This is a genomic window from Emticicia sp. BO119, from assembly GCF_013912375.1.
GTDB lineage: Bacteria > Bacteroidota > Bacteroidia > Cytophagales > Spirosomataceae > Emticicia.
In genome coordinates this window covers 57,672-111,908 of record NZ_JACETV010000012.1, presented here as the reverse complement: position 1 = coordinate 111,908, position 54,237 = coordinate 57,672, and the positions used below count along the sequence as shown (strand labels likewise).

The window sequence follows — 54,237 nt, the reverse complement described above, 5'->3', positions numbered from 1 at the left end:
ACCAGAGGGCGCTGAAGTAAAGGTCCCTCCCGAAGTTCCTGTTAAGGTTACATTGGCCGGACTCGCTGATTTACAATAAGGTGTTCCCCCATAACTAATTGTAGCACTTGGACTATCTGTAATTGTTACACTGGTGGTAGCAGTCGCTGAAGCACATCCTCCACTGGCAGCTATCGTATAAGTCACTGTATAAGCACCTGCCGAACTACTTCCCGGGGTAATTTGTCCCGAAGAACTGTTCAGACTCAATCCTACAGGAGAAGCCGTAAAGGCTCCTCCCGAAGTTCCTGTCAAGGTTACATTCGCAGGGCTGGCTGTCTTACAATAAGGGGTTCCGGCATAACTAATTGTAGCACTTGGACTATCTGTAATCGTTACACTCGTAGTAGCAGTAGCTGAAGCACAGCCCCCACTGGCAGCTATCGTATAAGTAACTGTATAAGTTCCCGATGTACTGCTATTTGGGGTAATCTGCCCCGATGAACTATTGATTGTCAGACCTGAGGGAGCAGAAGTGAAAGTACCCCCAGAAGTTCCTGTCAAAGTCACATTGGAAGCACTCGCTGTTTTACAGTATGGCGTACCTGCATAGCTGATACCGGCTGAGGGGCTATCCGTAATCGTTACACTGGTGGTGGCAGTAGCTGAAGCACATCCTCCACTGGCAGCTATCGTATAGGTCACTGTATAGGTTCCTGCCGTACTACTTCCCGGGGTAATTTGCCCCGATGAACTGTTCAGACTCAATCCTACAGGAGAAGCTGTAAAAGTACCCCCAGAAGAACCTGTTAAGGTTACATTGGCCGGACTCGCTGATTTACAATAAGGCGTGCCGGCATAACCAATCGTTGCACTCGGGCTATCCGTAATGGTTACACGGGTGGTAGCAGTCGCAGAGGCACATCCCCCACTGGCAGCTATGGTGTAGGTAACCGTATAAGTTCCTGCCGTACTGCTATTGGGAGTAATCTGTCCCGAAGAACTGTTCAGACTCAATCCTACAGGAGAAGCCGTAAAAGTTCCTCCCGAAGTTCCTGTCAAGGTTACATTCGCAGGGCTGGCTGTCTTACAATAAGGGGTTCCGGCATAACTAATTGTAGCACTTGGACTATCTGTAATCGTTACACTGGTGGTAGCCGTAGCTGAAGCACAGCCTCCACTGGCTGCTATCGTATAGGTCACTGTATAGGTTCCTGCCGTACTGCTGCCCGGAGTTATCTGTCCCGTTGAATTATTGATTGTTAAACCTGAGGGAGCAGAAGTGAAAGTACCCCCAGAAGTTCCTGTTAAGGTTACATTCGCAGGACTCGCTGTTTTACAGTAAGGCGTGCCGGCATAGCTGATACTGGCTGAGGGACTATCCGTAATCGTTACACTGGTGGTTGCTGTAGCTGAAGCACAGCCCCCACTGGCAGCTATCGTATAAGTAACTGTATAAGTTCCCGATGTACTGCTATTTGGTGTGATCTGTCCTGATGAACTGTTGATTGTCAGACCAGAGGGAGCAGAAGTGAAAGTACCCCCAGAAGTTCCTGTCAAAGTAACTTTCGCAGGGCTGGCTGTCTTACAATAAGGGGTTCCGGCATAACTAATTGTAGCACTTGGACTATCTGTAATCGTTACACTCGTAGTAGCAGTAGCTGAAGCACAGCCCCCACTGGCAGCTATCGTATAAGTAACTGTATAAGTATTGGCTGTACTGCTGTTTGGGGTAATCTGTCCTGATGAATTATTGATTGTCAGGCCAGAGGGAGCAGAAGTGAAAGTACCCCCAGAAGTTCCTGTCAAAGTAACATTCGCAGGGCTGGCTGTTTTACAATAAGGCGTGCCTGTATAACTAATTGTTGCACTTGGCGCATTAGTAATCGTTACACTGGTAGTAGCAGTCGCAGAAGCACATCCTCCACTGGCAGCTATGATGTAGGTAACCGTATAAGTCCCTGACGTACTACTACTGGGGGTAATCTGTCCCGATGAACTGTTCAGACTCAATCCTACAGGGGAAGCAGTAAAAGTTCCGCCAGAAGAGCCTGTCAAAGTTACATTGGCCGGACTCGCTGATTTACAATAAGGCGTGCCGGCATAACCAATCGTTGCACTTGGACTATCTGTAATCGTTACACTGGTGGTAGCAGTCGCTGAAGCACATCCTCCACTGGCTGCTATGGTGTAGGTAACCGTATAAGTTCCTGCCGTACTACTTCCCGGGGTAATTTGTCCCGAAGAACTGTTCAGACTCAATCCAACAGGAGAAGCTGTAAAGGTCCCTCCTGAAGTTCCTGTTAAGGTTACATTCGCAGGGCTGGCTGATTTACAATAAGGAGTTCCGGCATAACTAATCGTTGCACTCGGGCTATCCGTAATGGTTACACTGATGGTTGCCGTAGCAGAGGCACATCCCCCACTGGCAGCTATCGTATAGGTTACTGTATAAGTCCCTGATGTACTACTTCCCGGTGTTATCTGTCCTGATGAACTGTTCAGATTTAAACCTACAGGGGAAGCAGTAAAAGTTCCTCCCGAAGTTCCTGTTAAGGTTACGTTGGCCGGACTCGCTGATTTACAATAAGGTGTGCCGGCATAACCAATCGTTGCACTTGGACTATCTGTAATCGTTACACTGGTGGTGGCCGTAGCAGAAGCACAGCCTCCACTGGCAGCTATCGTATAGGTAACAGTATAAGTCCCTGATGTACTGCTATTTGGTGTAATCTGTCCCGATGAATTATTGATTGTCAGACCAGAGGGCGCTGAAGTGAAAGTACCCCCAGAAGTTCCTGTCAAAGTCACATTCGAAGGGCTGGCTGATTTACAATAAGGCGTGCCGGCATAACTAATTGTAGCACTTGGACTATCCGTAATCGTTACACTGGTGGTGGCCGTAGCAGAAGCACAGCCTCCACTGGCAGCTATCATATAGGTTACTGTATAAGTCCCTGCTGTACTACTTCCTGGGGTAATCTGTCCCGATGAACTATTAATTGTCAGACCTGAGGGAGCAGAAGTAAAAGTACCCCCAGAAGAGCCTGTCAAAGTCACATTGGAAGCACTCGCCGTTTTACAGTATGGCGTGCCTGTATAACTAATCGTTGCACTTGGGCTATCTGTAATCGTTACACTGGTAGTAGCAGTCGCAGAAGCACAGCCTCCACTGGCAGCTATTGTATAAGCTACTGTATAAGTCCCTGATGTACTACTTCCAGGGGTAATCTGTCCTGATGAACTATTGATTGTCAGACCTGAGGGGGCAGAAGTAAAAGTACCTCCAGAAGTTCCTGTCAAGGTTACATTGGATGCACTCGCTGTTTTACAATAAGGTGTTCCTACATAACTAATCGTTGCGCTTGGACTATCCGTAATCGTTACACTGGTGGTTGCCGTAGCAGAAGCACAGCCTCCACTGGCTGCTATCGTATAAGTCACTGTATAAGTCCCTGATGTACTACTACCCGGTGTTATCTGTCCTGATGAACTATTGATTGTCAGACCGGAAGGCGCAGAAGTAAAGGTTCCCCCAGAAGTTCCTGTGAATGTTACATTGGATGCACTCGCTGTTTTACAATAAGGGGTTCCTGAATAACTAATCGTTGCACTTGGCGCATTAGTAATGGTCACACTCGTAGTTGCAGTAGCAGAAGCACATCCCCCGCTGGCAGCTATCGTATAGGTTACTGTATAAGTCCCTGATGTACTACTTCCCGGGGTTATCTGTCCTGATGAACTATTGATTGTCAGACCTGAGGGGGCAGAAGTAAAAGTACCTCCAGAAGTTCCTGTCAAGGTTACATTGGATGCACTCGCTGTTTTACAATAAGGTGTTCCTACATAACTAATCGTTGCGTTTGGGCTATCCGTAATCGTTACACTGGTAGTAGCAGTAGCAGAAGCACAGCCTCCACTGGCAGCTATTGTATAAGTCACTGTATAAGTCCCTGATGTACTACTACCCGGTGTTATCTGTCCTGATGAACTATTGATTGTCAGACCGGAAGGCGCAGAAGTGAAAGTTCCTCCTGTTGTGCCATCCAATGTTACTTCTGGAGGATCTGCTGTTTTACAAAACGGGCTTCCAGTGTAAGAAAAGGTAGCAGTTGGATTGAGTGTAAAGGTTACATTTACGGTGTCGGTTGACGGACTACAAGGAACGTTAGTAACTGTCCAGACTAATACATAAGTTCCTGCTCCACCAGAAGGTGTAAAGGTGGCGGTTTCTGAAGTGATACTACTGAACTGACTATTACTTGTTGAAGGGCCACTAAAAACAGACCAGCTTCCGGTTGCAACAGCATTTGCCGCTAAAACCGCAGGCGCAGAAGAAAGACATAAAGTCTGGTCAGGTCCGGCCTCTGAAGTTGAATAAGTAATATCAGGATTTGGATTATCTGCCATAAAATCACCGAACAGTTCGTCATCTGCACTTATATTATTAATTTCAATAAATTCTATTCTATCAAAGCTATCCCCACTTATATTAAAGGTATTTTTTAACCCTACTCCCGGAGTAGCAAATGTATGGGTTCCAACGAGTGTAGCACCAAGATAAGTTTCAAGCTTAAATATCTCTCCTGATCCATTTGGCCCGGCTACTGAAAACTGAAAGCGCGTTATCGGAGCACTGAAAACCAGATGTTGATTCTCATTGCTTGAAGAATAACTGAGTGTATGATAGTAGGTAAACGTTGCAGAAGTACCTGGTCCCCCATAAGCTACAGATCCTGGAGAAGCAATCAGACCAGAGTTTGGACACGAACTTATTTGGGTATGTGTAAATTCAAAAGTAACAGTCGTCCCACCTCCGCATAATGTTGTAGAGGTAGAGGAGTTGCCAAAACAGGTAGGCACTGTAAACGGGATAAGGGTTACTCCACTAATTGTACCGGATTGTAGAGTAGTTTGCGCTTCTGAATAATTTTGAATAAAAATAATAGTTAATAATGTACCGAAGAATCTGACTACACCGAATTGTATAAATGTTTTCATAATCATCAATATTTAATGGTATAGAAAATGGCTTTACTTTTATGAGTTAATTTTTTTAAACTACAGCTTACCTATTCAATGAATTGTATTCAATTCGTTGAAGGTTCTTAAATTTTTGCACGTTTAAATAATTCTATTGTGAGATTTTTAATAGGTTATATTAATTTAAATGTTTTGTGGAGATGGCTTATCAAAAAATCAAAGCAGGCAGATTGAGATATACAGAATTAATACAGAATGAAACTTCTTTCATCAGTTTCAGGCTTTTGATATTACTTTATAGTTACTTCACTTTTAAGTAAAAATATATGATTGGTTACCTTTACTTACAAAACCTTTGGTAATATATAATCAATATACGAGAAATCTCACATACATAGCAAATAATCGTTCTTCATCCAAAAAAAACATTCATCCAGAAGTTGACATTATTTGAACATTAAGTGAGCTAATATTATTACAACACCTGCTCGTCGGTAGAGGCAGATTGTTTAGTGATGAGATAGACATGTTTTGTATGCTGGTAGAAATTTTTGGGTTAAGGGGCATGATAGTTCTCAAAAAGCAGAGAAGAGTTTCTGATCAGAAACCCTCTCCAACTTTTTATCTTTCTACCATGAAAGTTCTTTGGTTGCTCTAATAGCACTTTGGCCTGAAAGCCTTTGGAAATGCTTCGTTCTCCTTCTTGATATTTTATATATCTCGTTGTTTCCCATTTTTATCTGTGATGAGGACTGTTCGTAACCCACTATATAACTAAGATTAATAAGAACCGAACGGTTAGGCCTGAAAAAAGGAAATTGTTGCAGGCGTTTGGCAAGTGTACCAAGCGTAACTGATGACAAAACTGTGCTGCCATCTTCCAGATACACTTGCGTATAATTGATGTCTGCCTTCAAAAGCAAAACAGTCGTAGGGTCAATTTTTAGTCGCCCTCCAAACGGAATGAGAAGTTCGTTATTCATGGTAGTTGATTTTTTTGACAAGCTCAAAAGTAGTGCAGCAATCGCCTTTTGTGTTAGCGCATTTTGAACATTCTTTTCCTCATTTTGAACCTAAATGATACAAAACAGTACTTTTCCTGTTAAACTACAATGATACGAAGAGTACGGCGCTAAGGGCTTTTAGTTTTCAGGGTAATTCAAATGATGAACTATTCATTTATTCACAAACAACACTTATCAGTAATTTTAATAAATTTTGCAGAAAATCACCTACTGCCATTGGCAGTTTTTAAGGTAGAACGATAGTTGAGGTTAAAAGCATTTGATTCGACGAATATCAATTCAGCAGCTCTCATTTTTAAAAATAGGAGTAAAAGAAACCGATTAGCTAATATATAGAGTTGATAATTTCTCTTTATTCGTATAAATAACTTTTCTTCCTTTAATTTCATTGTTCAGAATATCCCCGTAGTTAATCATCTATAACTTCTTCACCAGTAAGTACCCAACCTATAAATCTATTTATCTTTATGAACCTGTTTAAACTTTTTATTTTATAGCGAGAATGCACGGTCCGCCATTGCGGCAATTTTTTAATCAGATGAGCCAAAAGAAATAAGTTTAAACAGGTTCTATGTATAAATTAATCCCCTTTCATACTTTTGTTCTCAAGTTTTTCTCTCTCACTCCTCCTCAACATACTCCAAAACATCCCCAGGCTGGCAGTTCAATACCTTACAAATAGCTTCAAGGGTATCAAAGCGGATACCTTTGGCTTTACCAGTCTTTAGAATTGATAAATTGACGGTGGTAATTCCTATTTTTTCTGCCAACTCTTTACTTTGCATCTTGCGTTTGGCAAGCATCACATCTACATTTATAATAATTGGCATATCTCAAATAAATAAATCTTGTTCGTTCTGCAATTGTAAACCCTGTCTGAAAATAGCGGCAAAGAAGTAGGCAAAAATGCCCAGAATAAAGTGCAAGATAACTAAAATTATGGCCATGTCTTCTACCTCTGCAAAAATGCTCGCAAAGAAAATGGTTAAGCCTGGCAAAAAAAGGTTAGCCCAATAAAAGAAACGCAATTGTCTGATACCATATTCTGTAAACAATTTTGGTTGAAAAAACGCTTTGAAAATATTACTCGCCAATAAAAAGAACAACCCATATAATCCTAATACCAGTAGAAAATCAAAGATGATATAAGACATATTGTAATCTCCGTTCAGAAAAGGTTTTTGGGTAAACGGGTACATGACATGAAAATACTTTTTGTTTTCTCTGAAACCGAGAAATACGCCTGTAATCAAAGCAAAAAGCGAATAGGCCGCTGTAAACAGATAAAAAAAGGCCAATACACGGGTGATGTAAAAAAGAATCTTAGAGACAATTTTTACCTTATTCATTTTCCATAATTTTAAAATACAACGCAAAAATAAATCTTAATTATCATAAAACAATAATTAATTTATTTTTTGCAATTATTTTCTACTGATCTTATTGGTATTTTTCTCAATCTTATTTACTAACTTTATTATTCCCGAAAAAAGTTTTAAAAACTTTTGTAATGACTTTCAGGTTTGGTCGTCTATGTTATTGAAATGGATTTAAAAGTATTTACACAATCGGTTCTTCAGCATCAATCCCGGCTTTTCCGGGTAGCAAAGCTCTTCCTCAAAAATACCGAGGAAGCAGAAGATACCGTTCAGGAAATATTTCTAAGACTATGGGATAAACGTCAGCAGCTTGATGCCTATAACAGTGTAGAGGCTTTGGCTGTGCAAATGACCAAAAACCTTTGTCTGGATAAACTCAAGTCTCATGCTTATAACTATACCAGCACAGGGCTGGAGACAGTAGAGGTAAGCACCAGGAATTATACTCCCCATGAGCAGACAGAGTTGGCAGATAGTAATGAATTGCTAAAGAAAATTATCGACGATTTACCCGAAATTCAGAAGACTATTCTTCATCTGAGAGACGTAGAAGAGTATTCGTTTGAAGAAATTGAACAGATTACAGGACAGACCATCAATAATATAAGAGTCATATTGTCGAGAGCGCGCAAGAGTGTGAGAGACAGTTATTTAAAAACGAACAATTATGTATCAGGAAATTGAAAAATTACTGGAGAAATATTATGAAGGTGAAACCACACTCCAGGAAGAAAAGTATATCAAAGAATTTTTTAGCAAAGCTGAGGTGCCAACACATTTGCAGCACCATATAGCAGAGTTTGCTTATTATCGTCTGGCTGCCAAGGAGACACCCTCGAAAAACCTGAATGAGGAACTGCTCAGACGCATTGAAAAGAAAGGCAGAATCATTCAGTTCAGAGCCATAAGCATGAGAATAGCCGCCGGAGTAGCTTTATTGATTGGAGGTTTTGCCATAGGCTATGCCTATAATAACAGAGGTGCTGATATTGTATTTGTTGAAAGCAAGACTGAAAAAGCCATGAAACAAACTTTGCAGTTTGAACAGGTAAGTCTCACATCGGCCAGCGAAAGGATTGATGCTGTAAACAAGAGTTTAAAACTGAAAGCATTAGATCAGGATCTGATACAACTACTGATTAATACGCTGAATTTCGACGACAACATAAACGTTCGTTTAGCCGCCGCTCAGGCATTGGCTCATTTTGAGGAAGAACCTCTCGTAAGAGAAGGACTGATTCAATCGCTGAAAATTCAGACCGACCCGACTATTCAGATAACACTCATCGAACTATTGGTAATGATGAAAGAAAAACGTGCTTCGCAAACAATGGAGCAGATTTCACAGGACAGAGCAACAATGGACGTGGTTCGGATGAAAGCGCAGGAAGGTGCCGCTAAGTTAATCACTTTATAATGCCTGATACATAAGTAATGGATGGGTGGCTGAGCGTAGTTGGAGCCAGTTCCCGAAATACTGAGAACTGACCATAGTAAAGAAACAATGACCAAAACAGTAATCAAACAATCATATATAAACAATTAACACAATACAGATTTCCAGACGAATTAAGGCCTTATTCTGAGGATTATGTATTAAACAAATCAATTTCAGAATTATTTAAAAGTATATTACAATGAAAAAAAATATCTTAATAGCCGCTTGCCTTTTACTTACTGCTGTCTATACGCAAGCACAGGAATTCAAATCTAAATTAGCCAATACTAAAGACAGTAAAATAGCCATTGAGCTCGACGCCGATAATATGAAAATTGAAGGCTATGCCGGAGACGAGGTAATCATCAGAGGTGGAAGTACAGAACCAATACCCGAGCAAGCAAAAGGCTTAAAGCCACTTTACAATACTAATATTGATAATACAGGGCTTGGTTTGGCTGTTAACCTGGAAAGTGGTGTTCTACGCATTGAAAAAGCCTCAAGAAAATCGTCAAAATACACGATTATGGTGCCTAATAAAGCAAGCATTATGTTTACGCAGATCAACTTTCAGGGCTCATCTGTCAGTTTCAGCAAAATAGACGGAGACCTCGAAATAAAAACCAATAATGCTGATATTAAACTGAATGACGTAACAGGGCCAATTGTAGCCAACAGTATCAGTGGCAAACTCACAGCTGTTTTTTCTTCACTTAGTCAGTCTACCCCATCTTCTATCTCTTTGATTAGCGGTGAACTTGACATAACGCTTCCTGCTACATCAAAAGCCACTTTAGTAATGAAATCTATTTCAGGTGAAATCTACACAGACTTAGACCTGAACCTGAAATCAGGCAAAGACGGTATATCAAGAGTAGGTGGCGGACATAATATTACAGGTAATCTGAATGGTGGCGGCGTGAATCTTCAATTGAATACCATCAGCAGCAATATCTACGTTCGCAAAAAATAACAACCTTTGTCCTATATAAAATTATGAAAAAGCTAATAACATTATTACTAACACTTGCTCTTTGCCATTCGCTTTCTTTTGCACAGAAAATTGTTGAAAAACACCTACCTTTTTCAGCAGGGCAATCCGTAGACCTGAATCTCAGATTCGCTAATGATATCAAAGTACAATACTGGGATAAACCCGAGGTATATGTAAAGATTGCAGTTGAAATTAACGGAGGCAGATTGAATGATGCCCTCATGGTTGATTCTAAAAATAACTCCAATCAAATAAGCCTGAAAACTGATTACGACAAAGAGTTGATTAAAAAAGGCAGGCCTGAAGATTGTCCTGATACCAAAGATGGTCGTTCTTCGTGGGGTAGTAATAATGAACGCTATTATGTGTGCAGCACTATCAATTATGAGGTCTATCTACCGAAAAAAGCCGAAGTGAGTTTAGAAACCATCAATGGCAATATCTGGATTAGCAGCATTAATAGTGACCTGACGGCCAAAACTATCAGTGGTTTTGTAGAGGTAAACTGGCCAAAGGGCAAAGGTGGCAACATAGGTATGAAAACCATTACCGGAGAAGTATATTCTGACTTAGACATTAAGTTTAAAAACAAAAGAGAGAGAAACCCCATTGTAGGTTATCTTTTAGAAGGCACAGTATATGGTGGTGGCCCGGAAGTGCGTCTCGAATCAATCAGTAATAATGTTTATGTAAGAAATAAGAATTAATATATGTAATTAAGGTTTAGTTTTAGCAGCTTTGTAGAGTTTCACAACTTGCAGGGCTGCTAAACTTTTATAGGCAGTTTAAATTTCTTTCCCTGCATTCATAGATTTGAGGGTAAACTATTCGTTCCTTTGTAAAAACGTTTATTGCTTTCTATGATACAAAGATTAAAACTTACATTGTTTACTTGTTTTACAATTGCTTCTGTTAGTATTCAAGCCAATGCTCAGGCTGACGCCCAACTAAAGCTGATAGATCAGTTCATTCAAAAAAATATGGCTAATAACCATATTCCTGGCCTATCCATCGCTATTGCCAATAAAAATCAGCTCATTTTTTCTAAAAGCTACGGCAAAGACGGAAACGGCAAAAACATCATCAGTAGCACTCCTTTTGCCATTGCCTCACTAAGCAAAGCATTTACCTCAATGGCAGTTATGCAATTGGTGGAAGCCGGGAAAATTAATCTCGATTCTCCTGTTAAAACTTATATTCCTTCATTCAGCATGGCCGACCCTCTTGCCGATAAGATTACTGTCCGTCAGTTTCTCAATCAGACAAGTGGGCTGTCAGACGTAGTATATCCTGAACTAAGCTTCAAACAACAACCTGCCTCTACTGCAAATACCATCGATAATCTGAAAGACGTAAAGCTGGACACTAAGCCCGGTGAAAAATTTCATTACCACAATCCCAATTACCATATACTGGCTCGGCTGGTAGAAGTGGTAAGTCATGAAAAATTTATAGACTATCTGCAAAAACATATATTCGCCCCATTGCAGATGACACATACTGCCAGCTATCATACCACACTGGAGTTTCAGAAACATTTAGCACAAGGGAATATATTTGTGTTTGGTCAGCCTGTAAAAATCAACGAACCTAACTGGTTTATAGAAGGTTCAGCTGGCATAGTATCTACCACATCAGATTTAGCCAGATGGCTTAGACTTTATCTGAATAAAGGAGCATATCAGGAGCAACGCCTTCTGAGCGAAAAAGGGATAGAAACCATGTTTACTCCGCCTGCCAATAGCTCCTATGGACTGGGCTGGTTTGTAGATGCGCAAAAGAATGTTTCCCATAGCGGGGTACTCTGGACATACCAGGCAGAACAAATGATTCTGACAAAAGAAGGCTATGCAATCGTGATTCTGTTTAATAGCGGTATCAATGCCTTTCAGGATTATCATACCTTTATGCAGGGGGTCAGTAATATTCTTACTAATCAGGAGCCAGAGCTTCCTTTAATGAATGATTCAATTTATGAATTGATAATGGCTACTTTTATCTTGCTTATATTGCTGCTTACTTTTATGCGTTTCCGCAACATGAGAACATGGATAGCAAAACATCGCTTAAAACCATCATGGATAGTCAACAGTAAAATCATTATACGGCTCCTCCCCTTAGTTTTCCTATTATTGACTCCTACCCTTCTTACCCTACTATCTCATAGAGTACTAAGCTGGGAACGGATATTCCTGATGGCACCAAGTGTCATCATCTGGTTAGGAATAGCGGCCCTGTGTAATTTGCTCATTGTCATTGTCAGGGTAGTAAATCTTCGGAAACGTTGGTGAGTGCATTATGAGGCTTCCTCGCAAAAGACATAACAAATAGTCAGTACAAAATCGAGTAAATCCTCAAACCTTAAAATTTTGCTGTTCAAGGTTGTCAATAAATCAATTGACGTATATAGACTATGGTTAGATATAAAAAATGAATATATTCTTAAAAAGTCAGTATCTTTCCACAGTTATTGCCTATGACCCCTGACCCTAAAATAATTGACAACTTTTTAATGAGTAATACTTATCAATTTGCACTAATTTGCACACAGAGTATATTATTAACCACTATTCAATTCAAACCTTAAAATGAAAAACTATCTATTGTTTCTCCTTTCTTTGGGGCTTTACACTTGTTCGCCAAAGCAAATGCCAACTAATGCAGGGCAGGCATGGCAAAATATAATACAGCAGATTCCTGGCAAAATTGAATGTGAGTCCTATAATCTTGGGGGAGAAGGCGTAGCCTACCACGATACTGATAGTATTAATAATGGTAGTGGAAAGCTGAATCCGGCTAATGGAAGTTTCCTGAATGAATTCAGAATGAATGAAGGAGTTGATATATCTTATACCAAGGCTAACGATATTGACAATACGAAATACAATAAAGTGATGCCTGAAATGAATAAATTCTATGTTGGCTGGACAGAACCCAGCGAATGGATAAAATATTACGTCAATGTAAAAGAATCAGGTATATATAGCGTAGGATTAATGTACACAGCAAACGGTGATGGGCTTATTTCGTTAGATATAGATGGGAAACCCATTGCTGAAAACCTGAAAGTTGTCTCAACCTTTGACCCAAACGAGCCCGTTGACTGGCGACAATGGCATCATTGGAACAAGGAAGCGTCATTGGCAGAAGTCAGACTTACCAAGGGAATACATATCCTGACGCTGCATACAGTAGCGCATGGCAATATGAACTACGACTATTTAGAATTTAAAAAGAAGTGACCCATAAATTGAATTTTTGACCTTAAACTAAATTGTATAATGAATCAGTATGTGATTATAGCCAGAGACGGTTCTGATGAAGAAGCCATTCATCGACGCATGGAAGCCCGCCCTCTTCACCTTACAGGCGCAAAAAATCTTAAAGAACATAATCAGTTTGTGATAGGAGGTGCCATTCTTGACGAGTCCGGTAAAATGATAGGGTCAGTAATGATTGTTCAGTTTGAAACCGACGAAGAAATGCAAGCATGGTACGACAACGAACCCTACATTAAACAGAACGTGTGGCAATCTATTGAGGTTAAACCTTTCCGTGTAGCCAATATATAACTATTCCAATATTTGGCACGATATTTTTAATAAATTCTTAAATCGATAAATTACCCTTTCTAATCTATAAACAATACATTTGCGTCTACATAATGGCGTAAAAGATCAACTAACTATAACACTTGAATACTGAGCGATTATTGTAAATTTTTTTTTAATCACTTTTTAATATCTTTACCACCCTAATTTTTTTGTGTCTTTATAATTAAATAAACAAACTAAACAAACCTACAAAAAATGAGATAACAATCTCTACTTCTCTTCATGCTGGGGATTATCTTTACTGCGTGGCAGGCTGCTGCCCAAGAAAGGACAGTTTCTGGTAAGGTAACAGCTTCAGAAGATGGTTCACCACTACCCGGTGTAAGCGTAACAGTAAAAGGAACAAAACAAGGAACACAATCAGATGCCTCCGGCATTTACAAAGTTAATGTTTCCGGTAATGCAACTTTGATTTTCAGTTTCATTGGTACAGTAACACAGGAAGTTGCTGTTGGCACCCGCACAATTGTTGATGTTCAGTTAGTATCTGATAACAAACAACTAAGTGAAGTAGTTGTGGTTGGATACGGTACACAGAAAAGAACCGAGTTTACAGGGGCGGCCTCAACCGTAAAAGCTACGCAGATAGCTGAACGCCCTGTACAAAGCTTTTCACAAGGTCTGACAGGTCAGGCTGCCGGTGTAAATATTACACAACCAAACGGTCTCTTAAACAATCCTCCTGTTATCCGTGTGCGTGGTCTTAGCTCACTTTCATTGAGCTCGTTTCCGTTAGTCGTAATTGACGGTATTCCTATCACAACAGGCGATGTATCAGGTAACGCCAGTACAAATAACCCATTAGGAGATATTAACCCTGCCGACATCGAGTCTATAGACGTACTCAAAGATGCAGCTTCTGCAGCTATTTATGGTTCTCGTGCAGCTGCAGGTGTATTATTAATCACTACCAAACGTGGTAAATCAGGTAGTGCAAAAGTATCTATTGACAGCTGGGCCGGTGTAAGCAACGCGGTTCGCTTGCCAGATGTGTTAAACGCACAACAATACATGGATCATAAAAACATGGCAATTGGTAATGCTTTGTCTATCAACCCAAATGCGATTGCTACTTCGCAACGTAACGATAAAAACCAATCTTTTTTGCCAAATTATGATTCAAATGGAAATCTGATAGATACAGATTGGTATAAAGAAGTATATCGTACTGGTTTTTCTCAGAATCATAACCTTACTATTCAGGGAGGTACAGAAAAAACCAGCTATTATTTCTCTACAGGTTTTTCAGACCAGGACGGTTTCCTGAAAGCAAATAGCTTCCAACGTCGCTCTGGCCGCTTGAATTTGGATCATCAGGCTACAAAATGGTTGAAATTGTCTGCTAATATCAACTTTACCAATAGCATGAACAAATCGCCTAACAGTGGCTCTTATACAGGCGGTGCGTTTGCTACTTCAGGTTTAGGTCGTATTGCTGTAGCGCAAGTGCCTAACCTGCCTCCTTATAACGAAGATGGTTCATATAATATCGAAAACAATACCGTAGGTCGTAAAAACAACTTATTACCTGCACAGTTCCCGAATGCGGCCGTTTTAAGAGATTTAGATAAAAGTACTTCTGAAACCAACCGTATCATTTCTAACCTGGGTGCTGAAGTTAAACTTTACGAAGGGCTGACTTTCAAAACTACTTACTCATGGGACTTAAGAAACACTGAAAACATTCGTTTCTGGAACCCATACAATGGTGATGGCTGGTCGGCACAAGGTGATGCCTACAACCAGACGTCACGTGCAGATAACTGGAACTGGATTAATACTTTACAGTATCTTAAAACAATCGGCGAAAAACATAACCTTTCATTTGTATTAGGTTCAGACGTACAAAAAAGAAGAACTACCTCATGGGGTGCCCAACGCCAGACATTGGCCGACTTCTTCTTTACTGATTTCCAGGGTAACTTCGGTACTAACCTCGCAGCCGGAAACGGTATTTCTCAGGTTGCTTATGAAGCCTATTTAGGAAGCATCAGCTATAATTTTGCTGGTAAATATTTCTTAAGTGGTAACTACCGTCGTGATGGTAACTCTGCACTTTCTGCTGAAAACCGTTGGGGTGATTTCGGTGGGGTATCTGCCGGTTGGACTATCTCAGAAGAAGAGTTCTTCAAAAACATGGCCCTTGGTAATAAAATCTCATCGTTGCGTTTAAAAGCAAGCTGGGGTAAAGTTGGTAATGGTAATCTGAACAATGCTTACGGCTCATTCTCAACTTTCAGTTCTGGCCTTTATGGCTCGTCACCTACCTTATCGTTCAACCAGGCAGGTAATAAAGACTTGAAATGGGAAACAAGTGAACAAACAAACATCGGTATGGACATCAGCTTCCTGAACGACCGTATCACTCTTGAAGCTAACTGGTATAATAAAAATATCAACAATTTGGTTTTGGATGTTCCGCAGGCACCATCAAAAGGTATCCCGGGCAACTCCATCCTCGCCAATGTTGGTTCAATGTATAACAGAGGCTGGGAGTTTGCCCTTACTGCCGTGCCAGTTAACAAAGGTGGATTCGTTTGGTCAACTAACCTGAACTTCTCTACCAACAAAAACATGGTTACAGCCCTTGTTGATGATAATACTCCGATCTTAACCAATACTTCTGGTTTAGAGGCTACAAGTATCACAAAAGTAGGCTACTCTGCTGCTCAGGTTTATGGTGTAATCACACATGGTGTTAACCCAGCTAACGGCCGTCGTATATTCGTAACGCGTGATGGCAAAGAAGTACAATATCTGCACCTGGGTGGTCCTAATGCCTGGACTTTCCTTGACGGAACACAAACTGTATCTCCATCGTCGCAACAACAAATATTGGGTGGAACCCTTCCAACCTGGTATGGTGGCTTCAATAACACCTTTAAATATAAAGGATTTGATTTAGCATTGAACTTTACATTCTCGGGCGGTAACTATATTTATAATGGTAGCAAAGCCGGTTTGAGAGACCAACGTGTATGGAACAACTCTGTTGATGTGCTACGCTCATGGAAACAGGCAGGTGACGTTACCGACGTTCCAAGAGCAGTTTATGGTGACAACGTATCGAACGGTTCGTCATTCCTTATCTCTGAGAACCTCGAAAAAGGAGATTTCTTACGTTTACAAACAGCTACTCTGGGCTATCGTATCCCAAGCACGTTTGGCAAAACAGGTATCTCATCTTTAAGAGTATATGTTCAGGTAAATAACGCCTTCCTGATTACCAAATACACCGGTGTTGACCCTGAAATCTCAACCAACGGAGACTCTAACCTTGCTTCTGGTATTGAACGTAATACTATTCCACAGGGAAGACAATTCACGGCTGGTCTTAACTTAAGTTTTTAATTCTAAATGACATTGATCTAATGAAAATATTAAATAAAAAAATAGGAATCTTATCACTGGCATTAACCATGAGCCTTTCTTCTTGTAAAGAAGATTTTCTTGAGGCTATCCCCGAGTTAAGCTTGTCAGATGCTACGGTGTTTAGTACTCCGGCTCGTGTTGAGTCGCAGGTAATCGGATTATACGGGTCAGCCAAAAGTGGTGCATTATTCGGTGGTCGTTATCTGATTTACAATGATATACGTGCCGAAGAATTTGTAAACCGTACAACTAACTCTGTAACAGGTTATTCTACTTATCAGGGCAATCAGGATCCGTCAGATACATATATCGCCAACTTCTGGACACAAGGTTACCTCACTATCAACAGAGCTAACCTGTTTTTAGAAGGATTAGCCGCCAACCCTAATGCTGTTAGTACAACATTGGCTGCTAACTATGCCGGAGAAGCAAAATTCCTGAGAGCACTTACCTATTTCTCCCTGGTGCAATTCTTTGCCAAACCTTATGCTTTAGACAATGGTGCTTCTCCGGGTTTACCGTTAAGACTCAAAGGCGAAACCTCTTCTGCAAACAATAATTTGGCAAGAAGTACCGTAGCTCAGGTATATGAGCAAGTATTGAAAGACCTGAACGAAGCAGAAAGCCAATTACCTGATACTTACGGCACTCCACTTCTGCGTACAACAAGAGCCCACAAAAACACGGCTATTGCCTTAAAAACCCGTGTATTGTTAGCAAAGAAAGATTAGGCAGGTGTAATTACAGAAGCTAACAAAATCGTTTCAGCTTCTGCACCCTTCAAATCAGCTAACCGTGTAGCACACGAATTACAAGCTGACGTAGTGTCTGTTTTCAGAACTCCATATACTTCAGTTGAGTCGATTCTTTCATTCCCGATGGCAGAAACCAACGCTCCGGGCACACAAAACCAGTTAGGGTATTATTTCAATGCAGGTAATGTTGAGTATTTTATCAATACAGGTGCTACCGGAATTTACTCAAACCCACAATTCAGAGCTTCTGATGATCGTAAAGCGAAACTGACAGTTCCTACTACCAATGTAGCTGCATTCCCATCAAGCACTAAATTCAGTGGTGTATCTCCCTACATTGATTTCGTACCAAATATCCGCTATGCTGAAGTTCTATTAAACCTGGCAGAAGCTGAGGCAGAAGCAGGCAGCCAGACACGTGCATTAGCTATATTACAAGCTGTTCACGAGCGTTCAGACAAAGGCTATGATTTCAGCACACTTGATAAAGCCGGTTTAATAAACGCTATTTTGACTGAAAGACGTATCGAATTATTTGCTGAAGGTTTCAGAACAAATGACATCTTAAGAAGAGGCCAACCTATCAATTCTTTTGGTGCAGGTGCTATAATTCAGCCAACAGAAACAAGATATATTTTCGGAATACCATTATCAGAGATTCAAACTAACCCTGGTATTGGTAACTAATTTAATCTTGTTCTTTCTTATATCTGAAATGGGTTGCCTGAGCAAGTCTCAGCAACCCATTTTATTTAAGGCCCGTCTTATTATGAAAAACTCTATGAAACAATTCAGAAAATTATTTCTCCTTATTTGTCTGGCCTGGGGTTCGGCCAATGCTCAGATAGCCGTATCTGGTGATGCATTAGGAGGAACACCTCTGGCGGGTCAGTCATATATGAATGTTAAGGGTACCCCCTACCTGCTCGAAAACTGGGAAAAGGGAAGTGTTACCTTAGCATCTGGTAAAAAATTTGAAAATCTTGATCTGAAATTTGATCAGGTAATCAATCAGGTAATATTTCAGGATATGGACGGAAGTATGAAAGCTTTCAGCCAGCCAATAATAGCCTTCACGATCGGGAAAGATGCCAACGGGCATCAGTTCCACAGGGGGCTTGATGGCATTTTCTATGAAAAACTCCTGAATGGCAGGATAACACTATGGAAAAAAAACCATAAAACCCTGATCGATGAGAAACCCTATGGCTCAGCCACAGTGCAAAGAAATGTGTTAAACAACTTTACCTATTATGTAGGCGAGCTGACTCAACTCACGAAAATTAAAACCGATAAAAAATCAGTTCTGGAATTATTAGCCGACAAATCCTCTGACATAGAAGCTTTCATTAAAAAAGAAAAACTTAACCCCAGAACCGAAAACGATTTAGTAAGAGTTATTATGTATTACAATGGGTTATAAGCTTATGAAACCATTATTCAAAGCCTGTTTTGAGTTATCAAAACAGGCTTTGTTATTTATGATACACGCTACCTGTTATTTACAGTTTATAAAGAAAGAATTAATTCAAAAAAACAGCTTACTTTTTTAAAGTTTTAGTAATTTGCCTTCCCATTTTCTGTGATACAAAGTTTTGTCTGAAAGGCCTCTCACCCCTCGGAAAACCTGCCTCAAAGAAGTGACTAATATAAACACCTGAACCTACTTTTATAAGTTAATGAAAAAACTGTTTTTCCTGCTGGCCTTGTTTCTGTTCGTTTTTAAAAGTTCAGCCCAGATAACCCCAGACAACTGGTGTACAACTATACCTCCGACCCAAAATGAAAAAGGTATTTTCTTACAGAAATTTCAATCCGCTGAGATTGGGAAAGCCCGAAAAGGAGCAGAAATCATAACAAATGTGGCACTTAAAATCCATCTTGTAAGCAAATCAGATGGAAACAAAGAATTATCTGATAGTGATATAAACGAGTTGATGGATACACTCAATCTACACTTTATAGATGCCAAAATTCAATTTTATCTTTGTGGCGGAATAAATTATATCAACGATGACGCCTCATACAAATTCAATACCCAAACAGAAAATGCTTTTTGTAAAACACAAGAAGTAACCAATGCTGTTAATCTATATCTTGTAAAAGAATTTGCCGACCCTAACCTTGGAGGATATGCCTACTTTCCGAACTCTAATAAAGCAACCAACCGGATTTTCTGCGCCTATAAAAATCGTCATGATTTAATAACCAAAATTCTTCCCCACGAAATGGGCCATTATTTTGGACTTTTACATACATTTCAGGATGCCGGAGGTGGAAACTATAGCGAACTGGTTACAAGGGAAGAAAAGGCTAATTGTGCATATAGAGGCGACCTTATATGTGATACTCCGGCTGACCCCTATGGGAGCATTTCATTTAGTATCAATAATTGTGAATTTATAAGCGATATAACAGATGCCAACGGAGATTATTATAAACCACAGATAGGCAATCTGATGTCTTATTTCAGAGGTTGTGGTAATTTTTTTACGCCCGGCCAAATAAGTATGATAAAAACAGGCTTGCTGATACGAACTATTCAAAGTACTAATGCAACAGAGGCTTATAGTATTGATTGTGAAGGCGTGCATTCAACCACCATTATTGCCGGTGACTTGTACCTTAACGGAGTTCGAAAAAGTCAGGGTGAACCAATTGAAATTTGTCTTGAAACACCTTTTACAGTTAAATTCAGTTCCAACGGCCAGTTTAAACCCGATAACGAGTTTAAAGCTTATCTGATAGCAGTTGATAATACGTTTTCGACAGAGGTCGGAAAAGGAACCGGAAATGAGATAATATGTAAAATACCTAAAAATACGCCTTTGGGGCTGAGGAGTTATCGCCTGCAGGTATCCTCTTCAAGTCCGGCCATTAGTGGCACTCTTTCCAATTACTATATATATCCAAATTCTTTACCCATTCTCGAACTAAGCGGCAGTTTCGATATTTTTGAAAATGAAGGGGTAGAAGTGCCAATGAAATTAAGTGGGGGTACGGCAAGCATAAAGTTTAGTGATAATTTTTGGACAGCACAATTGTGGTCTTCTATTGATCCTTATTTTTACTTTTATGCAGAAAAGAATAAAATAGTTACTGCCGAAAGAGTCTGGAATCAATGTGGAGAGGGAATCGGGAAAGGACAGATTCAGTTAAATGTAGTGCCAAAACCTTCGGCTACAAGCTTTACGATAGAAAATATTTCAGGTGCTTATCTTTGTCAGGGCAAGCCGTTCAAGCTAAATATAAAAGCCAATGGTCTTTTCAATTCAGCCAATAAATTCACCATACAATTATCAGACAAAACGGGTGGAAACTTCAGAGAAATTGCCCAATCGCTTAACCCGAAAAACCTGATTGAATTTGTTGTACCAGAGGATCTGACAGAGGGGAACGGCTATAAAATCAAGGTAATATCCTCTAATCCTGCAAACACCTCTATTTCCGAAAGCCTCTCAGTTCAATCTAAAGTGGCCGCCGTTCTGAGTGGAGATACAACTATCAATAATGGTAAAAATGCCTATCTGAATATTCAGATAAATGGCAAAACACCCATCACGGTAATTACGTCAGAAGGAGACTCAATTATTGGCTTCACAAAAACCATTATATGGAAAGTTTCACCAGCTGAAAACAAAACCTTTTCATTGAAATCTGCCAGCAACAGCACCTGCGGGAACGGACAGGTATCTGGTCAGGCAAAGGTAAATGTTGATTACACACTTACAATTTCAGACATTGCCTCTGCCTTTGTTTGTGTCGGGGGCTCAATAAAAGTTCCGTATGAAACTTCAGGAAGTGTCTCTTTAAAAGACGGGTTACTGATTCAGTTGTCTGATAGCCAAGGAAAAAACTTCAGAGTCATCCCCGGAAATGGGTCGATAAGTCCCCTGAGTGCTATTATTCCTGAAGATACTCCCGAAGGAAGTAATTACCGTCTGAGAGTAGTCAGTAAAAATGGTGCATACATAAGCAATGAATCGAATGAGTTTGAAATCAGGAGAAAACCCTCTGCTTTCCTCGAAGGGGTCTTATCCGGGAACATAGGCACTACCCAATATCTTAATGTAAAACTCACAGGAGGTGGGCCCTGGACTATTCCCGTTAATACAGGTCAGTCTGTTTTTCAGTTTTATGCTACATCTACTCCTGCGCAGATTCCTGTTACAATAAATAACAATACAACTTATACGCTCAACCCCGTAAGCAATGCTTGTGGCGAAGGTTTGAGTTACGGACAAGCGATAAGTCAGATAAGAAACTCGGCAGTTACCTACTGTATCCCTCAGATAACGGCTACAACAGAACAGTATGGAAGAATTTCACGCGTGCGCCTTACTGATACAGATGGCAATATGCTGCTGAATAACTTTGAGGTAGCAACCGGAAAAGATAACTATACAGATAATACGGCAATGGTGGCCTATTTAAAACCAGGCGGCACTTATAATTACGACATCGCCTCAAGTGATTTAGGGAGTGAAACCTATTTAAGCGCAAAAGTTGGTTATTATCTGATCATGTGGATAGACTATGACCAGAACGGAAAGTTTGATAAAAATGAGGCCATAGTTGAAAGTGCCCTCCAGTATTCAAAAGCACAATTCAGGATTCCTGATAATGCCAAGAAAGGAGTTACCCGTTTGCGCATCAGAAGCTATAATGAAACCTCTTCTCTTTTATTGGATAACCCCTGCACTACAACGTTTAGTGGAGAAACAGAAGACTATACAATTTTTATTACCGACGAAATACCCGCTTATACATCGCATATAAAATTTGCTGAAATTGAAGAAGGAGCCCTTTGCAAAGCCAAAGAATATGAACTTCCGTTCACTTATACGGGTACTTACTCTCCGGCAAATGTATTCAGAGTTGCGCTTTATAATAGTTTCGGTCAGTTTTTAACATATCTCGGCGAAAGCAAGACTAATCTTATAAAAATCAGATTTCCTATTGATGTTCCGATAGGTTCTAATTATAAATTAAAGATTATTTCTTCAGAGCCTTATTTTGAAGGCACTTTTACAAAAGCATTTAGAATTAATGATATTCCAACGGCTAAGCTCAGTGGTAATCAGACAGTTTATTTCGGGCAGGAAATCCCATTGAATCTTGTTTTAGATGGAGGCAGCGACTGGGGATACTCAATAGGCCCTAGAGCGGGCGGAACAGGCAATGTGATACATAACAAAATAATTATTGATTATCCGGGTCATAGAACTTATATGATACCAGGCCCTGGTATATACAATTTTACAATGAATTACGTAGTCAATTCTGGCTGTGGCGAAGGAAAATTTGAAGGCAGTGCAAGGGTAGAAGTACTCGAACCAAAAAATACTCCTATGATTACCCGGGTAAATACTGCCTTTCAGTATTTTGCATTCAATCAGGCTATTTTCCGATGTAAAGACTACGATGACCCTGCACATATTTATTTTGAAACTACAGGCAAATTTGATAAAGAAAATTTTTTTACCTGCCATTTGATTGGGCCTGATGATAAATTTGTTGCGATTGTGGGCTACTCTAAAACAAAAAAATTACAGATTGAAATCCCAGAAAATATTAACGGATACGGATACAAATTAAGGATAGTTTCATCTGCACCCTATTCAGAGAGTCCGCTTTCTTCAGCTTTTATCATATTACCGAAGCTGACATCAAAAATATCCGGATACAGCGAAATTCTTCCGGGCGGGCAGGGACTTATTCAATTAGATTTAACAGGTTCAGAGCCCTGGGACCTCAGCTTATCTGATGGAACATCCATCTCAACAAATCTTCCTTCCCAGATACTAAAAGTATCTCCTCCTGCTACGCAGACTTATTCGATAAAGCGCTTACAATCAAAGTATTGCGAAGGCTCAACAAGTGGAACAGCGACTGTAAAAGTATTAAAACCAAGAGCCTCAGAACTGAAAGTCCAGCAACCGAATGAAATATGTATTGGTGGCAATATCTTTTTACCCTTCGAGGCGAATGGTTCTTTCAGAGAAAAAAATAATTTCAAAGTTACCTTAACTGATAACAGCGGCAATAAATTTAAAGATATTGAAACAACCCTCTATAATGACTCGGTTCTGAATTTCACAATACCGATCAATGTACCTGAGGGCGAAGGCTATAGAATTAAAGTGGTGTCTACAAGCCCTTACCTTGAAAGTGAAACTACCAAAGCCTTCAGGTTAAAGCCGGTGAGTACAGCTACCATTAGTAGTGAGGTAAAGTCTGTTTATGAAAACGCTAATGTACGCCTCAGAATTGATTTTACGGGCGAAGGTCCTTATAGCATAGAGCTATCAGATGGTAGATTATACGCCAATATCAGGCAAAACCCGTTTTTTATTGATTCCAAAGCTATTTTAGGCATCAACAAATATACTATTAAGCATATAGGCAACTCTTGTGGACAAGGGATGGCAAAGGGTATCGTCGACTTGAATGTCATGCCTTTGCCGGTTATTACTACCCAGCCTCTGCTTGTAAACACGGTTTGTACTGGCAATAAAGTATTTATCCCTTTCAGAATTACTAATGGCGAATTTCAGCCTGATAATATTTTTACGGTCGATTTATATAATATAAATAATTCTTATAGAACCCTGCAAACAATTATGCAAGGTGATAGCTTATATGCTATTATTCCTGATAACATCCCCGGAGGTTCATATAGTGTACAGGTAAATGGCACTAATCCGACAATAAAAGGATCTTTGTCTCAGGCAAGATTTACCATCAAAACATACCCTGTTGCTACTATTGCCGGAAAAAGCTCTATAATGGAAGGAGATGCAACTAATTTCCAGTTGGTTTTTTCAGGAGATGGTCCCTGGACTGTTGCGCTTTCAAATGGAATGCTGTTTAACGACATATCCAGTAGTATTTTCTCGGTGGGATATGCCCCTCAGAAATCAGAAACCCTTACCATCTCCTCTATAAAAAATGTATGTGGTGAGGGTATTTCTACAGGAAAAGCTTCTATTATAGTGCATAAATTAGAAGAAATAGAGAACCTCGTGAAGATATACCCTGTTCCATATCAGAAAGAAACCATGCTTCATATAGATGAAGCACTGATAAAAAATGCAGTTGCATACACTATCACAGATATTTTAGGAAGAACAATAACCTCCAGAAATGAAGTTTCATCTACTCAGATACCCATTGATTTAACATTCTCTGCTCCTGGTATATACTATGTCAGAATCACAACCAGTAAGAAAGAATTTTTTCGTAAAATAATAAAATAATAAAAGCCAGCAGGTAGAAATCCTACCTGCTGACCCACTTAATAGTCGGTACTACCCCATCCGGAACTGTTTCATAGCCAATTCTGTTCTTTAATATCCTATTCCTTAAATCTCATCTTGCAGGTCAGATTTCGCCAAAATTGTCAAAGGCAATATAACAGCCAAGGCAAAAAAGTAAATCTTTATAAAATGATTCTGTATAAAATGGCGTTAAAGGAAAGGTACAAATCAAATATTTAACTTAAACGCATGCTTTAAAATTAATATTTAACCTGCAAAACCCGCTTTTAGCGGCCAATAAGGTCAGAATACTCATGCTTAAACATGCACCTTATGAAGCTATGTTCAATTTCTTTCAGCTAATTTCTTTCCTGATTACCTTTAGTGTTGCACTATCCTCAGCAAACACCATTACTTCAAAAAATGCTAATTACGAAAACATCTCCCGCAAGAATGCAGTTACTACTAATAGTGTTACACAAACACTTTATAATGAATGTCAACTGAGTGGAGTAGTTGATTATGCAGCGTTTGAAAAATCAATGGCGGGTTATGAAAAATACCATCCGGCAAAATCAATCATTACCATTATAGATTTCAATCAGCCATCTATACGGGAAAGATTTTTTGTAATAGATATAGCACAGAAAAAGCTATTATTCTCATCATTGGTAGCACATGGGCGGAACTCAGGCGACAACATGGCTAATCATTTTTCTAACGAAATGGAATCACATAAAAGCAGTCTGGGATTCTATACAGTCGGTCAAATCATTCAAAGTCCGAAGCACGGCATGGCTTTGCTATTAGGAGGTTTGCAGAAAGGCATTAATGACAACGCCCGTCGCCGCGAAATCATTATTCATGGCGCAGACTATGTAAGCACCGGTTTTGTGAAACAACATGGTAGATTAGGCCGGAGCTTTGGCTGCCCCGCTTTACCAAACGAATTGATACCGCAGGTTGTTCCTGTCATTGCCAATGGCAGTTTATTATATATTCATAGAGAAAATCCACACATAGCTTATGCTAAAAGGTAAGAAGTTTGCCATTGCATTATGTATTGTATTAACTGTTGTTGGTTGTCTGACCGGTTGTAAAAAAAACAAAAAAAAACGCAGAAGTATTCTGCCTGACTCCAGTATTTATTCATCACAGAATTTTACCGATATTCTGTTAGACAGCGTAGTTGTCAACAATTTTTTCAAAAGTTTTGCTGCAGAAGATACGGTTCGGGAGGAAGTCAAAGAATTTTATGCTCGCCGCTCCTATCAGTCGGCATGGTTTAGTAAAAACGGACTAAACAATGCCGCCCAGAACTTTCATAGCCAATTAAAGAGCTATACTTATGATTTTGCTGACAGCAGTTTTCAGAATGTTGAATTAGATAATCTGATTACCCGTGCTGAAAGTGACGAGAAAAAATTTTTAGGTAATAAGGTTGAGGTTCAACGCCTGGATTTATTGCTCACAACTACTTTCTTTAATTATGCTTTAAAAGCTTACGGAGGCATTACTAAAAATCCGCTTGACCTCGAGTGGTTTATTCCACGCAAAAAGAAAAACTATCAACTTCTTCTTGATTCATTAGTATCCATGAGCGGGGGAGAAAAAGTAAGAGAACCGGTGAACCTGTACTACATCCGCCTGAAGGACAAACTGAGAGCCTATCGGAATATCGAGCGGAAGGGAGGATGGCCTAAAATCATCTCTACTAAAAAACAATTAGTAACAGGAGACAGAGACTCAAGTATCTTAGTAGCCAAACAAACTCTGTTTATCACCGGTGATTTCCGATTGCAGGATACCAGTATGACCTTTACAGATTCTTTGAAAAATGCAGTGGTGCGTTTTCAACATCGTATGGGTTTAAAAGAATCTGGTATTATAGATAAGGCCACTTTAAACGAAATGAATCAGCCAATTAAGTATCGTATCAGGCAGATAATGCTAAATATGGAACGTTTAAGATGGGTACCCGAAGAATTAGAGAAAGACCACTTATTAATTAATATTCCAGAATATATGCTTCACGTTTTTGAAAACGGTAAGCAAGCATGGACAATGAATGTAGTAGTAGGTAAAACGGCTTCTCAGACAACTATCTTTAAAGGCAACCTTTCACAGATTGTTCTCAACCCATACTGGAATATTCCTCAAAGTATTATTCGCAATGAAATACTGCCACAGCTAAAACATGGAACAGGTTATCTAACACGGAATAATATGGAGGTATTGTCGGGTGGCAAGGTTATTAATCCATCAACTATCGATTGGAGTGTCTATACTAATCATGTACCCTATTTAATCCGACAAAGGCCTGGCAACAGAAACTCCTTAGGCAAAATAAAATTCCTGTTTCCTAACAGCTACAATATATATCTGCACGATACTCCGGCTAAAAGCTTATTTAATAATTCAAGGAGAGCGTTCAGCCATGGCTGTATCCGATTATCAGACCCAAAAAGGTTAGCAGTTTACTTGCTGAAAAATAAGGCAGAGTGGAATGCCGGGAAAATTAATGAAGTATTAGCAACAGATAAGGAAACAGGTATTAAAGTAGACCCTACTATACCTGTTTATATTGTTTATTTTACAAGCTGGGTTGATAACACCGGGCAAATCAATTTCAGAAATGATTTATATGGTTTAGATGCAAAGCTCTCGGCTGAGATTTTCGGAGAATAAATGGGTATTAAATCACAGAATAGAAAAGTCTCGGGAATTCCTGAGACTTTTCTATTGCTATCTATCAAAATTTATACTCTATCTAATTCAAAAACTCTTTATCTCTTTCATCGCTCACAGGCGAATTTTCACGGATTTCGTTATACCCTCTGTTATCAGTGATATTTCCTTCTTCCGATTTCCTGATGCTCTCTTCACGGCCTTCGCGGGCTTCTCTCAAATCGGCTTCTTTCTCTTTGATTTTCTCCTGCCTCTCTTCTTCTTCTTTTTGCTGAATCTCCTGCGCTTCTTCCCCGTGTTCCCCTCTTGGGTCTTCATTGCCTATCGATGAGTCAGTACCTCCTGTATCCATACTGGAGCTAATTGACGAACCGTAGAACTTAGGTTGCTCTACTCGCGGATACCCCTGTTTACCCGGATAATTAATTTCATCCGGCGATTGGTCAGGAATTATATCCGGGGCAGTTGGCGGATCAAGCTCGCTTCTCAATGGTGGGTTATCTGAACCCTCATTTCTATCTGCTTTATCGGCCAGACGCTGATTAATCGCCTCCTGCTCTTTTTCAGCAGTACGTTCTTGTTCTAAAGCTGGCCCATCCCAGGTCTTTTCCGGTTGTGATGTATTTGGCTCAATTGCTTCCGAGTCACTCTGACTATAAAAGCTTGTATCCTGATCTTTCATATAGTTGTGTCTTTAATTTGTAGCAATCAATGCAAAAATACTATACCATATCATTGTAGCTGAATGATGTGAAAGAAGATACTCAATTTGTGGAATAGAAACTTATGATATGAATCTCTTCCTGTGCACTGCCGATACATCGAATACAGATAAAAAATACCTGAAACTCACTCCATAACTACCCCAATGGCAAAGTCCGTTTAACCATAATTTTCATTTTAGCCTGATTACGGATTATCACATAAGCTGGCAATATTTTTTCTCATATACTCCCTCAAATGCTGAATATTACTGATCTTATACCCATTAACTTACTGACTCAAATCTCCATTCCGGAAACCTGATTTCAAAGCCAGAGCTTCAGGAGAGACATAAATTGTTTGGGTTCATAAAGCATAAGGAAATAAGAAGAGGATTATCCGAAATATAGCTTTGCCTGGTAGTGTATTCATAAGGTCAATCAAATCCATGCCAAAGGGGTCGGCTTATCTGGTAAAATCTAATCATTAAAAGCAGAATACAATTAAAAACAGGATAAATTCCGGTTTATGTAATTGATTTGTCATCAATTATCACCCAAAATATCCTTATAAATCTATGCTCAAGCGATAAACCCGACTTTTCGGGTTGCTTCATACATTGGTCGATTTAATAGATTAGAAAGTCTACTTTATTAATAGATTATTTGCCTTAAAGTGAAATAATTCGTAATATTCAAATTCTTAAACGTCAATTCAACCTCCATTTATTTATGAAAACTTTATTCGCTTGTTTCTGCCTTTGTGTTTTTCTGAGTTTCTCAGTAATAGCCCAAACCCCTACTTTAACACAGGTATGGGAAACAGATACCACTTTGACTACGCCTGAATCTGTCTTATACGATGCTAAAAACAATGTATTGTATGTGTCGTGTATCAATGGCAAATCAGTACCCGAAAACCAGGAGAGCTTTGTAGCTAAAATAGGCTTAGACGGCAAGATTCAGCAGAGAATCATGACTCCCGGCCTGAATGCCATAAAAGGAATGGGAATAATAGGCAATAAATTATATACAGCCAGCTTTTTTGCCGTAAATGAAATCGACCTCGCCACCGGAAAGGTAGTTAATAATTATACTGTACCTGACGCTAAAATGCTCAACGATATTACGATTGATGAAAAAAACAAAACACTATATGTAACCGATATGCGCGCCAATAGTGTCTGGAAATTAAAAGATGGTAAATTAGAAAAAATTCTTGAGGGTGGTTTATTAAAAAACCCTAATGGTTTATTTTATGATAATAGCAAATTGTTAATAGGCAATGGAGAGGGTATTTTATACTCCTACGATACCAAAACCAAAGACCTTACTAAATTTGCCGAAGGCATGGGAACAGAGAAAAGCGGTATTGACGGCATTGAGTCTGATGGTAAAAAAGGATATTTTGTAAGTGAGTGGAGAGGCCGGATATGGCACGTAACGCCAGATGGCAAACCAAGTTTGTTGTTAGATACCATTGATAAACCTATGAACACAGCCGATTTTGAATACATACCCACTAAAAAAATGCTCTTTGTACCTACTTTCCTTAAAAACAAAGTAGTGGCCTATAAAGTCAATTAACACACAATTCTATTCAGCCTTATATTCTATTTAACAATCCGAAATGAACATCTTTAGAAAAAACACCTCATTATTTTTAATCAGAAAAACATTATCATTCATTGTTTGTTTGTGTCTTGGTCTCGTATTCACACAAGTTTCGTTTGCACAGAATTCCGGAAAATTAAAACTCAAAGGAAAAATCATAGATGCGCAGTCCGGCGCACCGCTATCTTATGCCAGTGTTCGGCTGTTTAAATTACCCGACAGCTCATTTGTTACAGGAAATATAACCAACGATACCGGAGACTTCTCGATTGATGCGCCTGCCGGAACTTACTATGCCTTGCTGGAATTTATCGGCTATAAAGCGACAAAAACCCCTGTATTTTCTTTGACACCCGATAACTCCCCATACGATTTAGGCACTCTGAAGGTTGCCACTTCAAGCCAGACATTAGATGAAGTAGAAGTAAGGGCCGAGAAAAGCTCAATGGAAATGACTCTTGACAAACGTGTGTTTAATGTCGGCAAAGACCTGGCAAATGCAGGCGGAACAGCCGTAGACATTCTTACCAATGTTCCTTCTGTATCGGTCGATATTGACGGTAATGTAAGTTTAAGAGGCAGTAATAACGTCAGGATTTTAGTAGATGGCAAGCCATCAGGTCTCGTGAGTATCAAAGGTGGTAGTGGTTTGCAGCAATTACAGGGAAGCAGCATTGAAAGAATCGAAATCATTACCAATCCATCAGCCCGCTATGAAGCCGAGGGAATGAGTGGTATCATTAATATTATCCTGAAAAAGGAACGCAAAGAGGGTTTCAACGGCTCATTTGATGTAATTACAGGCTTACCTATTAATCTTGGTTTGGCCGCCAACGTAAACTACCGCCGCAAGAACCTGAACTTCTTTGTGAATTATACAACTTCTTATAGAAATACCCCCGGCAGAAACTCTTTATATCAGGAAGTGTACAAAGGAGATTCTACCCGTATTACTCAGCAAAACTCCACTCATAACCTGAAAGGACAGAACAATAGTGCAAGAGCAGGGATAGATTATTTCTTTAACGAAAACAATGTACTGACAGGCTCCTATCTTTGGCGTATCAGTAAAGGCAAGCGTTTCTCTGACATCCGATATAGAGATTATCTGAACAGTCTTGATAACCCTACTGGTATTACTTATCGTACACAAGATGAAACCGAAACCGAACCTAACTCAGAATATGCGATTTCCTACAAACGCAAATTTGAAAGAAAAGGACATGAGTTATCGGCTGATGTAAGGTATTTAGACAATTGGGAAGACTCCGATCAATACTATAATCAGAAAACCGTTAAGCCTGATGGAAGTGCCTCTGACATACCGGCTACCCTGCAACGATCTCTTAATTATGAAACCGAAAAGCAATTGTTGTTTCAGGTAGACTATACCCAGCCTTTTGCCAAAGATGGCAAATTTGAATTAGGAGCCAGAAGTAGCTCGCGAGACATGACCAACGATTTCTCTTTAACCCAACAAGCCAATGATGGTACCTGGTTTCCGATTGCGGGCTTTACAAACGATTTTCTCTATGAAGAAAACATCAACGCTGCTTATGGTATTTTAGGCAATAAAGTAAATAAGTTTTCTTATCAGGTTGGCGTACGTGCCGAGTGGACTAACGTAACTACTACCTTAAAGAAAACCAATGAGGTAAATCCCCGAAAATACAACAACCTGTTTCCGAGTGTACATCTTACCTATGAGTTTCCGAAACAGAATTCAATGCAAATCAGTTATAGCCGCCGTATCCGCCGCCCGACTTACAATGATTTGAGTCCATTCTCCACCTTCAGCGACAGCCGTAACTTCTGGAGTGGTAACCCTGATCTGAACCCCGAATTTACCGATGTATATGAGTTAGGGCATATCAAATATTTCGAAAATGGATCTATCAGTTCATCATTATACTATCGGTTTACTGATGGAAAAATCGTTCGTATCAGAACTTTAGACGGAGCAGGTAATTCATTTACCCGTCCTGAAAACCTGGCAACCGAAAACTCATTCGGTTATGAATTTACTACCTCTCTATCACCCTATAAATGGTGGAAAATAGATGGCAGTTTCAACTTCTTCCGGGCTATTATTGATGGGGCTAATTTTGACGCCAGCCTGAAAAGCGATACCTATAGCTGGTTTACACGTCTGACTTCACGGTTCACGTTCTGGAAAAACACAGATTTCCAGATAAGAGGCAATTACGAAGCGCCACAACAAACACCGCAAGGGCGCAGAAAAGCGATAGCCGTAATGGACTTAGCAGTAAGCAAAGATATCCTGAAAAACAATGCCACGCTTACATTGAACGTAAGTGACGTTTTCAATTCAAGAATTTATCGTTCTATTACAGAAGGTGTAAATTTCTATACCGAAGGCAGAGGTCAAGGTCGATTACGACAAGTAAATTTAACGTTCAACTACCGCTTACACCAGGCTAAGAAGAAAACCAAAGAGCCAGTTGAGGGAGATTTTTGATAAAGCCATCGTGCCATGCCCTTATGAATTTGGACGAGTATAGGCATGGCACTGTTGATTAAAAGCCATTACACTGGAAAATACAAACTAAATACAGCACCTTCGTTCTTCACCCCTTCGGCATAAATATAGCCGTTATGTAACTGCATGATTTTCTTGCATAAGGCAAGTCCGATTCCTGTTCCTTCATACTTGGTTGACGTATGCAGCCGGGTAAATATCTTGAATATTCTATCGCTGAACTCATTCTCAAAACCGATTCCATTATCTGCAATCGTAATTTTGCTATAAAGTCTGGTATCATGAGGTTCCGGCGATAGAACGGGATTTTCTGCCTGTGCAATGCTTATAACAGCCGGAATACCTTCTCTGCTAAACTTCAAAGCATTACCAATCAGATTACTGAACAGTTGATGCACAATTACCGGAATACCTTTCACAAAAGATAATCCTTCAGTTTTGATGGCGGTATTTCTCTCTTCTATTTCTTCATGCAGCCCCTGTTTTACTTTTTCAATCAGCTCAGATAAATCAATACTTTCAAATGATTTATCCGAATGTCTGATTTTTGAATAATTAGTAATATCCGAAATCAGCCGTTGCATTTTATTAGCCGAGGCATTCATTTTCTTCAAAGTATTACTCACATCAGGCGATATATCCTTCTCTAAATCCAATAACCTTGACGAGAATAATTGAATTTTTCTTAGTGGCTCTTTTAAATCATGTGTGCTTATCCAGCTGATGTTTTCCAGTTCAAGATTCGACTCTTTCAACTGCTTGGTCAGTTCCCTCTGTCTGGCTTCTTCTTCGGTTAGCAATATTAGCGTAATAAATTTCTGCAACGAATAAGAGAAAGTAGAAGCCGCCGTCTGCTCGGTCTTTGTCCACTCGTGCGAGCGGCACTTGACAATCTGTTGGTATTTCTCAAAAGACTTTCTGGGCGATAGTCCATTGGCATCTTTCACAATAGCCTTTTCAGGGTCTCCACTCCAGTTGATTTCTTCCAGACTTTCAGGTCTGAACCAGATGATGGTCTCGTCATGCACTACCCCTAACTGATAATACAATATCCCCGAGGCCGTTCCACACCATTCTTCTGCTTCGGGCAGTTGTTCCGGTAAACCGGAAGTACTATAAAACCCTTTAGAAGCGTTTTGCCTGGCCCAATCTGTTATCTTTAATATACTGTAATCGTCAGGTGTTTTCCCGGCTTTATATACTATATCATTCAGAATAATGGCCACCCCACCAGCATGGGCAATTTCAAGTATTTGCGGTTGTTGTACCAGTTCTTGTAACGAGGCTCTTTCTGGCAAAAAAGTCAGATTAAGCAAAGTTTCAAGCGATTTATTAATATTAGCCGCAACCGTATATTCTTCGGCCATTTCTCTTACCTGAATCTGTGAAGTAAGGAAATGTCCCTGTAACTGGGCAGCAATACGCGTATAATGGTCAATGTATTTATACGAATAATGATGACAGGCTATCAGCCCCCATAGTTTACCCTCATGTATCAACGATATAGTAAGTGTAGCTCCCACTCCCATATTTTTCAGATACTCAACATGAATCGGTGAAACACTTCTTAAGGTCGAATAACTTAAGTCCAGACTTTCGTTTGTAGCATTCTCCTTAGTAAAAATCGGGACAGGTGCATAATTAACGTCAACAATCAGCCTTATCAGGTTCTTGATATACAATTGCCTTGCCTGCACCGGAATATCGGTATGTGGATAATGTAGCCCAAGAAATGGCTCGTGTTCATCAACTTTACTCTCGGCAAATATCTCTCCGTTATAATCTTTATCAAACCTGTACACCATTACACGGTCATACCCTGTCAATGACCTTATTTCTGTAGCCACACTATGGCATAATTGCTGCAAAGTCATGGCCTGGCCCATATATCTGGCAAAATTAATTGCCTGGTCATAGACAGTTGATACCCTCGGAATATTTTCAGAAACAGGCTCAAATTCACAAATCAGCAGGCCATTACTTTTATGAATAATACACTGAAACTGGGCATTTTCTATATTAACAATATGAGGTGTTGTAAGCCTGTCCTGAAGATGGTTGATATAGTATTGAAATTCAGCCAGTTGATCTGCTCCTATCAGGGTTTCAATTGGTTTTTGTAAGATCTCCTCTACCGATAGCACCGAAAAATCGCTGATATTTGCACTGGTATATCTGATTACAAAATCTGTATCTATAGCAATTAAAAAACCATGTGGCTGAATACTCCCCGGCACATGAATTGGCTCTTGCTCGCAATTGGTAAGATTAACAATTTCTCTGTTTACTATATCTTTCAATTTCATTATTTATTGCTCAAAATAAAGTTTGATTGAGGTAAAAGTATCTTTTGCTCCTGCTATAATCTCATTATCGCAGTCATTATTTGCCGAATACTCCTGCAATATATTCAAAAATATTTTCCAAAACTGCCCGGTCTGATCTCCGTACCCGTCAAGATAAGAACCGCCCTGCTCAGGTACAATTCCTAAGGTTTTTGAAATATGTTTCAGTATAACTTTCCCCCCCAATGTAGAGCCTTCCATTACATACATACACCCCATAGCATAACCTATCGAAGAATTACCACCTGTTGAGTTTTCAAAACCGGGTAAACCTGATCTATCAACCGACAGATAATGCAAGTCTTTATCAATCAATGATAACTTTTCCCGTTTGGTTAAATCCGGAAGAGTATCATCTAAAACCGGAAAGATTTCAGCTTCATAAAAAGCCACTATTTCTCTCATTTTTTGCAGATAAGTAACATAATTTTTCTGCGAAACCCCCTCATCTAAAAGCCCGGCAGACAGTGGCGTTTGTTCTAATGCTGAATGTAGTAGACTGGTGTGGGTTCTTAATTGAGCAAGAATATTATCTGTTTGGTTCATATCAGAGTTTTTACTTTTGGTATTCAAAGATTTTGTTCAGGCATAAACAAAGTCTTTGAAATGCTGGGATTGTATATCATTTGCCCAATTGAAACCCAATAGTTCGGCAAGAATATCTTTGAATTTTGTATAAGAATTTGGTTTACAAACATAAAAGGTAGCACCTGCATTTTTTGCCTTCGCAATAGCGTCAGTATCATTAGAAGTAGAAAGAATCACAACCGGAAAATCTTTATTAGCCAAACTTTGTCTGAGTTCTGATAAAACCTGAAAGCCATCAACAAACGGCATGTTAATATCAAGAAACACAATATCCGGTTTGTAGTCAATTTCTTTCAAGCGATCCAATAACTCTGAGCCGTCGCTTTGAAACTCAATAGAAAAATCGGGGTGAAGTTCGTTGATGATTTCTTTAAAGATTTCCTTGTCATCCGAATCATCGTCTGTATAGAAAATATTGTAGTTTTTAATTTTCATTTGTCCTTCTAAGTGAGGGCTATCTATTTATAACTTGTGTGAATAAAATATATTGTAATAATTAACTGGTATAACCTGCCAGTTGATTGAATTGTAAGAACCAAATTTCAATAAAATGAGCTAAAAAACATAATTTCTCAGCTCATTTTATTGAAAATAGAGCCCTTTTATCCAAAAATATGTGCAAAACGGCATTATGTGTAGAGAATAAATAAAAACAATTGGTTTATAAGTGACTACCCATAAAAAATAAGCGCAATTCTTCTCAATAAGTCAAAAAATTTACTCTTCAGCCCAAAATACTTATAATAAACGTTTTGTGCATAAGTGTTATCATTTTCTTCCAGAAAAAACGTTATTGACTATCAAAATGTAAAATTTTCACCACTTTGAGGAAAAACCCCCTCAAAAAACTGTATCCACTTTTTAAGGATTTAAATTGGCACAGCATTTTTGCTATTGCTTTGTAGAATACACATTCCGACAATGCCAAACAGAAAAACCAGTAATGGTTCAAATTCAAACAGTAAGCATCCGGAATGAAACATAAATGTGATGAATCGCAGTTCTTACAACAATTGAGTAACCTATTATACTCTCTTTGGTAATTGTGCATTTCATCACATTTTTTATTAAAACTGGGTTACCTTCCTCTGTTTTAATTTGAAAATGGAAACTATGCCCCAATTATTCTCCTTTCCGAGGCTTTAATTTTTACTACAAAAAACTATTCTGCTTATAGATAGTTAGTTTAAAAGTATCAGTATTAAACCTATACTTCAAAGGTACCGAAGCCTAATAATATTTAAAACTGATTGGATTTATCGGCAATTATCGTTTAGTTTAAAACAAAAAAATTATATCTGGCCATTTTAAAAAGCATTAAATACCCTGCATTATGTTTCAATTATTACCCAATGATGCTGACTCTGAAATAATTGAGGGGATTTTAAAAGGAGGAAGAGAGAGAAAAAAGTGTGAAAACGCACTCTTCGAAAAGTATCTGTATTTCATAAAAGAGGGTGCAAGAAAACATCAGATTGAAGATGATGAAGCTGCTTCGGTTTATTCAGACACCATCTTAAATGTCATTGACCACATTGCACATCATCGTTTTGAAGGCCGTGCCTCACTGAAAACTTACATTTTTCAAATTTTTTCTAATCAATGTGTTTCCCTTATCAGGAAAAAGACGACTAATAAAGCAGCCCCGGCTTATGATACGGTTCTACTCTCCGAAATCATGCACGTCATGAGTGATAATACTCAAAGTATTATCCAGCATATCATTGAAAAGGAAGAAGAAACAACGCTCTTGCAAAGGCTTACTACAATAGGCAAAAAATGTAAAGAATTACTCTTATTATGGGCCAATGGGTACTCTGATAAAGAAATTCTGAGCCTGTTAACTTACAGTTCGGTTGATGTAGTAAAAGTAACCCGAATGAGATGCATCGATAAACTTAGAAAAATTTATTAGTCATGGAAAAGGAATTAGCTTTAATAGAAAGCTTTTTTAATAATGAACTGCCTGAACAGCAACGTCAGGAGTTTGAATTGAAATGCTCAACCGACCCTGCTTTTGCAGAAACCGTTGCTTTATATGTTAAAACCAAATATGGTTTTAAAAAACTGCACCGCAACCAACGTAAAGCAGAGTTTGAGCAACTACTTCAGAAACACAAACCCGCTTTGGTTCCTCATCCAACCGTAAGATACTGGATTGCCGCTGTAACCGTCATTTGTATCGCCATATTAAGCTGGCTTTATCTCAAAGACCCAGACCTGAGTAAACTGGCTGATACCTACGTAGACAACAATTTCATGACTTTGAGTACAACCATGTCGGCTGATAAAGCAACATTTAAACAGGCAATTAACCTTTTCAATAAAGGTGAATTAGCCAAAGCAGGTGCAATTTTTGATAGCTTGTCTGAATATAATAACCCCGAAGCCCTGAAATATGCAGGTATTGCTTACCTGCGATTAACCAATTATACATTAGCTCTCGAACATTTTGAAACATTACAACAACAAAATCTACAATCAAATCCGGGCACTTTCTACAAAGCCCTTACATTGCTGAAACGTAAACAGCATAACGACCTCACAGAAGCAAAAAAACTCCTCGAAAAAGTAAAAAAAGAAAAGTCAGAAGGCTGGCAGGAAATAGAAAAATGGGGCTTATAAAAAAAATCAGTTAAACTGTTTACCAGTTTAATTAAACTGCGACTAAGCATTAAAATAGGAAAATAAGTTCTGATGAAGCCTTAAATGACTATTTGCCAATTGACTAAAAATTAACCAAAAAGGCATAAAAGCCTTACACAAATTGCTGAACTATTAAAATTAATTTTCCGGGTTGTAAAACAACCTTCTTACAGCTTTTGCACCAAATTTAAAGCCATACCACATGGTAATGTAATAATCTGAATGACACTCTTTTAACAAAAGGCGTTTGAAAGATTATTGCCTTACCACAACAAAACAACTATATAAATCTGTGATTAAACCATTAAAGGAATGTTAAAGATAAGACTATCTATAACGCTCTTTAATAAGTATCAAACTTGCGAGTTGACTGAAAAAGAGGCTGTTTACATGTTAGAATCGCTTAGAAAAGTGCCTTGTAATAAGGGCAACCAAAGACCTTTCGTATGTATAACAGGGTATCATGGTATGGCTTTACATATTCTGGAGGGAAACTTTGAAGATTTCCCTCCCTATATGTTACTCAAACAAGGCATAGCCTATAACGGTTACAACAAGAATATCCGTTGGCCTATTGCTAATAAAAACTTTGAAACCGATCAGATAGCTGTTTTTTCAAAGCAATTATTGAATGATACCGCTCAGTTGCCTGCTTTTAAACTTTTTTATCAGGCTCCATCAATTACGCAACCATGCTTATTTACACATTACCCAGCCAATAGTGCATACACAGAAAATCCTTCAAGCCCATCGTATGAACCTGAGCTATGGAATAATGATATAAATATCTTAGCTAATAATAATTGCTATACATATGCCCTCAATATCAAAGGGCTCCGGCAGTCTTCCGGTAAAGACCCAAACCAGACAGCCTTTGGTAATATTATAAAAAATTGCCAGTCCGACGGCTTACATATAGTCTCAACCGTAACAGACAACCATAAACATTTAATTGCCTTATTTGCCTCCTCTCCTTTCTCCGATACTAATAAAGCCAGAACCGATTATCATTTCTTCAGACGTGATGCAAATGGTGAGTGGTCGCACAAAAATGGTCATTGCAATGTATCAAACCGGGATTTTTCAGGCCGGATCATCGATAATATAATGACTTGTGACCGATCTCGGTTTCAGTACTTTTATTGTTTTTTTCACGTAACCGATAACACCTTAAAAAAAGTATCTGAAAGAATTCAGACAAACACTATAAAATAAAAACCGGCTTTTATGAATGGCCTTCTCCGAAATCTGAAAATAACAGATTAGTCATTGCATTGCCTTATATACAGAACTAATAAATACACAACCATTAGACCAAACCCGTATAATTGAGATAAAATCTCTTAACGCTGAGTACTAAGAATTTCCAGCTACCATTACCCAGCTCAAATCTGACAGCTATTTCACTATCAGATAATACTATCCCTTGGTCTTTTTTAAATTTTTTGGCCAAATAAATCAATTGTTAACTATAAAACTAAATCCACATCCAATGAAGAATTAATCAGATAATTACCCCAGACAAAAGCTGTGTACTAAAATAGCCTTATAGCTACTACACCGACTGAAATCCTGAGCTGATACATATCAGCTAACGCTACTCTTTTGCCCTTTCTCAAGGGAAATGTGAGAACTTAAATTAAAATTATTAATCAAAAAAAACAAATCCTTTACAAAAATGGAAGAAATATGGAGTGCCGATTTTGCTGACTGGAAAATTGAAAACCAGGAGCTTTTTAAAGATGCTGTCTCATTAGAAGAGGGAACCCTCAGAATTTCTGATGCCGAACCACCAATGGTAAGCTATACACTAAGTTCGCCAATTATCAATGAATTGGAAAATCTGAATTATACCGACGATTTTACAGACATTGTGATTGTTGCCAATGTAAAATTGTTTATCAATCAGACTGATAACGCCTTTATTTGTATTCATAATTCAAATAATGATTTTTGGCTGAACTACCAGGTCTACGGCGACCCGGCGCAAATAAACAGCACACCCAATAGCAAAAACCTCTACGACATAATCGTACCTGTACTTACTTATGACAGCAACGAAGCCGCAGATGTTCAGGTAGTACTTAAGCCGCAGGCCAATAGCGACTACGACGTATTGGGAGCAGCTACACAATTGAAATTAAGATTAGTGATAGACCAGACTGTGTCTCCTCCACAAAAATCATATTTCGAGGTCAGAAGTCTGAAAATCATGGGGCAACCAGCCTCTGCTTTAGAAGCACTGGAGGGTAATCCTGATCCAGGTACAGGTGGGCCAAAAATTCCACCGCCGCCAATCAGATAATACCTTGTTGGTAATTCTAAAAAAATAGAATAAATTGATGGGTGCTTAACATTTGTTAAGTACCCATTACTTACCCTTTTCTTATATGAATAAAAGATTACTTACTTTTATTGGTTTCATTATATCAGGTCAGTTATTTGCTCAATGCCCTACAGACCTCAGCGTTGCCGAATCAATAAAGAAATTTGCCATACTTCCACCCGACCAGACTATCACTCAATTAGAAAAGCTATACAAAACTACATTGACCTGTAAAAATATTCAGGATTCTACGAGAGGCAACCTTTGCAATAACCTGACTTACTATTCTTACATAAAAAATAAGGCCGACAAAGCCCTATTATATAGTAAGCTAAGCCTTAAATACTGGGAAACCTACGTAAAACAAAAACCCCTTGGTCTTACCTACGCTGCCTACGGGGCAGCAGCATATCATCATTTGCTTCTTAGTTATTCAGAAGCCATCAGATATTATAGATTAACCATTCAATACACCAACGATCCCTACTGGAAAGGCTACTCGCTGAAATTAATTTCCGATCTGGAATTAGAATTAGGCGATTACGAAGGCATGCTCAATACCTTAAACAAAGCCGAAAGCTTTGCCGAAAACAACAGCCAAAGCCATTTATTACAGCTCATGAGCCAGATTTATAATAGCAAAGGTATTGCCTATAGCAGATTGGAAAATGAAAAAAAGGCCATTGAGAGTCTGCAAATAGCCCAGAACTTTTACCAGAAATCCTTTCAGATTTCAAAAACCGATGAGGGCGAACTAAAAGGTAATATACATGCCAACATGGGTATTAGTTATTATAACCTGAAAGACTTCCAGAAATCAGAGAAGAATTTCAAAAAAGCTGAACAAATCTTCATTCAGTATAAGTTCAATCATTTAATACCCATGCGGATTCATAATAATATGGGGCTTTTATATACAGCCTTCCATCATTATAAAGAAGCAGATTTGATTTTCGATAAGGCCATTAATGCCTTGAAAAATAAAAAAAGTGTAGAATTAAGCAGAGTATATCTCAATTATGCCACCAATCTAAGAGAAGAAAACAAAATAGATTCGGCTATCAGCAATTTAGAAAAAGCCATTGAGGCCTTTCCCTTATTAGATATAAAAAAACAGAATTTCAGCATAATCAGAAGTAAAAGAACACTTTTTTACATCTTGAGAGACTACGGAAAAAGCCTTTTAATAGCCTACCAAAAAACCAACAAGCCCGAGCTTCTGAGTCGCTCCGTTCAATACTTCTCCTACGCCGACCTTCTGCTTAATCTGATGCGGCAAGAACATCAGGGGGGGCAATCCAGGAGTTTCTGGCGCGAACACTCCCGTAGCCTTTACGAATCGGCCATTGAGGCCTGCCTACTGGCTGAAAACACGCAGAAAGGCTTTTATTTTTTTGAGAAATCAAGAGCGATATTGCTATTAGATAATTTAAAAGAACACAACGCACGACAACTACTATCAGCCTCTGAACAACAAAAAGAAAAAAAATATCAGGAACAGATTTTTGAACTACAAACCCAGCTCGAAAAAAAACCTGAGAATTCGGCAGAGTATAAAGAAATTGTCAGAAATCTGTCAGCTGTTAATGAAGCGTTTAACGACTTTAAAAAAGATCTGGAAAAACGTTTTCCGGCCTATTACGCTGCTAAATACAATGAAGACTTCAAAGATTTAGCTACTTTTCAGCAATGGCTCAGGACCAACCAGCACCAGGCGTTTATTACTTACTTTGTCGGCGATAGTGCCACTTATGCCCTGAAAGTAAGCCCCGAAATAACCAGGTTCATAAAAATTGCCGGAAACCAGCAAAACCTTACCACACAATTTCTGAACTTTTGCAGCAATATCGATTCTCTTAATAAAAATTTTACGGCTTTTCTGAGTCTTTCAAACCAACTCTATAATAACCTTATAAAACCCCTTGAAGTACCGGAAGGCAGAATTAGTATTTCTTACGACGACCATTTTTTGCCGTTTGAGGCACTCAGTCTTTCAGCTCAAAAAAATAATTTTTTGGTAGAACACTACGCTATCAGCTATGCTTATTCAGCCAACTTTCTTCTGAAAAGCATCGAAAAGAAAAACCAACCGGCAGCCTGGTTCAATAATATCTCTTTTTTAGGAGTAGCACCTGTTCATTTTGCAAAATCCCTTTCGGTTGATGACCTACCCTTATCAGCCGGTTCTATCCTTGCTATTGAAAAAACATTTAATGGGAGCCTGCTCATGAAAAACGAAGCCAACAAACAGTTATTCATGCAACAGTTCCCCGACTACCAGTTAGTACAGCTATACACACACGCCGATACCACTCAGAAAGGACCCGTTTTCTACTTGCAGGATGCGCCTGTGTTTCTGTCAGAAATTAATCCTGTTCAGGCTGTCAAAACCGAAATGATTGTTTTATCAGCCTGCAAAACAGGCTTAGGGAAAAATATCAAAGGCGAAGGAATTTTTAGCTTGTCAAGAGGATTCTCTGCTATAGGTATCCCCTCATTGATTACCACCCTTTGGAGCGTTGATGAGAAATCGACCTATACCATAACCGAGCTATTCTATAAGAATCTGAAAGCAGGAATGCCTAAAGACATAGCCCTGCAAAAGGCAAAACAAACCTTTATACAAGCTGATAATCGGAATATACTTCCTGTGCTTTGGGCATCCTCTATCCTGATTGGTGATACATCTCCTGTTGAGCAGTCAGATTGGTGGTTTATAGGATTATTAATTATCATTCTTTCAGGTGGCGGTTTATTCCTGTATTTAAGACAGCAAAAACAAAAACCATAAATACAGTCACCCGACCCAAAATTCATTAAAATTTACTCAATCACCATACACAACAACAGTAAATAAAAAAACAATTTTTACTACTACCCTGAAACACCATGCTAACAAAGAAAATCTAAGGCATTTTCTGCGTGTGCACCGGTCGTTTTTATTGAATCCACAGTATATTGTCGGCTTCCACAAAGAAGGTAAAAAAGTAAGTATTCAGGTGATAAACGGAAAGAAACTATCCGTCTCCAGGCGAAAAAAGCCACTCATTAAACACTTGAAAAAGCATAAATTCGTCACCGCCTGATTTTACATTTCTAAAAGCCATTAAATCCTATTGATGGCTTTTCATTCCTTCTTCCCATTCCATTCATTTATCGTTCTGCCATTCAGAAATTCATTTCTTAATAAAAAAATAACAGCGTTTTTCCATATTTCAGGCTTTAGTTTACTTCTTTTACTACATGAAGTTTTCAAAGGAGAGCTTCTTGTGAGAGGTATTGTGCAAAAGAGCTTTCTAATTGTTTCAATTGAAATCATCTGATCTCCCATCTCTGATCCATTACTTAAAATGCTTATCAATGAAAAAATCAGTACAGTTTATTTGTTTGCTATTCCTCACTCCACTCGTTTGTTTTGCACAAAAAGAAAAAAAAATTCAGCACCCAAAAAATATTATTTTATTAATAGGCGACGGCATGGGTACAGCCCAGATCTTTGCAGGAATTGCCACCAGTAATACTCCACTCAATATTGAAAGAAGTCGGGTTATTGGCTTTCATAAAAATCAGCCTACCAGTGGCTTCATTACAGACTCAGCGGCAGGTGCCACTGCTTTTGCCACTGGAGAAAAAACCTATAATGGTGCTATAGGTGTAGACAAAGACAAAAAAAGCCTGACTACGATTCTGGAAATTGCCGAGCAAAAAGGCCTGGCTACCGGATTGGTTGCCACCTGCAATATTACTGATGCAACCCCCTCATCATTTATTGCGCATCAGCCTGCACGAGCCATGATGGATGAAATTGCCGCCGATTTTCTTAAAACAGATATAGATGTTTTTATTGGTGGTGGTCGCAAACACTTTGCCCAACGCAAAGATGGTAAGAATCTGATTGAAGACCTGAAAACCAGGAATTATCAGATAGCCAACTCAATTGAAGAAGTGCAACAGGTTAAATCGGGTAAACTGGCGGGGTTTCTTGCCGATGAGAATCCGGTAAAAATATCGGAAGGCAGGGGTGAACAGCTATTAGTTTCAGTCAATACAGCTTTGAGTATTCTGAAACAAAATAAAAAAGGCTTCTTTATGATGGCAGAAGGCTCACAGATTGATTGGGGTGGCCATGCCAATGATGCACAATACATTGTAAACGAAATGCTCGATTTTGATAAAGCCATTGGCGCAGCCTTCGACTTCGCTGATAAAGATGGCAATACGTTGGTGATAATTACAGCCGACCACGAGACAGGAGGGTTTTCTATCAACGGGATAAAAGATGGTGTGATAGACGGAAAGTTTACTACCAAAAGTCATACAGGGGTAATGATTCCGGTTTTTGCTTATGGCAAGGGTGCTGAATTATTCTCAGGTATCTATTACAACAACGATATTTTCCATAAAATGCTGAAAGCATTTGATTTCAAATAAAAAATCATCGAGTGAGTCTTCTGTACTTATTTTCATAAATTCAGGAGACCTTCTTTTATCTACCCGATAGGCTTCTTTCAATAATCTTTTTTGCTGGTCACTACACATTTCTCCGTCAAAGTACATTGAAAAGCACTTAACACTTAATTGCTGTTTAACACTCACTCAATCAGCCTCTTTCCAGTAAAAAAAGTACTCAATGTCAATTTTGAGGAAAAGAATGTTCATTTTGAGTTAACATACTCTTTATTAAAAATGATAAATTTGAGTTTATTATAATAGCTACTCTCTGGTTTATTCAGACCTTTAGCATTTCCAATAGACTGTAGTTATCATTTGACCCAAAAACTCAACAATTCATTTTACCATGAAGAAACTTTACCAAATCTTTACCTTATGGCTCATCAGCTTTGGTGTTTTTGCCCAGGCACCACAGGGGATTCCTTATCAGGCAATAGCCCGCAATGCCAATGGCAATGTACTGGCAAGCCAGACTATTGGAGTAAGATTCACTATCTTCACAGGTAGTGCCAATGGTACTATTGCTTATGCTGAAAGGCATTCCACAACTACAAATGCACTTGGCTTGTTTACGCTTACCATAGGTGCAGGTACACCACAGACCAATACTTTTTCTGGAATCAGCTGGGGTACCGGAGCTAAATTTCTACAGATTGAATTAGACCCGGCTGGAGGTACAAATTATACAAATCTCGGTACAACCCAGATGATGAGCGTGCCTTATGCCTTATATGCAGAAACCAGCGGCACACCTGGAACTCCCGGCCCGACAGGAGCAACTGGTGCTACCGGACCTCAGGGTATTCAGGGTAGTACAGGGGCTACAGGTCCGCAGGGGACTCAGGGCAGTACAGGAGCTACAGGTCCGCAGGGGATTCAGGGTAGTACAGGAGCAACAGGGGCTACAGGTCCGCAGGGGATTCAGGGTAGTACAGGAGCAACAGGGGCTACGGGTCCGCAGGGGACTCAGGGCAGTACAGGAGCAACAGGGGCTACGGGTCTGCAGGGGATTCAGGGCAGTACAGGAGCTACAGGAGCTACAGGGGCTACGGGCTCGCAGGGGATTCAGGGTAGTTCAGGAGCTACAGGGGCTACGGGTTCGCAGGGGATTCAGGGTAGTACAGGAGCTACAGGGGCTACGGGTTCGCAGGGGATTCAGGGTAGTACAGGAGCTACAGGGGCTACGGGAGCTACGGGTCCACAAGGACCAACTGGATCTACCGGAGCAACAGGTACTGGAATCGCAGGTGCTACCGGAGCCACTGGACCACAAGGCCCAACAGGGGCAACGGGGGCAACTGGTACTGGAATCGCAGGAGCTACGGGAGCCACTGGGCCACAAGGACCAACAGGGGCAACGGGTACCGGAATTGCAGGAGCTACCGGAGCAACTGGCCCACAAGGACCAACGGGACCTACCGGAGCAACAGGTACTGGAATCACAGGGGCTACGGGAGCTACTGGGTCACAAGGACCAACTGGACCTACAGGAGCAACAGGTACCGGAATCGCAGGTGCTACGGGAGCCACTGGGCCACAAGGACCAACAGGGGCAACGGGGGCAACAGGTACTGGAATCGCAGGAGCTACGGGAGCCACTGGCCCACAAGGACCAACTGGACCAACAGGTACCGGAATTGCAGGGGCTACGGGAGCTACTGGCCCACAAGGACCAACAGGGGCAACAGGTACTGGAATTGCAGGGGCTACAGGAGCTACTGGCCCACAAGGACCAACAGGGGCAACAGGTACTGGAATCGCAGGGGCTACCGGAGCTACTGGCCCACAAGGACCAACTGGACCTACAGGGGCAACAGGTACTGGAATTGCAGGGGCTACCGGAGCTACTGGCCCACAAGGACCAACTGGACCTACAGGGGCAACAGGTACTGGAATCACAGGGGCTACCGGAGCAACTGGCCCACAAGGACCAACTGGACCTACAGGGGCAACAGGTACTGGAATCACAGGGGCTACCGGAGCAACTGGACCACAAGGACCAACGGGATCTACAGGAGCAACAGGTGCCGGAATTGCAGGGGCTACCGGAGCTACTGGCCCACAAGGACCAACTGGACCTACAGGGGCAACAGGTACTGGAATTGCAGGGGCTACCGGAGCAACTGGCCCACAAGGACCAACTGGACCTACAGGGGCAACAGGTACTGGAATCGCAGGGGCTACCGGAGCTACTGGAGCCACTGGCCCGGAAGGACCGCAAGGCCCGACAGGAGCAACTGGCGCAGACGGGCTTGCAACTATTAGCAAAAATGCCACTTTAACAGGAGACGGTACTTCTGGTAGCCCTCTTGGAATTAATCTGAGTAATTCAAACACATGGACTGCTAATCAAACATTTTCCAGTAGTTTCCTGATAACACAAAATGGGAATATAGCCATGACAAATAATAATAACAAGTCTTATGAGCTTCGGATTCAGGAACCTTCAGGATCCGGCACACAATACATTGGATTCAGTGCCCCCCCTGTTTCTTTTAATGGCAGGTATATCTTGCCTGCAGCAGTAGGAACAGTCGGACAGGTTTTAGCGATACAAGAAACCGATATGGGTGAAGGCAATGCTCAGACTCAATTAATTTGGAACACTCCGGGCAGCAGTAGCGCTGTTACAACTAACAGTACCCTAACAGGCAATGGGAGTTCAGGCAGTCCTCTGGGGATTAATCTTGGTAATAGCAATGTTTGGACAGGGGCAACAAATTCTTTCACGGGTTTTCTGGAAGCAAGAAATGAACCATTTGTTATCACGAATACTGATGATTCAGCTAACGAGATACGTATGCAGGAGAATTCAGGTAATGGCTCAAATTATACTGCTTTCAAGGCACCAGCCTCCATCAGTACCAATATGATTTACACGCTTCCGACTAATCTGGCTCAAACCGGAGATGTGCTGACAGTATCGAGTACCACTACACCAAGTAACCATAATGTAACGCTACAATGGGCTGCACCATCCGGCGGAAGTAGCTCATCGCCTGTATTTGTCCGTAAAACAACAGATGAAACGGTTAGCTCATCTACCACATTACAGGACGATGACCAACTGTTTGTAACATTGGCAGCCAATAAGACCTATCATATCAAGGGAGTGCTTCAGGCAAGAAGAACCAATACAGGATCGGGTGATGGCCTCAACTATAACTTTGCTTATTCTGGTACAACAACCAATGTCAGTATAGTACACTCATCTACCATTAAAGCTACTGATGTTACTTTTTCTTCAATCCTGAATAACCAGTTGGTTGGCAATAATGTAGATACAAGTTTAATAACCCCAACCCCATTTGAACTATATATTACAACCGGCACTTCAGGTACGTTCAAAATAAGATGGGCACAGTATCAGACAACAAATAATAATCCAACTGTAGTAGCAGCAGGGTCAATGCTGGTAGCAACACCACTTAATTAATGATTGTGATGAAAACAACATTCCTGTTTATCATATATAATGTATTATTAGGTTACAATGTTTGTGCGCAAAGTGTCAGCCCGCAGGTAATTGCCTCTGCGGGCGGCTATGCAGCCACCGGAAATGTGCAACTCTCATGGACAATGGGAGAAACTTTTATCACCCAACTTACTACACCTGCATTGTCAGTTTCGCAAGGGTTTCAACAGAATCTGAATATCTGCCTCAGTCTTGTTGACTATCGCTATGTAAAGGCCGGAAACCCCTACCAGAGTTTGTTTCCGTTGGTCAACAATATGGTAATCGACCAGATACCCGAACAGGTAAGTATTCTGGTAACAGATGTGTGCGATAATGTAGATATCGGGAGTTTTGAAATGAATATTCAGGGTCCCGAACTCAACTGGAATATCGTACAGAATGTTGCCCCGAATGCCTTGTTCGATAATCTCGGCGATAATGTTAATGGGCGTAATTTCATTCCGGGTCAATATACTCTGACCGTTACAGGTTATGCCGAAGACAACAAAGGGGGTGGGCTGACCTACGGTCCTGTAATTACTACTTTTACGGTTGTTGGCAATCTGGCAACCATTTCAATGCCAACACTTTCAAGTGCCAGTTTATGTGCCGGAAGTACGGTTGACGTCAGTTTTTCAACAACTGGTATCTTCAACGGCCCTGGCAATCAGTTTTTTGTACAATTATCAGAGCCAAATGGCAGTTTTGAGTTCCCGGCTATTATTGGCAGTAGTGCCGCCGCCGGAACCATCACCTGTACTATTCCTGCTAATACACCCGAGAGTGACAAATACCTTATCAGAGTAGTATCTTCCAATCAGGTTTATGCCGGTAACCCTGCACTTTCTATGGTAGATGTAAGCCCTGTCACTAAATATCTGATGAGCCCGACGGATGATATAATTTCGGGCAGCAGCACTCAGAAAGTAAGTAGTACTATTATTGCAGCAAACAAACTTGAGTCATCATCTGTGAACTATCAGGCAGGCAGAGCAATTGTACTTAATTCAGGCTTTGAGGTAAAGACAGGAGCAGTTTTTAAGGCAGAAATTAAAGGGTGTGGAAATTAAGATAAACTGAACTGACTAAATCTTAATTATCTGCTTCAGCAATAGCATTAGATTTCACATAAAAATATTTAAACCAGTTCAGGATAAGCATAGGCACATACCAGTTTGGTCTATGCTTATCTTAACATAGTCTATTTTCTTGCCTGTTGTGTAGGCGCAAATCATAAACAACAGATAATCCTGCTATATTTGTAATCACCAGGACGAAAATACTTAACCTTAAACGCATTACCACAGGCAGTACTGAATGCTCAAATATTCAGATACTAATCAGTTTTGAAGTACCCTTCAGTTTAAGCCACACCACCATGCAACTCTACCCACAAAAATGTGTCTTTGTTAGAAAATACAACCACATTTCATGACAAAACCTCTGAACCGGAATCTTTGGGTTGATTATCTACGCTCGGCACTTACTGTATTGGTAGTAGCACACCACGCAAGTCTGGCCTACACAACCTTTGCCCGATTCGATAAAGAAGCCTACATCAGCTCAACCCACCCTATTGTAGATGTCAGAAGATGGGTTGGTCTTGATATTTTCGAAAACTTTAATGATATATTCTTTATGTCATTAATGTTTCTGGTCGGAGGCTTATTCTTAGTCAGGAGCAGCCACAAAAAAGGAATTTATCTTTTTATCAAGGACAGGTTTTACCGCTTACTTATCCCCTTTATTACCTTAGGCACTTTCCTGATGTTAATTGCCTATTTCCCCGCTTACTATATTGCCAGAGAAAACACAGATTTGGTAGCTTATATCAAAGACTTCTTCCTCGTTGAGCAATGGCCTGTAGGGCCGCCCTGGTTTATCTGGGTACTGTTTGTTTTTAATCTGCTATTTATTTTACTAAATCGTGTTATCATAAAAACCAGCAAAAATACTGGCACTATTATTAGTTCTCTGCAAAACAAACCATGGTGGCTTTTTATACTTTGGTGGCTCATAACCTGGGTATTATATGTTCCGGTAGCCTACGCTATAGGCGCAGGCACCTGGACAGGCCTCGGCCCATTTGATTTTCAGCTAAGCCGGGTATTACTCTATTTCGGTTACTTTATGCTTGGAGTACTTATTGGTGCAACAGATTTCAATCAGCAGTTATTTTCTCTTACATCAGCTATTACAAGGAAATGGTGGCTATGGGTAATACTTGCCCTGACAGTTTATGCTATTTTAACCATAGTAGAACGCAAAAACATATTAGCAGACATGGTAAAGGCCAATCAGTTAGAGTCTTTCAGTGGATGGATGATTTACTTCAGTATTTATACAGCCTCATGCACACTAAGTAGCATCGCTTTCTTAACAACTTTCCGGAAATTAATCCATACCACATTCGCTTGGTGGGATTCTCTTGCTTCAAATGCCTATCTCATTTATCTGACTCACTATCCTTTTCTGATCTGGATTCAATTCCTGTTGATGCCTTATCATATACCTGCTTTTATAAAATTTCTCTTAACATTTATCTTTTCGTTAGCTTTAAGCTGGGGTTTAAGTAACTTGTTAAGAAAGATTAAACTTATTAATCAATATTTTTAACCATACCTCAATCATTGTCGGTGATGGTTGATAAATACTGTTAAATGATGAATATATAATCTTTGTAGATAAACTGAATAATTGAGAAGATATATATAAAAGACTTGTAAAAACACCCTTTTTTTGTCGACAAGCAACTAAATCAATACTTATACTATTTTCATCCTGTCTATCTACTGCTTTAATCTACTCTGATATTTTCTTAAAAAAATCTCATATACATTTGACTCAACAAAGGAAATTATTTATAAAATCTAAATTATCAGCAATATGAAAAAGTCATTCCTGTTTTTAGCCCTCAGCCTGCTTACAGTAGGTTTCAGTTTTGCAAATAGCAGAACAATTGCCAGCATTGCCGTTGCTGCCACAAAGTCAGACTCAAAAATCACCGTTCAGGATATTAGCAACTTACGTCTCAAAGTGCTTTTTGCAAACGTAGAAAGAAATACGGCAAGTATCGAAATCTATAATTCAAAAGGTGATGTATTTTATCAGGACCTTAGCGAAACCAATAAGCCACTGGTATTGAATGTATCACACTTAGATGATGGTGCCTATACCTTATCAATTACTTCGGGTAACGACAAACTATTCTATGATTTCAACATTGAGAGTCAGGTAACCCGCGTGGCAGTATTAAAAAATAAATAATTGGTTGTGGGGTAGCACAAGGGCAGGGGTCAAAAGGCCTTTGTCCTTTTTTTATCTATAATCTTAACCTGAAGCCAAAAACAGGCAATTCTCCTTGCATAAAATCCAGATCTTCCGATCTCGCAAACCCCATCTTTTCATACATTTGCCAGGCAGTTTGCATAGCTCTGGTAGAATGAATAATTACCTGTTGCGTTCCATTTGCTATAGCCTTTTCGATACAGATTCTGGTTAGTAATTTCCCAATACCTTCTCCTCTCCTCGACTGTTCCACTGCTAACAATCTGAATCCTGACGCATTTTTCTCTTCAGTAGCTATCCCACCTGAGCCATAATATTGCATATCATTAAAATAAACTGCACCGCCTGCAATTTTGTCATTCTTATCAATTGCAACCAGAATCTCGGTTCCGGGTTTCAAAGGCAGAGTCCCGATATTCGCTAACATCGCATAATACTGAGGTTGTTCCTCTGGTTTAGGGAATCCCTCTAATTGTGAATATACCCGCACCATCAATTCTCCTACTCTATCATATTCTTCCGGTCGTGCATTCCTTACAATATAGGTATTCATTCTCGATGACAATAATGTTTCTAAAGGCATAATCCTAACAACAGGAAACCCGTTCCTTTAAGGTAGCTCAATACACACCACAAAGGTACTTTAGACGTAACCAATAGAAAAAAGTCACAAAAAAATTTATCTTTAATATTTCAACTTCAGTTACCCAAGCCGATAGGACACTACCTTTGTCGTAGCAAGAAGTTGATGTATTCAAAACAGGAGCCTTTAATCAGCCCTACCAATTATTCTCTAAAAACTACTGAACAGTCGTTTTTCCGTGTTATATGCTTCATTATTTCTTCAAATGTTCAAAATGAGTAAAAGAATGTCAAAAATGCGCTAACACTTACTTTACCTGACAACTTAGCTTTGTAGTATTAATTATCTATTGAAATCTACCTCGAAAGCCATGAACAACGATTTACTCATTACTATTGATAAACGCATGACAGTGCAGTCAAGCAAAATACTCATGCTCAAAGCAGACATTAATTACACACATATTCTGCTTGACGACGGCAGCACAATAATCTCTTCCCGAACATTAGGGATATTCGAGAAAAGATTATACAGTTATTCGTTTTTCCGGCCCAACCGCTCTGTTATTATTAATCTCAAGTATATAGCGAGTTTTCAGAAAGAATCCTTTACAATCAGAATGGAGAACGATGAACTCATCAGCATATCAAGAAGAAGAACCAAACAATTTCTTAAAAGAATTTGACAGGTTTCCTCAAAAAGACCTTTCGTGGTAGAAAGAATAGGATTACAGAGAGCGAATTCATAGGGCAATTTATGGATTCCTCTCTTTCCTGTAGCTCTACACAAAAACAGTTTCAGGATCATAACTACCATAAATAAATTCTCAATTCATTGTATCAAATCCTTTATTGCTATTGAGTGAATAACACAGCGAGGAATCTGATGCCGTTTCAGATTCCTTATTTTCTTATAGACCCTCCAATAACAATCTGATATTTGCAATCACAGCTTTGGCATCGTCTCTATGAATGTAATGCCCGCTATTAGACAAGTAAAGCAGCGCACCTCCTTTGCCAGAAGAGTGAATAAATTGTAACCAACGTTCAATATTTTTTGAATTTTTTACATGGAAGAATCTTTCATGATCATAATCCTTGCTCCGGTTGGCAGGAGGGACTTCAAATTTACCTCCTACAAAAAAGTAAATCGGTACATTAGGCAATGGCAGATTTTTTACCTCAGCAAAATCTGTACGCCTGAGTTCCCCTAATTCCTGTCGTTCACTCCAGGGCCCGAAATTCAGAGAATCCGAGCGGGAAGCCAATTGCTTTGGTTGATACAGTCGGTTATACATCATCTCGTCAATCCGTTTTTCGGGCACGCCTATTTCTCTGAAAATCTGATTCCAGTCGTCTTTTGACTCTGTAAAATCAGCCGGGTCAACAAAAACCAGCCCCGCTATATCATCAGGATAATACCCCGCAAAACTTCTCGCATATAACCCTCCCATTGAATGTCCCACAACCACATAAGGCGGGGCTATATTCAGTGTTGTTAATAAAGCTTTCAGGTTTCCGGCAGTTATTTTTGGCGTTGGCATCTGATATATCTTGTCCGATTTCTCAACTCCTTGTCTGTCATAAGCCATAACAGGAGCAGTTTTGGCCAATTCGTCAATCACCGTATTCCAGCTACCAATGCCTACTCCCATGCCATTTTCAAAAATAAGTACAGGGGCATTGGCTTTCCTGTTTTCAAAACCTTTGGTATAAACTGCAAAATTTTTGCCGTTTACATTGACTAATTTTTCCTGAGCATAGGAATTGCATATAAGAACAATTGCAAAGAAGGTAATTAGTATTTTCATTGTAAGTTTAGTTGAACTAATGATGGATTATGTCCGGCAAGATAGTAAAATATTGAAAATATTAATGTAATTTTTCATCGGATAAATTCTGTCTTATTCAAATCATTTAACTGACCCTTAATCTTACTGACCCTTATGAAAAAACTGCTCTTATTACTACTGACCTTTGGTTTCTTCTCAAACGATAGTTGTGCTCAGGCCGACGACAATATAGTATTGGGTAAAAATGACAAAATCTATTCAAAAATACTGAATGAAGACCGCCGGATTATGGTATATGTACCGAATGGCGAAATGGGTATTTATTCAAAAAAGAAGTATCCGGTTGTGTATTTGTTAGATGGAGATGCCCATTTTTATTCAGTTGTAGGTATGATTCAGCAATTAAGTAGTGTCAACGGCAACACTATTTGCCCTGAAATGATTGTAGTGGGTATTCCA

The 54,237-nt window shown here is 39.6% G+C and carries 38 protein-coding genes and 1 pseudogene (1 of these 39 cut by a window edge); 29 read left to right on the top strand and 10 right to left on the bottom strand.

Going from position 1 to position 54,237, the window contains the following annotated elements:
* The 4 genes from H1R81_RS25915 to H1R81_RS25900 form a co-directional block, all read right to left on the bottom strand.
* On the bottom strand, positions 1 to 4,980 hold a 4,980-nt coding region (locus tag H1R81_RS25915), incomplete at its 3' end, for a hypothetical protein (protein ID WP_220275318.1).
* Between the two features lie 611 nt (positions 4,981 to 5,591).
* Positions 5,592 to 5,945: a LytTR family DNA-binding domain-containing protein gene (locus H1R81_RS25910; protein WP_181843665.1), complete on the bottom strand. Its 354-nt coding sequence runs from the start codon at positions 5,943 to 5,945 to the stop codon at positions 5,592 to 5,594.
* A gap of 662 nt (positions 5,946 to 6,607) precedes the next feature.
* The gene (locus H1R81_RS25905) at positions 6,608 to 6,817 is read right to left on the bottom strand and encodes a helix-turn-helix transcriptional regulator (protein WP_181843664.1); all 210 of its coding nucleotides are present in this window, start codon (positions 6,815 to 6,817) and stop codon (positions 6,608 to 6,610) included.
* A 3-nt stretch (positions 6,818 to 6,820) separates the two neighbouring features.
* Positions 6,821 to 7,336: a DUF2975 domain-containing protein gene (locus H1R81_RS25900; protein WP_181843663.1), complete on the bottom strand. Its 516-nt coding sequence runs from the start codon at positions 7,334 to 7,336 to the stop codon at positions 6,821 to 6,823.
* Between the two features lie 195 nt (positions 7,337 to 7,531).
* Between H1R81_RS25900 and H1R81_RS25895 the strand changes: the two genes are divergently transcribed.
* From H1R81_RS25895 to H1R81_RS25835, 14 genes are all read left to right on the top strand, one after another.
* The gene (locus H1R81_RS25895) at positions 7,532 to 8,050 is read left to right on the top strand and encodes an RNA polymerase sigma factor (protein ID WP_181843662.1); all 519 of its coding nucleotides are present in this window, start codon (positions 7,532 to 7,534) and stop codon (positions 8,048 to 8,050) included.
* Complete coding sequence (locus H1R81_RS25890; protein ID WP_181843661.1) at positions 8,034 to 8,783, top strand: HEAT repeat domain-containing protein; 750 nt, start codon at positions 8,034 to 8,036, stop codon at positions 8,781 to 8,783. The genes H1R81_RS25895 and H1R81_RS25890 overlap by 17 nt, the downstream gene beginning before the upstream one ends.
* A gap of 220 nt (positions 8,784 to 9,003) precedes the next feature.
* Positions 9,004 to 9,777 (top strand): DUF4097 family beta strand repeat-containing protein, encoded by a 774-nt coding sequence (locus tag H1R81_RS25885; RefSeq protein ID WP_181843660.1) that lies wholly within the window; start codon positions 9,004 to 9,006, stop codon positions 9,775 to 9,777.
* Positions 9,778 to 9,800: 23 nt separating this feature from the next.
* Positions 9,801 to 10,505, top strand: coding sequence for a hypothetical protein (locus tag H1R81_RS25880; RefSeq protein WP_181843659.1), 705 nt, complete (start codon positions 9,801 to 9,803; stop codon positions 10,503 to 10,505).
* A gap of 153 nt (positions 10,506 to 10,658) precedes the next feature.
* The gene (locus H1R81_RS25875) at positions 10,659 to 12,089 is read left to right on the top strand and encodes a serine hydrolase (RefSeq protein WP_181843658.1); all 1,431 of its coding nucleotides are present in this window, start codon (positions 10,659 to 10,661) and stop codon (positions 12,087 to 12,089) included.
* Between the two features lie 297 nt (positions 12,090 to 12,386).
* On the top strand, positions 12,387 to 13,040 hold the full coding sequence (locus tag H1R81_RS25870; protein ID WP_220275317.1) for a hypothetical protein: 654 nt from the start codon (positions 12,387 to 12,389) through the stop codon (positions 13,038 to 13,040).
* Positions 13,041 to 13,079: 39 nt separating this feature from the next.
* On the top strand, positions 13,080 to 13,370 hold the full coding sequence (locus tag H1R81_RS25865; protein WP_181843657.1) for a YciI family protein: 291 nt from the start codon (positions 13,080 to 13,082) through the stop codon (positions 13,368 to 13,370).
* 264 nt (positions 13,371 to 13,634) lie between these two features.
* Positions 13,635 to 16,763, top strand: coding sequence for a TonB-dependent receptor (locus H1R81_RS25860; protein WP_181843656.1), 3,129 nt, complete (start codon positions 13,635 to 13,637; stop codon positions 16,761 to 16,763).
* Between the two features lie 20 nt (positions 16,764 to 16,783).
* Positions 16,784 to 17,515 (top strand): RagB/SusD family nutrient uptake outer membrane protein, encoded by a 732-nt coding sequence (locus H1R81_RS27550; protein ID WP_229251225.1) that lies wholly within the window; start codon positions 16,784 to 16,786, stop codon positions 17,513 to 17,515.
* 93 nt (positions 17,516 to 17,608) lie between these two features.
* A complete protein-coding gene (locus tag H1R81_RS27545; RefSeq protein ID WP_310588118.1) occupies positions 17,609 to 18,226 on the top strand; it encodes a RagB/SusD family nutrient uptake outer membrane protein in 618 nt (205 codons plus the stop codon).
* Positions 18,227 to 18,320: 94 nt separating this feature from the next.
* Entirely contained in the window at positions 18,321 to 18,962 is a 642-nt protein-coding gene (locus H1R81_RS25850) for a hypothetical protein (protein WP_181843655.1), read from the top strand.
* Positions 18,963 to 19,218: 256 nt separating this feature from the next.
* Positions 19,219 to 24,798, top strand: coding sequence for a GEVED domain-containing protein (locus tag H1R81_RS25845; protein WP_181843654.1), 5,580 nt, complete (start codon positions 19,219 to 19,221; stop codon positions 24,796 to 24,798).
* 314 nt (positions 24,799 to 25,112) lie between these two features.
* On the top strand, positions 25,113 to 25,838 hold the full coding sequence (locus H1R81_RS25840) for a murein L,D-transpeptidase catalytic domain family protein (RefSeq protein WP_220275316.1): 726 nt from the start codon (positions 25,113 to 25,115) through the stop codon (positions 25,836 to 25,838).
* Positions 25,825 to 27,486: a murein L,D-transpeptidase gene (locus tag H1R81_RS25835; RefSeq protein ID WP_181843653.1), complete on the top strand. Its 1,662-nt coding sequence runs from the start codon at positions 25,825 to 25,827 to the stop codon at positions 27,484 to 27,486. The genes H1R81_RS25840 and H1R81_RS25835 overlap by 14 nt, the downstream gene beginning before the upstream one ends.
* 82 nt (positions 27,487 to 27,568) lie before the next feature.
* On the opposite strand, the gene H1R81_RS25830 is transcribed toward H1R81_RS25835, so the two are convergent.
* A complete protein-coding gene (locus tag H1R81_RS25830) occupies positions 27,569 to 28,168 on the bottom strand; it encodes a hypothetical protein (RefSeq protein WP_181843652.1) in 600 nt (199 codons plus the stop codon).
* A gap of 751 nt (positions 28,169 to 28,919) precedes the next feature.
* On the opposite strand from H1R81_RS25830, the gene H1R81_RS25825 reads away from it, so the two are divergent.
* Together H1R81_RS25825 and H1R81_RS25820 are read left to right on the top strand one after the other, a co-directional pair.
* Positions 28,920 to 29,774: an SMP-30/gluconolactonase/LRE family protein gene (locus H1R81_RS25825; protein WP_181843651.1), complete on the top strand. Its 855-nt coding sequence runs from the start codon at positions 28,920 to 28,922 to the stop codon at positions 29,772 to 29,774.
* 43 nt (positions 29,775 to 29,817) lie between these two features.
* Complete coding sequence (locus H1R81_RS25820; protein ID WP_181843650.1) at positions 29,818 to 32,280, top strand: outer membrane beta-barrel family protein; 2,463 nt, start codon at positions 29,818 to 29,820, stop codon at positions 32,278 to 32,280.
* A gap of 68 nt (positions 32,281 to 32,348) precedes the next feature.
* Here H1R81_RS25820 and H1R81_RS25815 read toward each other — a convergent pair whose 3' ends face one another.
* From H1R81_RS25815 to H1R81_RS25805, 3 genes are read right to left on the bottom strand one after another with little or no spacing between them, the layout of a single operon-like run.
* On the bottom strand, positions 32,349 to 34,607 hold the full coding sequence (locus H1R81_RS25815; RefSeq protein ID WP_181843649.1) for an ATP-binding protein: 2,259 nt from the start codon (positions 34,605 to 34,607) through the stop codon (positions 32,349 to 32,351).
* Positions 34,608 to 34,610: 3 nt separating this feature from the next.
* Positions 34,611 to 35,192, bottom strand: a complete 582-nt coding sequence (locus H1R81_RS25810) for a biliverdin-producing heme oxygenase (protein WP_181843648.1) — start codon at positions 35,190 to 35,192, stop codon at positions 34,611 to 34,613.
* 36 nt (positions 35,193 to 35,228) lie between these two features.
* The gene (locus H1R81_RS25805; RefSeq protein ID WP_181843647.1) at positions 35,229 to 35,669 is read right to left on the bottom strand and encodes a response regulator; all 441 of its coding nucleotides are present in this window, start codon (positions 35,667 to 35,669) and stop codon (positions 35,229 to 35,231) included.
* An 898-nt stretch (positions 35,670 to 36,567) separates the two neighbouring features.
* Between H1R81_RS25805 and H1R81_RS25800 the strand changes: the two genes are divergently transcribed.
* The 11 genes and pseudogenes from H1R81_RS25800 (at position 36,568) to H1R81_RS25750 (ending at position 51,382) form a co-directional block, all read left to right on the top strand.
* On the top strand, positions 36,568 to 37,149 hold the full coding sequence (locus tag H1R81_RS25800) for an RNA polymerase sigma factor (RefSeq protein ID WP_181843646.1): 582 nt from the start codon (positions 36,568 to 36,570) through the stop codon (positions 37,147 to 37,149).
* Between the two features lie 2 nt (positions 37,150 to 37,151).
* Positions 37,152 to 37,859 (top strand): hypothetical protein, encoded by a 708-nt coding sequence (locus H1R81_RS25795; protein WP_181843645.1) that lies wholly within the window; start codon positions 37,152 to 37,154, stop codon positions 37,857 to 37,859.
* Between the two features lie 333 nt (positions 37,860 to 38,192).
* Entirely contained in the window at positions 38,193 to 39,095 is a 903-nt protein-coding gene (locus tag H1R81_RS25790; RefSeq protein ID WP_181843644.1) for a hypothetical protein, read from the top strand.
* A gap of 463 nt (positions 39,096 to 39,558) precedes the next feature.
* Positions 39,559 to 40,185 carry a hypothetical protein gene (locus H1R81_RS25785; protein WP_181843643.1) on the top strand — a complete coding sequence of 209 codons (627 nt, stop codon included), beginning with the start codon at positions 39,559 to 39,561 and terminating at the stop codon, positions 40,183 to 40,185.
* A gap of 85 nt (positions 40,186 to 40,270) precedes the next feature.
* Positions 40,271 to 42,997, top strand: a complete 2,727-nt coding sequence (locus H1R81_RS25780) for a CHAT domain-containing protein (RefSeq protein ID WP_181843642.1) — start codon at positions 40,271 to 40,273, stop codon at positions 42,995 to 42,997.
* A 64-nt stretch (positions 42,998 to 43,061) separates the two neighbouring features.
* Positions 43,062 to 43,292: pseudogene (locus H1R81_RS27815) on the top strand (LytTR family transcriptional regulator DNA-binding domain-containing protein); the annotation flags it as partial.
* A 274-nt stretch (positions 43,293 to 43,566) separates the two neighbouring features.
* Positions 43,567 to 44,637 carry an alkaline phosphatase gene (locus H1R81_RS25770; RefSeq protein ID WP_181843641.1) on the top strand — a complete coding sequence of 357 codons (1,071 nt, stop codon included), beginning with the start codon at positions 43,567 to 43,569 and terminating at the stop codon, positions 44,635 to 44,637.
* 367 nt (positions 44,638 to 45,004) lie between these two features.
* On the top strand, positions 45,005 to 48,094 hold the full coding sequence (locus tag H1R81_RS27690) for a hypothetical protein (protein WP_305040913.1): 3,090 nt from the start codon (positions 45,005 to 45,007) through the stop codon (positions 48,092 to 48,094).
* A gap of 8 nt (positions 48,095 to 48,102) precedes the next feature.
* Positions 48,103 to 49,185, top strand: coding sequence for a 3-coathanger stack domain-containing protein (locus H1R81_RS25760; protein WP_181843640.1), 1,083 nt, complete (start codon positions 48,103 to 48,105; stop codon positions 49,183 to 49,185).
* A gap of 361 nt (positions 49,186 to 49,546) precedes the next feature.
* Entirely contained in the window at positions 49,547 to 50,731 is a 1,185-nt protein-coding gene (locus H1R81_RS25755; RefSeq protein WP_181843639.1) for an acyltransferase, read from the top strand.
* Between the two features lie 270 nt (positions 50,732 to 51,001).
* Positions 51,002 to 51,382, top strand: coding sequence for a T9SS type A sorting domain-containing protein (locus H1R81_RS25750; RefSeq protein WP_181843638.1), 381 nt, complete (start codon positions 51,002 to 51,004; stop codon positions 51,380 to 51,382).
* 55 nt (positions 51,383 to 51,437) lie between these two features.
* Here H1R81_RS25750 and H1R81_RS25745 read toward each other — a convergent pair whose 3' ends face one another.
* Entirely contained in the window at positions 51,438 to 51,956 is a 519-nt protein-coding gene (locus tag H1R81_RS25745; RefSeq protein WP_181843637.1) for a GNAT family N-acetyltransferase, read from the bottom strand.
* A 400-nt stretch (positions 51,957 to 52,356) separates the two neighbouring features.
* On the opposite strand from H1R81_RS25745, the gene H1R81_RS25740 reads away from it, so the two are divergent.
* On the top strand, positions 52,357 to 52,671 hold the full coding sequence (locus H1R81_RS25740; protein ID WP_181843636.1) for a LytTR family DNA-binding domain-containing protein: 315 nt from the start codon (positions 52,357 to 52,359) through the stop codon (positions 52,669 to 52,671).
* A gap of 225 nt (positions 52,672 to 52,896) precedes the next feature.
* On the opposite strand, the gene H1R81_RS25735 is transcribed toward H1R81_RS25740, so the two are convergent.
* Positions 52,897 to 53,796: an alpha/beta fold hydrolase gene (locus H1R81_RS25735; protein WP_181843635.1), complete on the bottom strand. Its 900-nt coding sequence runs from the start codon at positions 53,794 to 53,796 to the stop codon at positions 52,897 to 52,899.
* 135 nt (positions 53,797 to 53,931) lie between these two features.
* Between H1R81_RS25735 and H1R81_RS25730 the strand changes: the two genes are divergently transcribed.
* Positions 53,932 to 54,237 carry the beginning of an alpha/beta hydrolase-fold protein gene (locus H1R81_RS25730; protein WP_181843634.1) on the top strand. Its footprint extends 930 nt past the window's final position, so 306 of the gene's 1,236 nt are visible here — the first part of the coding sequence; the start codon lies at positions 53,932 to 53,934; the stop codon falls past the right edge of the window.

Coding starts and splice junctions, on each gene's coding strand:
- H1R81_RS25825 (WP_181843651.1), top strand. CDS start 28,920: ATGAAAACTTTATTCGCTTGTTTCTGCCTTTGTGTTTTTCTGAGTTTC.
- H1R81_RS25735 (WP_181843635.1), bottom strand. CDS start 53,796: ATGAAAATACTAATTACCTTCTTTGCAATTGTTCTTATATGCAATTCC.
- H1R81_RS25860 (WP_181843656.1), top strand. CDS start 13,635: ATGCTGGGGATTATCTTTACTGCGTGGCAGGCTGCTGCCCAAGAAAGG.
- H1R81_RS27690 (WP_305040913.1), top strand. CDS start 45,005: ATGAAGAAACTTTACCAAATCTTTACCTTATGGCTCATCAGCTTTGGT.
- H1R81_RS25880 (WP_181843659.1), top strand. CDS start 9,801: ATGAAAAAGCTAATAACATTATTACTAACACTTGCTCTTTGCCATTCG.
- H1R81_RS25750 (WP_181843638.1), top strand. CDS start 51,002: ATGAAAAAGTCATTCCTGTTTTTAGCCCTCAGCCTGCTTACAGTAGGT.
- H1R81_RS27550 (WP_229251225.1), top strand. CDS start 16,784: ATGAAAATATTAAATAAAAAAATAGGAATCTTATCACTGGCATTAACC.
- H1R81_RS25885 (WP_181843660.1), top strand. CDS start 9,004: ATGAAAAAAAATATCTTAATAGCCGCTTGCCTTTTACTTACTGCTGTC.
- H1R81_RS25800 (WP_181843646.1), top strand. CDS start 36,568: ATGTTTCAATTATTACCCAATGATGCTGACTCTGAAATAATTGAGGGG.
- H1R81_RS25840 (WP_220275316.1), top strand. CDS start 25,113: ATGCTTAAACATGCACCTTATGAAGCTATGTTCAATTTCTTTCAGCTA.
- H1R81_RS25805 (WP_181843647.1), bottom strand. CDS start 35,669: ATGAAAATTAAAAACTACAATATTTTCTATACAGACGATGATTCGGAT.
- H1R81_RS25740 (WP_181843636.1), top strand. CDS start 52,357: ATGAACAACGATTTACTCATTACTATTGATAAACGCATGACAGTGCAG.
- H1R81_RS25820 (WP_181843650.1), top strand. CDS start 29,818: ATGAACATCTTTAGAAAAAACACCTCATTATTTTTAATCAGAAAAACA.
- H1R81_RS25770 (WP_181843641.1), top strand. CDS start 43,567: ATGAAAAAATCAGTACAGTTTATTTGTTTGCTATTCCTCACTCCACTC.
- H1R81_RS25755 (WP_181843639.1), top strand. CDS start 49,547: ATGACAAAACCTCTGAACCGGAATCTTTGGGTTGATTATCTACGCTCG.
- H1R81_RS25870 (WP_220275317.1), top strand. CDS start 12,387: ATGAAAAACTATCTATTGTTTCTCCTTTCTTTGGGGCTTTACACTTGT.
- H1R81_RS25875 (WP_181843658.1), top strand. CDS start 10,659: ATGATACAAAGATTAAAACTTACATTGTTTACTTGTTTTACAATTGCT.
- H1R81_RS25795 (WP_181843645.1), top strand. CDS start 37,152: ATGGAAAAGGAATTAGCTTTAATAGAAAGCTTTTTTAATAATGAACTG.
- H1R81_RS25900 (WP_181843663.1), bottom strand. CDS start 7,336: ATGAATAAGGTAAAAATTGTCTCTAAGATTCTTTTTTACATCACCCGT.
- H1R81_RS25910 (WP_181843665.1), bottom strand. CDS start 5,945: ATGAATAACGAACTTCTCATTCCGTTTGGAGGGCGACTAAAAATTGAC.
- H1R81_RS25785 (WP_181843643.1), top strand. CDS start 39,559: ATGGAAGAAATATGGAGTGCCGATTTTGCTGACTGGAAAATTGAAAAC.
- H1R81_RS25745 (WP_181843637.1), bottom strand. CDS start 51,956: ATGAATACCTATATTGTAAGGAATGCACGACCGGAAGAATATGATAGA.
- H1R81_RS25760 (WP_181843640.1), top strand. CDS start 48,103: ATGAAAACAACATTCCTGTTTATCATATATAATGTATTATTAGGTTAC.
- H1R81_RS25845 (WP_181843654.1), top strand. CDS start 19,219: ATGAAAAAACTGTTTTTCCTGCTGGCCTTGTTTCTGTTCGTTTTTAAA.
- H1R81_RS25835 (WP_181843653.1), top strand. CDS start 25,825: ATGCTAAAAGGTAAGAAGTTTGCCATTGCATTATGTATTGTATTAACT.
- H1R81_RS25865 (WP_181843657.1), top strand. CDS start 13,080: ATGAATCAGTATGTGATTATAGCCAGAGACGGTTCTGATGAAGAAGCC.
- H1R81_RS25890 (WP_181843661.1), top strand. CDS start 8,034: ATGTATCAGGAAATTGAAAAATTACTGGAGAAATATTATGAAGGTGAA.
- H1R81_RS25815 (WP_181843649.1), bottom strand. CDS start 34,607: ATGAAATTGAAAGATATAGTAAACAGAGAAATTGTTAATCTTACCAAT.
- H1R81_RS25905 (WP_181843664.1), bottom strand. CDS start 6,817: ATGCCAATTATTATAAATGTAGATGTGATGCTTGCCAAACGCAAGATG.
- H1R81_RS25780 (WP_181843642.1), top strand. CDS start 40,271: ATGAATAAAAGATTACTTACTTTTATTGGTTTCATTATATCAGGTCAG.
- H1R81_RS25830 (WP_181843652.1), bottom strand. CDS start 28,168: ATGAAAGATCAGGATACAAGCTTTTATAGTCAGAGTGACTCGGAAGCA.
- H1R81_RS25850 (WP_181843655.1), top strand. CDS start 18,321: ATGAAACAATTCAGAAAATTATTTCTCCTTATTTGTCTGGCCTGGGGT.
- H1R81_RS25895 (WP_181843662.1), top strand. CDS start 7,532: ATGGATTTAAAAGTATTTACACAATCGGTTCTTCAGCATCAATCCCGG.
- H1R81_RS25790 (WP_181843644.1), top strand. CDS start 38,193: ATGTTAAAGATAAGACTATCTATAACGCTCTTTAATAAGTATCAAACT.
- H1R81_RS25810 (WP_181843648.1), bottom strand. CDS start 35,192: ATGAACCAAACAGATAATATTCTTGCTCAATTAAGAACCCACACCAGT.